This is a genomic window from Streptomyces sp. NPDC023157 (genome assembly GCF_055560575.1).
Genome location: NZ_JBVHIL010000006.1, coordinates 585,714 through 642,403 on the forward strand (window position 1 = coordinate 585,714; position 56,690 = coordinate 642,403).

47 protein-coding genes (2 of these 47 cut by a window edge) are annotated in these 56,690 nt (G+C 71.9%); 11 read left to right on the forward strand and 36 right to left on the reverse strand.

The annotated features are described in order from the left end of the window. Positions 1–329: the 5' end (the start) of an N-acetyl-1-D-myo-inositol-2-amino-2-deoxy-alpha-D-glucopyranoside deacetylase gene (mshB, locus tag ACZ3ZE_RS24415; protein ID WP_361625273.1), read on the reverse strand. Its footprint begins 562 nt before the window's first position; only the first 329 of its 891 coding nucleotides appear in the window; the start codon lies at positions 327–329; its stop codon lies beyond the left edge, outside the window. Between the two features lie 41 nt (positions 330–370). After that, positions 371–565 carry a hypothetical protein gene (locus ACZ3ZE_RS24420; RefSeq protein ID WP_046911704.1) on the reverse strand — a complete coding sequence of 65 codons (195 nt, stop codon included), beginning with the start codon at positions 563–565 and terminating at the stop codon, positions 371–373. Positions 566–721: 156 nt separating this feature from the next. Here ACZ3ZE_RS24420 and ACZ3ZE_RS24425 point away from each other — a divergent pair, with 156 nt between their 5' ends. Beyond that, positions 722–2,896 carry an alpha/beta fold hydrolase gene (locus ACZ3ZE_RS24425; protein WP_361625270.1) on the forward strand — a complete coding sequence of 725 codons (2,175 nt, stop codon included), beginning with the start codon at positions 722–724 and terminating at the stop codon, positions 2,894–2,896. On the opposite strand, the gene ACZ3ZE_RS24430 is transcribed toward ACZ3ZE_RS24425, so the two are convergent. The 13 genes from ACZ3ZE_RS24430 to ACZ3ZE_RS24490 all read right to left on the reverse strand — a co-directional run bounded on the left by ACZ3ZE_RS24430 (position 2,897) and on the right by ACZ3ZE_RS24490 (position 21,030). Continuing rightward, positions 2,897–3,829: a hypothetical protein gene (locus ACZ3ZE_RS24430; protein ID WP_467260662.1), complete on the reverse strand. Its 933-nt coding sequence runs from the start codon at positions 3,827–3,829 to the stop codon at positions 2,897–2,899. It lies immediately after the preceding gene. A 201-nt stretch (positions 3,830–4,030) separates the two neighbouring features. Continuing rightward, positions 4,031–5,194, reverse strand: a complete 1,164-nt coding sequence (locus tag ACZ3ZE_RS24435) for an ABC transporter ATP-binding protein (RefSeq protein ID WP_442305898.1) — start codon at positions 5,192–5,194, stop codon at positions 4,031–4,033. Then, on the reverse strand, positions 5,187–6,170 hold the full coding sequence (locus ACZ3ZE_RS24440) for an ABC transporter ATP-binding protein (RefSeq protein WP_361166567.1): 984 nt from the start codon (positions 6,168–6,170) through the stop codon (positions 5,187–5,189). Before ACZ3ZE_RS24440 ends, ACZ3ZE_RS24435 begins: the two co-directional genes overlap by 8 nt. A 6-nt stretch (positions 6,171–6,176) precedes the next feature. Beyond that, the gene (locus ACZ3ZE_RS24445; protein ID WP_361166564.1) at positions 6,177–7,184 is read right to left on the reverse strand and encodes an ABC transporter permease; all 1,008 of its coding nucleotides are present in this window, start codon (positions 7,182–7,184) and stop codon (positions 6,177–6,179) included. Next, positions 7,177–8,100 carry an ABC transporter permease gene (locus tag ACZ3ZE_RS24450; protein ID WP_361166561.1) on the reverse strand — a complete coding sequence of 308 codons (924 nt, stop codon included), beginning with the start codon at positions 8,098–8,100 and terminating at the stop codon, positions 7,177–7,179. The genes ACZ3ZE_RS24445 and ACZ3ZE_RS24450 overlap by 8 nt, the downstream gene beginning before the upstream one ends. 110 nt (positions 8,101–8,210) lie before the next feature. Then, positions 8,211–9,836: a peptide ABC transporter substrate-binding protein gene (locus ACZ3ZE_RS24455; protein ID WP_363291790.1), complete on the reverse strand. Its 1,626-nt coding sequence runs from the start codon at positions 9,834–9,836 to the stop codon at positions 8,211–8,213. Positions 9,837–10,012: 176 nt separating this feature from the next. Continuing rightward, positions 10,013–11,098 carry an ABC transporter ATP-binding protein gene (locus ACZ3ZE_RS24460; protein WP_361166555.1) on the reverse strand — a complete coding sequence of 362 codons (1,086 nt, stop codon included), beginning with the start codon at positions 11,096–11,098 and terminating at the stop codon, positions 10,013–10,015. Then, on the reverse strand, positions 11,091–12,146 hold the full coding sequence (locus ACZ3ZE_RS24465; RefSeq protein WP_361166552.1) for an ABC transporter ATP-binding protein: 1,056 nt from the start codon (positions 12,144–12,146) through the stop codon (positions 11,091–11,093). The genes ACZ3ZE_RS24460 and ACZ3ZE_RS24465 overlap by 8 nt, the downstream gene beginning before the upstream one ends. Before the next feature lie 11 nt (positions 12,147–12,157). Further along, a complete protein-coding gene (locus ACZ3ZE_RS24470) occupies positions 12,158–13,111 on the reverse strand; it encodes an ABC transporter permease (protein ID WP_361166549.1) in 954 nt (317 codons plus the stop codon). Then, positions 13,104–14,036, reverse strand: a complete 933-nt coding sequence (locus ACZ3ZE_RS24475) for an ABC transporter permease (RefSeq protein ID WP_361167686.1) — start codon at positions 14,034–14,036, stop codon at positions 13,104–13,106. The genes ACZ3ZE_RS24470 and ACZ3ZE_RS24475 overlap by 8 nt, the downstream gene beginning before the upstream one ends. A gap of 172 nt (positions 14,037–14,208) precedes the next feature. Next, positions 14,209–15,846 carry a peptide ABC transporter substrate-binding protein gene (locus tag ACZ3ZE_RS24480; RefSeq protein WP_361166546.1) on the reverse strand — a complete coding sequence of 546 codons (1,638 nt, stop codon included), beginning with the start codon at positions 15,844–15,846 and terminating at the stop codon, positions 14,209–14,211. A 412-nt stretch (positions 15,847–16,258) separates the two neighbouring features. After that, entirely contained in the window at positions 16,259–18,160 is a 1,902-nt protein-coding gene (gene typA / locus ACZ3ZE_RS24485; RefSeq protein ID WP_361166543.1) for a translational GTPase TypA, read from the reverse strand. Positions 18,161–18,513: 353 nt separating this feature from the next. After that, the gene (locus tag ACZ3ZE_RS24490) at positions 18,514–21,030 is read right to left on the reverse strand and encodes an ABC transporter family substrate-binding protein (RefSeq protein ID WP_467260665.1); all 2,517 of its coding nucleotides are present in this window, start codon (positions 21,028–21,030) and stop codon (positions 18,514–18,516) included. 301 nt (positions 21,031–21,331) lie between these two features. Here ACZ3ZE_RS24490 and ACZ3ZE_RS24495 point away from each other — a divergent pair, with 301 nt between their 5' ends. From ACZ3ZE_RS24495 to ACZ3ZE_RS24515, 5 genes are all read left to right on the forward strand, one after another. Further along, a complete protein-coding gene (locus tag ACZ3ZE_RS24495; RefSeq protein ID WP_361166537.1) occupies positions 21,332–21,556 on the forward strand; it encodes a hypothetical protein in 225 nt (74 codons plus the stop codon). A gap of 16 nt (positions 21,557–21,572) precedes the next feature. Next, positions 21,573–22,403, forward strand: a complete 831-nt coding sequence (locus ACZ3ZE_RS24500) for a hypothetical protein (RefSeq protein ID WP_361166534.1) — start codon at positions 21,573–21,575, stop codon at positions 22,401–22,403. A 1-nt stretch (position 22,404) separates the two neighbouring features. Beyond that, positions 22,405–24,309: a fumarate reductase/succinate dehydrogenase flavoprotein subunit gene (locus tag ACZ3ZE_RS24505; protein WP_361166531.1), complete on the forward strand. Its 1,905-nt coding sequence runs from the start codon at positions 22,405–22,407 to the stop codon at positions 24,307–24,309. Then, complete coding sequence (locus tag ACZ3ZE_RS24510; RefSeq protein WP_361166528.1) at positions 24,306–25,076, forward strand: succinate dehydrogenase/fumarate reductase iron-sulfur subunit; 771 nt, start codon at positions 24,306–24,308, stop codon at positions 25,074–25,076. The genes ACZ3ZE_RS24505 and ACZ3ZE_RS24510 overlap by 4 nt, the downstream gene beginning before the upstream one ends. 340 nt (positions 25,077–25,416) lie before the next feature. Next, positions 25,417–26,736, forward strand: coding sequence for a peptidoglycan DD-metalloendopeptidase family protein (locus ACZ3ZE_RS24515; protein WP_361166525.1), 1,320 nt, complete (start codon positions 25,417–25,419; stop codon positions 26,734–26,736). A gap of 84 nt (positions 26,737–26,820) precedes the next feature. Here the strand turns inward: ACZ3ZE_RS24515 and ACZ3ZE_RS24520 are convergent, their stop codons facing one another. Then, positions 26,821–27,840, reverse strand: coding sequence for a glycoside hydrolase family 18 protein (locus tag ACZ3ZE_RS24520; protein ID WP_361166522.1), 1,020 nt, complete (start codon positions 27,838–27,840; stop codon positions 26,821–26,823). A 138-nt stretch (positions 27,841–27,978) separates the two neighbouring features. Between ACZ3ZE_RS24520 and ACZ3ZE_RS24525 the strand changes: the two genes are divergently transcribed. Both ACZ3ZE_RS24525 and ACZ3ZE_RS24530 read left to right on the forward strand, forming a co-directional pair. Continuing rightward, positions 27,979–30,081, forward strand: a complete 2,103-nt coding sequence (locus ACZ3ZE_RS24525; protein WP_361625255.1) for a TPM domain-containing protein — start codon at positions 27,979–27,981, stop codon at positions 30,079–30,081. Positions 30,082–30,121: 40 nt separating this feature from the next. Continuing rightward, entirely contained in the window at positions 30,122–30,829 is a 708-nt protein-coding gene (locus ACZ3ZE_RS24530; RefSeq protein WP_361166516.1) for a PspA/IM30 family protein, read from the forward strand. Positions 30,830–30,947: 118 nt separating this feature from the next. Here the strand turns inward: ACZ3ZE_RS24530 and ACZ3ZE_RS24535 are convergent, their stop codons facing one another. The 6 genes from ACZ3ZE_RS24535 to ACZ3ZE_RS24560 form a co-directional block, all read right to left on the reverse strand. Then, positions 30,948–33,554: a SpoIIE family protein phosphatase gene (locus tag ACZ3ZE_RS24535; protein ID WP_361625252.1), complete on the reverse strand. Its 2,607-nt coding sequence runs from the start codon at positions 33,552–33,554 to the stop codon at positions 30,948–30,950. 144 nt (positions 33,555–33,698) lie between these two features. Then, positions 33,699–34,121 (reverse strand): ATP-binding protein, encoded by a 423-nt coding sequence (locus ACZ3ZE_RS24540; RefSeq protein WP_361166510.1) that lies wholly within the window; start codon positions 34,119–34,121, stop codon positions 33,699–33,701. Between the two features lie 109 nt (positions 34,122–34,230). After that, positions 34,231–34,683 carry a (deoxy)nucleoside triphosphate pyrophosphohydrolase gene (locus tag ACZ3ZE_RS24545; RefSeq protein WP_361166507.1) on the reverse strand — a complete coding sequence of 151 codons (453 nt, stop codon included), beginning with the start codon at positions 34,681–34,683 and terminating at the stop codon, positions 34,231–34,233. Between the two features lie 68 nt (positions 34,684–34,751). Next, entirely contained in the window at positions 34,752–34,931 is a 180-nt protein-coding gene (locus tag ACZ3ZE_RS24550) for an SPOR domain-containing protein (protein WP_361166504.1), read from the reverse strand. Positions 34,932–35,086: 155 nt separating this feature from the next. Continuing rightward, positions 35,087–36,796 carry a purine-cytosine permease family protein gene (locus ACZ3ZE_RS24555; protein ID WP_467260668.1) on the reverse strand — a complete coding sequence of 570 codons (1,710 nt, stop codon included), beginning with the start codon at positions 36,794–36,796 and terminating at the stop codon, positions 35,087–35,089. A 304-nt stretch (positions 36,797–37,100) separates the two neighbouring features. Next, positions 37,101–37,853 carry a GntR family transcriptional regulator gene (locus ACZ3ZE_RS24560; RefSeq protein ID WP_361166498.1) on the reverse strand — a complete coding sequence of 251 codons (753 nt, stop codon included), beginning with the start codon at positions 37,851–37,853 and terminating at the stop codon, positions 37,101–37,103. Positions 37,854–38,039: 186 nt separating this feature from the next. Here ACZ3ZE_RS24560 and ACZ3ZE_RS24565 point away from each other — a divergent pair, with 186 nt between their 5' ends. Continuing rightward, on the forward strand, positions 38,040–39,386 hold the full coding sequence (locus ACZ3ZE_RS24565) for a glycoside hydrolase family 18 protein (protein ID WP_361166495.1): 1,347 nt from the start codon (positions 38,040–38,042) through the stop codon (positions 39,384–39,386). Between the two features lie 106 nt (positions 39,387–39,492). Here ACZ3ZE_RS24565 and ACZ3ZE_RS24570 read toward each other — a convergent pair whose 3' ends face one another. After that, positions 39,493–40,611 (reverse strand): DUF4190 domain-containing protein, encoded by a 1,119-nt coding sequence (locus ACZ3ZE_RS24570; protein WP_467260671.1) that lies wholly within the window; start codon positions 40,609–40,611, stop codon positions 39,493–39,495. Positions 40,612–40,891: 280 nt separating this feature from the next. Between ACZ3ZE_RS24570 and ACZ3ZE_RS24575 the strand changes: the two genes are divergently transcribed. Then, positions 40,892–42,061, forward strand: coding sequence for a serpin family protein (locus ACZ3ZE_RS24575; protein WP_361166489.1), 1,170 nt, complete (start codon positions 40,892–40,894; stop codon positions 42,059–42,061). A gap of 51 nt (positions 42,062–42,112) precedes the next feature. Here the strand turns inward: ACZ3ZE_RS24575 and ACZ3ZE_RS24580 are convergent, their stop codons facing one another. Continuing rightward, entirely contained in the window at positions 42,113–43,690 is a 1,578-nt protein-coding gene (locus ACZ3ZE_RS24580) for a S8 family peptidase (RefSeq protein ID WP_361166486.1), read from the reverse strand. A gap of 192 nt (positions 43,691–43,882) precedes the next feature. Here ACZ3ZE_RS24580 and ACZ3ZE_RS24585 point away from each other — a divergent pair, with 192 nt between their 5' ends. Further along, positions 43,883–45,034, forward strand: coding sequence for a threonine synthase (locus ACZ3ZE_RS24585; RefSeq protein WP_361166483.1), 1,152 nt, complete (start codon positions 43,883–43,885; stop codon positions 45,032–45,034). Between the two features lie 41 nt (positions 45,035–45,075). On the opposite strand, the gene ACZ3ZE_RS24590 is transcribed toward ACZ3ZE_RS24585, so the two are convergent. From ACZ3ZE_RS24590 to ACZ3ZE_RS24645, 12 genes are all read right to left on the reverse strand, one after another. Then, on the reverse strand, positions 45,076–45,843 hold the full coding sequence (locus tag ACZ3ZE_RS24590; protein ID WP_467260674.1) for a DUF4232 domain-containing protein: 768 nt from the start codon (positions 45,841–45,843) through the stop codon (positions 45,076–45,078). Positions 45,844–45,950: 107 nt separating this feature from the next. Further along, entirely contained in the window at positions 45,951–47,465 is a 1,515-nt protein-coding gene (locus ACZ3ZE_RS24595) for a pyridoxal phosphate-dependent decarboxylase family protein (RefSeq protein WP_467260677.1), read from the reverse strand. Next, complete coding sequence (locus ACZ3ZE_RS24600; RefSeq protein WP_361166474.1) at positions 47,462–48,580, reverse strand: EamA family transporter; 1,119 nt, start codon at positions 48,578–48,580, stop codon at positions 47,462–47,464. Before ACZ3ZE_RS24600 ends, ACZ3ZE_RS24595 begins: the two co-directional genes overlap by 4 nt. Continuing rightward, positions 48,577–49,539, reverse strand: coding sequence for a quinone oxidoreductase family protein (locus ACZ3ZE_RS24605; RefSeq protein ID WP_361166471.1), 963 nt, complete (start codon positions 49,537–49,539; stop codon positions 48,577–48,579). The genes ACZ3ZE_RS24600 and ACZ3ZE_RS24605 overlap by 4 nt, the downstream gene beginning before the upstream one ends. A 5-nt stretch (positions 49,540–49,544) precedes the next feature. Beyond that, positions 49,545–51,011 (reverse strand): methylaspartate mutase, encoded by a 1,467-nt coding sequence (locus ACZ3ZE_RS24610; RefSeq protein WP_467260680.1) that lies wholly within the window; start codon positions 51,009–51,011, stop codon positions 49,545–49,547. Further along, complete coding sequence (locus ACZ3ZE_RS24615; protein WP_361166465.1) at positions 51,008–51,472, reverse strand: cobalamin-dependent protein; 465 nt, start codon at positions 51,470–51,472, stop codon at positions 51,008–51,010. Before ACZ3ZE_RS24615 ends, ACZ3ZE_RS24610 begins: the two co-directional genes overlap by 4 nt. A 58-nt stretch (positions 51,473–51,530) precedes the next feature. Next, positions 51,531–52,775, reverse strand: coding sequence for a fatty acid desaturase (locus ACZ3ZE_RS24620; RefSeq protein ID WP_467260683.1), 1,245 nt, complete (start codon positions 52,773–52,775; stop codon positions 51,531–51,533). 8 nt (positions 52,776–52,783) lie between these two features. Next, a complete protein-coding gene (locus ACZ3ZE_RS24625; RefSeq protein ID WP_361166458.1) occupies positions 52,784–53,098 on the reverse strand; it encodes a hypothetical protein in 315 nt (104 codons plus the stop codon). Continuing rightward, positions 53,095–53,631: a flavin reductase family protein gene (locus ACZ3ZE_RS24630; RefSeq protein ID WP_361166455.1), complete on the reverse strand. Its 537-nt coding sequence runs from the start codon at positions 53,629–53,631 to the stop codon at positions 53,095–53,097. The genes ACZ3ZE_RS24625 and ACZ3ZE_RS24630 overlap by 4 nt, the downstream gene beginning before the upstream one ends. Beyond that, the gene (locus tag ACZ3ZE_RS24635) at positions 53,588–54,844 is read right to left on the reverse strand and encodes an MFS transporter (protein ID WP_361166452.1); all 1,257 of its coding nucleotides are present in this window, start codon (positions 54,842–54,844) and stop codon (positions 53,588–53,590) included. The genes ACZ3ZE_RS24630 and ACZ3ZE_RS24635 overlap by 44 nt, the downstream gene beginning before the upstream one ends. Next, positions 54,841–55,920: an LLM class flavin-dependent oxidoreductase gene (locus tag ACZ3ZE_RS24640; protein WP_361166449.1), complete on the reverse strand. Its 1,080-nt coding sequence runs from the start codon at positions 55,918–55,920 to the stop codon at positions 54,841–54,843. Before ACZ3ZE_RS24640 ends, ACZ3ZE_RS24635 begins: the two co-directional genes overlap by 4 nt. A gap of 50 nt (positions 55,921–55,970) precedes the next feature. Further along, positions 55,971–56,690 carry the 3' portion of an ATP-grasp domain-containing protein gene (locus ACZ3ZE_RS24645; protein ID WP_361166447.1) on the reverse strand. It continues 540 nt past the right edge of the window, so 720 of the gene's 1,260 nt are visible here — the last part of the coding sequence; its start codon lies beyond the right edge, outside the window; the stop codon is at positions 55,971–55,973.

Sequence of the window (56,690 nt, forward strand, 5' to 3'; positions counted from 1 at the left end):
TTCGGGCGCCGGTTCTGCTCGGCGCCCATCATTCCGGAGTCGCGGAAGCGCCCCGGGCCGCCGAGGAAGCGGTGGTCGGTGACGCCCAGCTCCTTCATGGCGGCGTCGAGCTCACCGACCCGGCGCTCGCCGAGCCGGTCCTCCCGGTCGGGCGCGAGATGGGCGAGTTCGGGCGGGATGACCTCGCCCTCCTCGCCCAGGGTGCAGGTCACCAGGGTGACCTGGGCGCCCTCGGCCGCGTACCTGGCCATGGTGGCGCCGTTGTTGATCGACTCGTCGTCCGGGTGGGCATGCACCAGGAGCAGACGACGGGCAGGGAGAACCGTCATGGCCCCACCCTACGAGGCGGGACCACCGGCGGAGCGGCAGGTCAGAACTTCAGTCCGCCGATCATGCTCGCCACGTTCGTGGTGAGCGTGCTGATGGACGGGGCGATGGACGAGCTCGCGAGGTAGAAACCGAGGAGCGCGCAGATCGCCGCGTGTCCGGCCTTGAGCCCGGATTTCCGGATGAGCAGGAAGACGACGATCGCCAGCAGCACAACCACCGAAATCGAGAGTGCCACGGCGGTTCACCTCCATACTTCTTCGGGTCGGACCTTCAGTTGGCATGTGCCAGGAGATGCATACCCACCTAGCGCTACGGATCATAACTATCCGTGCCATCGCATCGATCGGTGTACGGGGGCATGAGGGGGCGCACGGACGCTAGTTTCGGTCACATGACTACGTCACGAGACTCCCTGTCCTTCCCCCGCCGGTACGCGCGGACGCAGCGGTTCACGCTCGGCGCCCCGCGCGCGTTCAGCGTGTCCCCGGACGGCGAGCGGGTGGTGTTCGTGCGGTCCGCCTCGGGGACGGACCGCTCCCACGGGCTGTGGGTGCTGGACCTCGGAGGGACCGGGGGGAGCGGGGGGCCCGGCGGCCCCGTCGAGCGCCTGGCGGCCGATCCGGGGGCGCTGCTCGCGGGCGCGGAGGAGGAGTTGTCCGCGGAGGAGCGGGCACGCCGGGAACGCAGCAGGGAGGGCTCGGGCGGCATCGTGGGCTATGCCGTGGACGGGGCCGTGGAGTTGGCGGCGTTCGCGCTGTCCGGGCGCCTGTTCACGGCGGAGCTGCGGGCCGGCACCGCGCGCGAACTGCCGGTGCCGGGGCCGGTGGTCGACCCGCGGCCCTCGCCGGACGGGCGGTACGTCGCGTACGCGGCGGGCGGGGCGCTGCGGGTGACGGGCACCGACCCGGGCTCGGCGGCGGGCGCGGACCGGGCGCTGGCCGAGCCGGAGGCGGAGGGGGTCACGTACGGCCTGGCGGAGTTCGCGGCCTCGGAGGAGATGAGCCGCAGCCGGGGCTTCTGGTGGGCGCCGTCCTCGGACCGGCTGCTGGTGGCGCGGGTGGACGAACGGCCGGTGCGGCGCTGGTGGATCGCCGATCCGGCGCACCCGGAGCGGGCGCCGCACGCGGTGGCCTACCCGGCGGCGGGCACGCCCAACGCGGAGGTCGGCCTGTTCCTGGTGGACCTCGCCGGGGCCCGTACGGAGGTGGCGTGGGACCGGGCGGCGTTCCCGTATCTGGCCCGGGTGCGCTGGTCGGGCGACGGGGCGCCGCTGCTGCTCGTCCAGGCCCGGGACCAGCGGACGCAGGCGTATCTGGAGGTCGACCCGGTGTCGGGGGCGACGCGGGAGGTGCGCCGGGACGAGGATCCGGTCTGGCTGGAGCTGTTCGCGGGGGTGCCGGCCCGGACGGCGGACGGGCGGCTGGTGCGGATCGCCGACGAGGGCGGCGCGCGGGTGCTCGCGGTCGGGGAGCGGGCGCTGACGGACGGGACGCTGCATGTGCGGGCGGTGCTCGACGTGGGCGCCGAAGATGTCTTGATCTCGGCGTCGGCCGGTGAGGCCGCGGAGGCTCCTGAGATCGGTGAGATCCATGTGTACCGGGTGGGGACCGGGGGTACGGGGGGCGTCGAGCGGGTCTCGGAGGGGGCCGGGGTGCACGGAGCGGTGCGTTCCGGTGCGGTGACGGTGCTGTCCTCGGCGCGGCCGGACGTCCCGGGGAGCGTGGTGCGGGTGCTGCGGGACGGGAAGACGGTCGCCGAGGTCGCCTCGTACGCGCAGACGCCGCCGCTCGCCGCCGGGGTGCGGCTCGTCGAAGGGGGCGCACGGCGGATCCCGTGCGCCGTGCTGCTGCCTTCGGGCTGGTCGGAGGGCGACGGGCCGCTGCCGGTCCTCCTGGACCCGTACGGCGGGCCGCACGGGCAGCGGGTGGTCGCCGCGCACAACCCGTATCTGACCTCGCGGTGGTTCGCCGAGCAGGGCTTCGCGGTGATCGTCGCCGACGGGCGCGGCATGCCGGGGCGCTCCCCGGCCTGGGAGAAGTCGGTCAGCCGGGACTTCGCCGGCACCCTCGACGACCAGATCGAGGCGCTCCACGGGCTCGCCGGCCGCTTCCCGCTCGACCTCGGGCGGGTGGCCATCCGCGGCTGGTCGTACGGCGGTTACCTGGCCGCGCTGGCGGCGCTGCGCCGGCCGGACGTCTTCCACGCGGCGGTGGTGGGCGCCCCGGTCACGGACTGGCGCCTCTACGACACCCACTACACCGAGCGCTATCTGGGCCACCCGGACGAGGAGCCGGGCGTCTACGCGGCGAACTCGCTGGTGACGGACGAGGGGCTGAGCGGGGCGGTGGAGCCGGCCCGGCCGATGATGATCGTCCACGGGCTCGCCGACGACAACGTGGTGATGGCGCACACCCTGCGGCTCTCCTCCGCGCTCCTCGCGGCCGGCCGCCCGCACGAGGTGCTGCCGCTGTCGGGCGTCACGCACATGACGCCGCAGGAGCAGGTGGCGGAGAACCTGCTGCTGCTCCAGGTGGACTTCCTCAAGCGGGCGCTGGGCCTGGACTGATCACCAGCCGGGCGGCCGGTGCGCGGGCGGCGCCGGGGGCAGGGCGGCGGCGGGCCGGTACGGGGAGCGGCGCCGCTCCCCCGGCCGCGCGAGCAGCACCATGACGGCGGTCCCGGCGAGCACGGCGAAGACGGAGGTGAGGACGGAGAGCAGGGCGTCGGTCTCCAGGTGCGGGAAGTCGCCGAACCAGCCGGCGCGCAGCGCGGTGGCCACGCCCCCGGTCCCCCAGCCGGTGAGCAGCAGCCCGGCGAGCAGCCCGACCGGGCGGGTGTGCCGGGCCCGGGTGAGGGCGCTGCCCGCGGCGGCGGCGAGCAGCAGGGTGAGCACGACGGCGAGCCAGCCGGGCGGGACGGCGAGCGCGGGCAGCAGCAGGGAGCGCCCGCCGGTGAACCGGTCGACGGTGAACTCGACCGGCAGCGCGCTCGCCCAGTGCACCTCCCAGGCCGCCCAGACCAGCGCGGCGAGCCCGCAGAGCGTCCCGGCGGCGACGGCGGGTCCGGTGCGCGGGCGGTCCGGGCCGCCGGGCTCCCCCTCGTGGACCTCGCGGCGGCCCGCGGCGGCGGTGACGACGAGCCCGGCGGCGAGGGCGAGCGTGAGCAGGCTGGTGACCAGGGCGTCGACGCCGGCGGCCCACAGGCCGGGCAGCCGCAGCGCGAGGGTGGTGAGCCCGGTGGCGGCGAGCGCGGGCCCGGCGAGCGAGGAGCGCAGGGCGGCGAGCGCGGTGGCGACGTAGGCGACGAGCAGCACCGGGTCGACGAGCGAGGTGGCGGCCCTGCGGCGGAGCAGGAAGGCCCGGTCCCCCGCCCAGTACCAGAGGAGTTCGGCGGGCGCCCGGAAGGCCGCCAGGTCGCGCAGCAGCCAGACGGCGATGACGAGGGCGAGCGCGCCGCACAGGGCGGCGCCGGTGAGACGTGCCGTTCGTGTGACAGTCACGGGGCCGATACTCACGGTCGCCATCGGCTGAAACAAGCGGTTCCGCGGATGCGGAGGGATGGTGCGTCAAGTCGGTTCGCGGAGCGACCGGTCGGGACGACATGGCGCGCCCCGACCGGTCTCACGGCACCCGCACGGCCGTACGCTGTCGAGCGTCCCGCGTCCGTATATCGGATCCAATTCCACGAAGTTGCCCGGACGTTAAGCCTCCGGAGGCGTCCCCGGGGCGTCCGGCGTCCCGGGAGCGTGCGGGGCCGGCGGCGTCCCCTGGGCGTCCGGGCCGGGCGGGGTGCCCGGGCCGGGCGGCGTCTGCGGGGCGCCCGGGCCCGCCGTGCCGTTCTCCGGGGGCACGACCTGCTTCTCCTCCGCGAAGTGGCAGGCCGAGTCGTGCTTGGCCGGGCTGTCGGTCAGCCGGAAGACCGCCGGGACGGCGAGCAGCGGGACCTCCAGGGTGCAGCGCTCCTGGGCCTTCCAGCAGCGGGTGCGGAAGCGGCAGCCGGAGGGGATGTTGGCCGGGGAGGGCACGTCGCCGGCGAGGATGATCCGCTCGCGGTGCACGCGCGCCTCGGGGTCGGGCACCGGCACGGCGGAGAGCAGCGCCTGGGTGTACGGGTGGGTGGGGTGGTCGTAGATCTCCGCGTCGGAACCGATCTCCACGATCCGGCCGAGGTACATGACGCCGACCCGGTCGGAGATGTGCCGGACGATCGACAGGTCGTGCGCGATGAAGACGTACGACAGGCTGAACTCGTTCTGGAGCCGCTCCAGGAGGTTGATCACCTGGGCCTGGACGGAGACGTCCAGGGCCGAGACGGGCTCGTCGGCCACGATGACCTCGGGCTGGAGGGCGAGGCCGCGGGCGATGCCGATGCGCTGGCGCTGGCCGCCGGAGAACTGGTGCGGATAGCGGTTGATGTACTCCGGGTTGAGGCCGACGACGTCGAGCAGGTCCTGGACCTTGCGGCGCCGGTCGCCCTTCGGCGCGACCTCGGGATGGATCTCGTACGGCTCCCCGATGATGTCGCCGACCGTCATGCGCGGGTTGAGCGAGGTGTACGGGTCCTGGAACACCATCTGGATGTTGCGGCGCACGGCCTTGAGGGCGCGTGGGGACATCCCGGTGATGTCCTCGCCCTTGTACGAGATGGTGCCTGCGGTCGGCCGCTCCAGGTTGACCAGCATCTTCGCCACGGTCGACTTGCCGCAGCCGGACTCGCCGACGATGCCGAGGGTCTCGCCCGCGGCGAGGTCGAAGTCGACGCCGTCCACCGCCTTGACCGCGCCGACCTGCTTCTTGAAGAGGACGCCCTGGGTCAGCGGATAGTGCTTGACCAGGTCGCGGACCTGGAGAATCGCCTCAGCCATGGAGGCACTCCTTCCAGAAGTGGCAGGCGCTCGACCGCGGTACGGGCGATTCGGTGACGTCGTACAGCGGCGGCACGTCGGTGCGGCACACGTCCTGGGCGAGCGGGCAGCGCGGGTTGAAGGCGCAGCCGGAGGGGATGGCGAGCAGGTTGGGCGGCAGGCCCTTGATCGCGTAGAGCTCCTGGCCCTTCTGGTCGAGCCGCGGGATGGAGTCGAGCAGGCCGCGCGTGTACGGGTGGGCGGGGGCCTTGTAGATCTCGTGGACCGGGGCCTGTTCGACGATCCGGCCCGCGTACATGACGGCGATCTTGTCGGCGACGTCGGCGACCACGCCGAGGTCGTGGGTGATGAGGATGAGCCCCATGTTGAGCTCGCGCTGGAGCTCGGCGAGCAGGTCCATGACCTGGGCCTGGACGGTGACGTCGAGGGCGGTGGTCGGCTCGTCGGCGATGATCAGCTCGGGTTCGAGGGCGAGCGCCATCGCGATCATGATGCGCTGCCGCATGCCGCCGGAGAACTGGTGCGGGTACTGCCCGACGCGTTCCTTGGCGGCGGGGATGCGGACCCGGTCCATCAGCTCGACGGCCTTGGCCCGGGAGTCCTTCTTCGACATCCCGCGGTGCACCTGGAACATCTCGCCGAGCTGTTCGCCCACGCTGACCACCGGGTTGAGGGAGGACAGCGCGTCCTGGAAGACCATCGCCATCTTGGCGCCGCGGATCTTCCTGCGCTCCTCCTCCTTCAGCTTGAGCAGGTCCTTCCCCTGGAAGAGGATCTCGCCGCCGCTGATCTTCCCGGGGGGCATGTCGAGGATGCCCATGACGGCCTGGGCGGTGACGGACTTGCCGGAGCCGGACTCGCCGAGCACGGCGAGGGTCTCCCCCGCGTCGACCGAGTAGTTGACGCCGTTGACCGCCTTGGCCACCCCGTCGCGGGTGTGGAACTCCACGTGCAGGTCACGCACTTCGAGCAGCATGGTCCCCTACCTCAGCTTGGGGTCGAGGGCGTCGCGCACCGCGTCGCCGAGCATGATGAAGGCGAGCACCGTGACGGCGAGCGCGCCGGCCGGCCAGAGCAGCATGTGCGGGGCGTTGCGGATGTACTGCGAGGCCGAGGAGATGTCGATGCCCCAGGACACCGTCGGCGGCTTCAGTCCGACGCCGAGGTACGACAGGGTCGCCTCCAGGGAGATGTACGTGCCGAGCGCGATGGTCGCGACGACGATCACGGGGGCGATGGCGTTGGGCGCGATGTGGCGCAGCAGCATCCGGGAGTTGGAGGCGCCGAGGGCGCGTGCGGCCTGGACGTAGTCGTTCTGTTTGGCGGTGATGACGGAGCCGCGGGCGATGCGGGAGAGCTGGGGCCAGCCCAGCAGCACCATGAAGCCGATGACGGGCCAGACGGTGGCGCTGGTCACCACGGACAGCAGCACCAGGCCGCCGAGGACGACGGGGATGGCGAAGAACACGTCGGTGATGCGGGACAGCACGCCGTCCCAGCCGCCGCCGAAGAAGCCGGCCAGGCCGCCGAGGACGCTGCCGAGGATCGCGACGCCCAGGGTGGCGAGCACGCCGACGGTGACCGAGGTGCGGGCGCCGTAGACGGTCCGGGTGTAGACGTCGCAGCCCTGGCCGTTGAAGCCGAAGGGGTGGCCGGGCTGGGAGCCCTCCTGCGCCTTGGACAGGTCGCAGTCGAGGGGGTCGCCGGAGGCGATCAGCTGGGGCCAGATGGAGATGATCACCAGGAAGAGGATGATCAGCCCGGAGACGATGAAGACGGGGTTGCGACGCAGGTCGTGCCAGGCGTCGGACCACAGGGAGCGCGGCTTGTTGTCGGGGCCGCTGCCTTCGGGGCCTCCGAGCGGCTTCTCCAGGGTCTCGGCCTCGGCGGTGGCGAGGTCGGACGCGCCCCCGGCACCGGTGGAGGCGACGGCCCGCCCCTCGGCGCCGTACGACTCAAGCGGCTCAAACGGTTCAAGCGGCTCAGGCATAGCGAATCCTCGGGTCAAGGACGGCGTACAGGAGGTCGACCAGCAGGTTGGCCAGGAGGAACACCAGGACGAGGACGGTCACGAAGCCGACGACGGTCTGGGTGTTCTGGCGGACGATGCCCTGGTAGAGCTGGTAGCCGACGCCGTGGATGTTGAAGATCCGTTCGGTGACGATGGCGCCGCCCATCAGCGCGCCGATGTCGGCGCCGATGAAGGTCACCACGGGGATCAGGCTGTTGCGCAGCAGGTGGCGGGTGATGACCCGGCGGCGCGGGAGGCCCTTGGCGACGGCGGTGCGGACGTAGTCGGCGCGCTTGTTCTCGGCGATCGAGGTCCGGGTGAGCCGGGTGACGTACGCGAGCGAGACGGAGGCCAGGACAAGGCCGGGGACGATCAGCTCGTTGAAGGGCGCCTCGGGTGACACCGCCGGTTTGATCCAGCCCCATTTCACGCCGAACAGCAGCTGGACCAGCAGACCGGTGACGAAGGTGGGGACGGAGAGCACGACCAGGGTCAGCAGCAGCACGGTGGTGTCGACGGGACGGCCGCGCTTGAGGCCGGTGAGGACGCCCAGGCTGATGCCGATGACGATCTCGAAGAAGATCGCGACGATGGTGAGCCGGATGGTGACCGGGAAGGCGCTGGCCATCAGCTCGGTGACGGGCTGTCCGTTGAAGGCGGTGCCGAAGTCACCGGTGAAGACGTTGCCCATGTAGATCAGGTATTGCTGCCAGACCGGCTTGTCGAGGCCGAACTCCTTCTGCAGCTGGGCGGCGGTCGCCGGGTCGCATGCCCGGTCGCCGCAGAGTCCGGCGATGGGGTCGCCCATCACGTTCACCATCAGGAAGATCAACAGCGTGGCGCCGAAGAAGACCGGGATCATCTGCAGCAGCCGCCGGATCACATATCGACCCATGGAAGCCTCCGGGGAGAGGGGAGGAAGGCGGGAGGGCGGGCGGGAGGAGCACGTACGGCCCGGCGCGGAGTTCCGCGGGCCGGGCCGTACGCCGCCGACCTGCTACGACGTCACTTGACCTTGATCTGGTCGTAGACCGGGACGCTGAACGGGTTGAGCAGCACGTTCTCGACCCGGTCCGAGTAGCCGGCGCTGCCGTTCTGGTACCAGAGCGGGATGGCGCCCATGTCGTTCTTCAGCACGGTCTCGGCCTGCTGGAAGAGCCCGACGGCCTTGGCGGTGTCGGTCTCGGCGTTGGCCTGGTCGACCAGCTTGTCGAACTCGGGGTTGGTGTACTTGCCGTCGTTGGACGAGGCGCCGGTGTAGTACAGCGGCTGGAGGAAGTTCTGGATGAGCGGGTAGTCCATCTGCCAGCCTGCCCGGAAGGGCCCGGTCATCTTCGACTGGGTGACCTGGTTGCGGTAGTCGGCGAAGGTACCGATCGGGTTGCCCACGCAGGCCTTGTTGTTGCCGAGGGCGCGGTTGATGGAGTTGCAGACGGCGTCCACCCACTCCTTGTGGGAGCCGGTGTCGGCGTTGTACGAGATCTTCATCGTGCCGCCGGGGATGCCGCCGCCCTCGGCGACCAGCTTCTTCGCCTCGGTGGGGTTGTACACGCAGGACGCGGCGCAGATGTCCTTGAAGCCGCCCTCGGCGCCGAGCACCGGCGAGGTCCAGTCCTGGGCGGGCGTGCGGGTCTTCTGGAAGATCGTGTCGGTGATCTGCTTGCGGTCGATCGCCATGGACAGGCCGGTGCGCAGCTTCTCCTGGCCGGGCTTGTTCCAGGCCGGGTCGTAGAAGGGGAAGGAGAGCGTCTGGATGATGCCGGCGGGGGTGTTGATGTACCGGCCGCCGAGGTCGGCGGAGACGTTCTTCAGCTGCGAGGCGGGAATGTCGTCGACGAGGTCGAGGTTGCCGGCCGTCAGGTCGGTGTAGGCGGTGTTGTTGTCGGTGTAGACCTTGAGGGTGATGCCGCCGTTCTGGGCCTTGTCCGTGCCGGGGTAGGAGTCCCACTTCTTGAGCACCATCTGGGAGCCCTTGGCGTAGGAGTCCACGGTGTACGGGCCGTTGCCGACCGGCTTGGAGAGCCAGCCGGCGTGGTCGTCGTAGAAGGCCTGCGGCAACGGGGCGAAGGCCGCGTAGCCGAGGGTGTCGGGGAAGGTCGAGAACTTCTGCGACAGCTTCACGGTGAAGGTCGTGTCGTTGACGACCTTCAGGCCGGACATGGTGGCGGCGGTCGGCGCGCCCTTGTCGGGGTGGACCTGGCTGTAGCCCTCGATGTAGCCGAAGAAGTAGGCGTTCTTCTGGTTGTTCTTCAGGTGGGCGCCGTAGTTCCAGGCGTCGACGAAGGACTTGGCGGTGACCTTCTCGCCGTTGGAGAAGGTCCAGCCGTCCTTGAGCGTGATGGTGAAGTTGATCGAGTCGGTGGTGTCGATCTTCTCGGCCAGCATGTTGTTGGCAGCGCCGGTCTTCGGGTCGTACTGCTTCAGCCCCCGGAAGATCATGGAGAGGACCTTGCCGCCCTGCACCTCGTTGGTGTTCGCCGGCTCCAGTGGGTTCTGCGGGTCGCCCCAGGAGGAGCTCACGGTGCCGTCGGCCCCTCCGCCGCCGCTGTCGCCGCCCCCGCCGCAGGCGGTCGCCGCGAGGGCGACGGCGGTGGCCAGAGCGGCCCACTTGGCGTGCGTGGCTCCGCGCATGGAGTGCCTCCCGAATGTCCTCAGTATGACTTAGGCCCCAATATCACCCGATATTGACGGGAGTGCACTTTTACGGCGTCCGGATGAACGGCCCGCCCCGCGGCACGCCGGACGCGGGCAACGCGAAGGCCCCCGACACCCTTGCGGGGTGCCGGGGGCCTCGTACGCCCGGTGGGTCAGACGGGGAGAACCGTCTTCTCCTCGGCGAAGTGGCACGCGGACTCGTGCGCGGCCGGGGTGTCCAGGCCGCGGAAGCGCTCCGGAACGGCGAGCACCGGGACCTCGGTGCTGCACTTCTCCTCGGCCTTCCAGCAACGGGTGCGGAAGCGGCAGCCCGACGGCGGGTTGGCCGGCGAGGGCACGTCACCGGTGAGGATGATCCGCTCGCGGTGCGCGCGGGCCTCCGGGTCCGGAACCGGCACCGCGGAGAGCAGCGCCTGCGTGTACGGGTGGGTCGGGTGCTCGTAGATCTCGGTGTCCGTGCCGATCTCGGCCATCTTGCCGAGGTACATCACGCCGACGCGGTCGGAGATGTGCCGGACGATCGACAGGTCGTGCGCGATGAAGATGTAGGACAGGTTGAACTCGTCCTGGAGCTTCTCCATCAGGTTGATGACCTGCGCCTGGACGGAGACGTCCAGGGCCGAGACCGGCTCGTCGCAGATGATGATCTCCGGGTTGAGCGCGAGGCCTCGGGCGATGCCGATGCGCTGGCGCTGACCGCCCGAGAACTGGTGCGGGTACCGGTTGATGTACTCCGGGTTCAGACCGACGACGTCGAGCAGCTCCTGCACCTTGCGGCGCCGGTCGCCCTTCGGGGCCACCTCGGGGTGGATGTCGAAGGGCTCGCCGATGATGTCGCCGACCGTCATGCGCGGGTTCAGCGAGGTGTACGGGTCCTGGAACACCATCTGGATGTTGCGGCGGACGGCCTTGAGGGCGCGCCCGGACAGCCGGGTGATGTCCTGGCCCTTGTAGAAGACCTCGCCGGCGGTGGCCCGCTCCAGGTTCATCAGCAGCTTGGCGACCGTGGACTTGCCACAGCCGGACTCGCCGACGATGCCCAGCGTCTCGCCCTGGTAGAGGTCGAAGGAGACCCCGTCCACGGCCTTGACCGCACCGACCTGCTTCTTGAAGAGGATGCCCTGCGTCAGCGGGAAGTGCTTCTTCAGGTCGCGCACCTGGAGGATCGGCTCACCGCGCTTGACGGGGACGTCGAGCGCGGCGGCCACGGCCTCCTCGTTCTTGCTGAGTTCAGCCATGGATCGTCTCCTTCCAGAAGTGGCAGGCGCTCTTGCGGCCCGGCAGATCGGCGCCGTCCTGCTCGGTGACCGGCGCCAGGGCCGGGATCTCCGTACGGCAGATGTCCTCGGCCTTCGGGCAGCGCGGGTTGAAGGCGCAGCCGGTGGGCACGTGGAGCAGGTTGGGCGGCAGGCCCTTGATCGCGTAGAGCTCCTGGCCCTTCTGGTCCAGGCGCGGGATCGAGTCCAGCAGACCGCGGGTGTACGGGTGGGCCGGGCGCTTGTACAGCTCGTGCACCGGCGCCTGCTCGACGATCCGGCCGGCGTACATGACCGCGATCTTGTCCGCGACGTCGGCGACCACGCCGAGGTCGTGGGTGATCAGGATCAGACCCATGTTGTACTCGCGCTGGAGCTCCGCGAGGAGGTCCATGACCTGGGCCTGGACGGTCACGTCGAGCGCCGTGGTGGGCTCGTCCGCGATGATCAGGTCCGGCTCCAGGGCGAGCGCCATGGCGATCATGATGCGCTGGCGCATACCGCCGGAGAACTGGTGGGGGTAGTCGGAGACCCGCGCCTTGGCGGCGGGGATCTTGACCTTGTCCATCAGCTCGATGGCCTTGGCCTTGGCGTCCCTCTTGGACAGGCCGTGGTGCACCCGGAACATCTCGCCGAGCTGGTAGCCGACGGAGAGGACCGGGTTGAGGGAGGACAGCGCGTCCTGGAAGATCATCGCGATCTTCCGGCCACGGACCTTGCGGCGCTCCTCGTTGGACATCTTGAGCATGTCCTGGCCGCGGAAGAGGATCTCGCCGCGCGGGATCTTGCCGGGGGGCATGTCGAGGATGCCCATGATGGCCTGGGCGGTGACGGACTTGCCGGAGCCGGACTCGCCGAGCACGGCCAGCGTCTCACCGGCGTCGACCGAGTAGTTGACGCCGTTGACCGCCTTGGCCACACCATCACGGGTGTGGAACTCGACGTGCAGGTCACGGACTTCGAGCAGCGGACCGGTCTGGCCGCTGTCACGCGGCGCGGGGACCGTCGCGGTGTTGTCGATGATGGTCACGTACGCCCTCCTCAGCGCATCTTCGGGTCGAGGGCGTTGCGGACCGCTTCGCCGAGCATGATGAATGCCAGCACGGTGATGCTCAGCATGATCGAGGGCCACAGCAGGATGTGCGGGGACACTCGGATCTGGTCGACGGCGGTGGAGATGTCGACGCCCCAGGAGACGGTCGGGGAGGCGAGACCCAGGCCCAGGTAGGACAGGGTCGCCTCGGCCGAGATGTAGCCGCCGAGCGAGATGGTGGCGACGACGATCAGCGGGGCCATGGCGTTCGGCAGGATGTGCCGGAACAGGATCCGCGTGGTGCCGGCGCCCAGCGCCGTGGCGGCGTGGACGTAGTCGGCCTGCTTGACCGTGATCACGGCGCCGCGCATGACGCGGGCCATCTGGGTCCAGCCGAGGAAGGCCAGCGCTCCGACGACGACCCAGACGGTGCGCTCGGTGAAGGACTGGAGCACGACCATGGCGCCGAGCAGGAACGGGATACCGAAGAAGATGTCGGTGATCCGGGAGAGGAGCGCGTCGATCACGCCGCCGAAGTAGCCGGCGAGCATGCCCACGAGGCCACCGAAGATGGTGACGATCAGGGTGACGCAGACGCCCACGATGATCGAGGCACGGGTGCCGTGGATCAGACGGGCGTACACGGAGCGGCCCTGGCCGTCGTAACCGAGCCACTCGGCCGAACCTATGTGGCTCAGCTCGGGCTTGCCCAGGAAGTGCTTCACCAGGTCACCGTCGGTCGGCGAGGCGCTGGTGAACAGCCCCGGGGCGACGGCGATCAGCAGCAGGAAGACGATCATCACCGCCGAGATGATGAAGTACGGGTTGCGGCGCAGGTCCGACCACGCGTCGCCCCAGAGGCTGCGGGTCTTCTCCGGCTTCGCGGCCGGCACGGGCGCGTCGACCGAGGGGGTGGCGACGGCGTTCTCGACCGCGGCCGCGGTCTTGGTCACGTCAGGCATACCGGATCCTCGGGTCCAGGACCGCGTACAGCAGGTCGATGAGAAGGCTGGTGAGGAGGTAGACGATCACCAGGATCGTGACGAGGCCGACCAGCGTGCCGCCCTCGCGACGGGAGATCGACTCGGCGATCAGACCACCGACGCCCTTGATGTTGAAGATCTTCTCGGTGACGACCGCACCGCCCATGAGGGCGCCGATGTCGGTGCCGAGGAAGGTGATGACCGGGATCATCGAGTTGCGCATCAGGTGGACACCGATGATGCGGCGCTTGGGAAGACCCTTGGCGATGGCCGTGCGCATGTAGTCGGCGCGCAGGTTCTCCGCCATGGTCGTCCGGGTCAGTCGCGCCACATAGGCGAGCGAGAGTCCACCGAGCACGATCGCCGGGGCGATCAGTTCGTCCCAGTTCACCTCGGTCGACACGTTCGGCGCGATCCAGCCCAGGTTGAACGCGAACTGCATCTTGATGAGGAAGCCGAGCACGAAGACCGGGATCGAGATGATCAGCAGCGTGAAGATCAGGATGGCGTTGTCGGCCAGGCGGCCGGCGCGCAGACCGGCGATGATGCCGAGGCCGATGCCGAAGATCAGCTCGAACACGAAGGCCAGGAAGGCCAGCTGGAGCGTGACGGGGAACGCCTCACCCAGCACCTCGGTGACCGGTCGACCGTTGCGGATCTGGGTGCCGAAGTCCAGATGCAGAATCATGTCCCGCATATAGACGAAGTACTGCTCCGGCAGTGACTTGTCGAGACCCAGTTCATGGCGCTTCGCGGCCAGGGTCGCAGGATCTGCCCCCTTGTCACCGAACATCGCCAGCACGGGGTCACCGGGCAGGCTGTGCACCATGAGGAAGATCAGCAGGGTTGTCCCGAGGAAAACCGGGATCATCTGGAGCAGTCGTCGTGCGACATAGCGCCCCATCATGCCTCCGTTGAGATGTGACGGCCGCAGCCGACGGGCCCTCCCCGACAGCCTGCCCCGATTCGGGCACGCTGATGTCGTGGAAGGGCCCCCCAGCCACTGCGTAAGGCACCGAGGCGGGGCTGACGATTCGTCAGCCCCGCGCTGCGGCGAGCGGACTACGCTTGGGTGATTACTTCTTGACCTCGACGCCGGTCAGGATCGGGTCGCCGTCCTGGCCGTACGCCACGCCGGAAACGTTCTCCGAGTAGCCCGCGTTGACCTTGTAGTACCAGAGCGGGATCGACGGCATGTAGTTGACCAGGTCCTTCTCGATGGCCTGGTACGCCTTGACCGACTCGTCGAGCGTCTTGGTCGAGTCGGCGGCCGCGATCTTGGCGTCCAGCTCCTTGTTGGAGAAGTCGCCCTGGTTGCCGCCCGCACCCGTACGGAACAGGTCCGAGATGAAGTTGGCGTTCACCGGGTAGTCGAGCACCCAGCCGGAGCGGTACAGGGACTTGACCTGCTTCGTCTTACGAGCGGTCAGGTCGGACTGGAAGTCCGGCTTGCCGTCGCCGACGCACTGGACGCCGGTGGACTGGGTGATGCTGTTGCAGACAGCCTCCACCCACTCCTTGTGACCACCATCGGCGTTGTACTGGATGGAGATCTTGTTGTTCGGGACGCCGCCGCCGGCCTTGATGAGCTCCTTGGCCTTGGTCGGGTCGAACTTGGTGATCTCGACCGCGTTCGGCTGGTAGCCGAGCACGCCCTTGGCGACCCAGCCGGTCGCGGGCTCACGCGTACCGTTCAGCACCGTCTTGGTGATGGTGGCGCGGTCGATCGCCATCGACAGGCCCTGGATGACCTTCGGGTCGACCTGCTTCGGCTTCTTCCACTGGTCGGCGTAGAAGGCGACGGCGATCGTCTGGATCGCGGAGTACGCCTGGTCGACCGCGCGGTCGCCGAGGTCCTGACGGTAGACCGGCAGGTCCTTCGGGGCGAGCTGACGCAGAACGTCGACGTTGCCCGACTTCAGGTCCTCGTACGCGGCCTCGAGGGTGGTGTAGTTCTTGAAGACCACACCGCCGTTCTTCGCCTTGTTCGGGCCCTTGTAGCCGTCGAAGCGGGTGATCTCGATCTGCTTCTTGTGGTCCCACGACTTGAACTTGTAGGGACCGTTGCCGACCGGCTTCTCGCCGCCGGCCTTGGGGTCCTTGTAGAAGGACTCCGGCAGCGGGGCGAAGACGATGTAGGCCAGCTTGTGCGCGAAGTACGGAACCGACTTCTTGAGCTCGATCGTGAAGCTCGTGTCGTCGACGATCTTCAGGCCGTCCAGCTTGTCGGACGTGGGCTTGGCGCCCTCGCCCTCCGGGTGGACCTTCTCGTAGCCCTTGACGTCCTCGAACCAGGACGAGAGGCCCTGGGCGTTCTTGACGTTGGCGTTCCAGTTCCACGCGTCCACGAAGGACTTCGAGGTCACCGGGGTGCCGTCGTGGAAGGTCCAGCCCGGCTTGAGCTTGACGGTCCAGGTCTTCGAGTCCGTCGTGGTGACCGACTCGGCGTTGATCATCTCCAGCGAGCCGTCGGGCTTGTAGTCGACCAGGGTCGAGAACAGGCCGGCCATGACCGCGGAGCCGTTGGACTCCATCGTGTCACCGGTGAGCAGGGGCTTCTCAGGCTCACCCAGCTCGACGGAGAAGATGCCGTTCGGGTCGACAGCCTTGGCGTCACTGCTGCCGCCATCGCTCTTACCCCCGCCACAGGCGGTCGCTGCCAGGGCGACGACGATCGCGCCCGCTACCCACTTGGCGCTCTTGGCACCGCGCATGGGTTCCTCCTCATGAGTCCACTTGTCACTACAAGAGGGGCACTTCGAGTTCTGCCGACACCCCTGACGGCGTTGGACTCAAGTGCCCCGAGTGTGCTCGTGAGTCGGCACTCCCCACAGTGCGTGACCCATTGACCCGAGCTCAATGGAGCCAACTATTAAGTACGTCCGGGCCGTAAACCACACTTAAGTGGTCTCGTTTTGACAACATCGCCAAGCCACCGAAGACCGAAATCCGGACAAAGCGAGCACAGACAGACACCGACGAAACGGACCGTTAACACACGTTCCGGAGAGCGACGACCGATATCCGGACAGTGGGGTTCCGTAATGAACTTGACTGAACGTTGAAGAAGGGCCCGGCCCCCCGCCTGTTCAGGCGGGGGGCCGGGCCCTTCGTTCAGGAGTCGCGTCAGCCGTTCTTGGCGCGCGAGGAGGCGCGACCGCGGGCGTTCTGGTCCAGGATGACCTTGCGGATGCGCACGGCCTCCGGGGTCACCTCGACGCACTCGTCGTCGCGGCAGAACTCCAGGGACTGCTCCAGGGACAGCTTGCGCGGCGGGACGATCGCCTCGAAGGAGTCGGCGGAGGCGGAGCGCATGTTGGTGAGCTTCTTCTCCTTGGTGATGTTCACGTCCATGTCGTCGGAGCGCGAGTTCTCGCCGACGATCATGCCCTCGTACACCTCGGTGCCGGGGTCGGTGAACAGCACGCCGCGCTCCTGCAGGTTCGTCATCGCGAAGGCGGTGACGGCACCCGCGCGGTCGGCGACCAGCGAGCCGTTGTTACGGGTCGTCAGCGTGCCGAACCACGGCTCGTGGCCCTCGTGGATCGAGTGGGCGATGCCCGTGCCGCGGGTGTTGGTGAGGAACTCCGTACGGAAGCCGATGAGGCCACGGGACGGAACGACGAACTCCATGCGGACCCAGCCGGAGCCGTGGTTCGACATGTTGTCCATGCGGCCCTTGCGGACGCCCATGAGCTGCGTGACGGCGCCCATGTGCTCCTCGGGGACGTCGACCGTGAGGCGCTCGACCGGCTCGTGGACCTTGCCGTCGACCAGCTTGGTGACGACCTGGGGCTTGCCGATGGTCAGCTCGAAGCCCTCGCGGCGCATCTGCTCGACCAGGATGGCGAGCGCGAGCTCACCACGGCCCTGGACCTCCCAGGCGTCGGGACGCTCGGTGTCGAGGACGCGGAGCGAGACGTTACCGATCAGCTCGCGGTCCAGACGGTCCTTGACCTGGCGGGCGGTGACCTTGCGCTGCTTGACCGCGGACTTGGCGTCCGCGCCCTTGCCCGTGCCACCGCGGCCGACGAGCGGCGAGGTGTTGGTGCCGATGGTCATGGAGATGGCCGGCTGGTCGACCGTGATCAGCGGCAGCGCGATCGGGTTCTCCGGGTCGGCCAGGGTCTCGCCGATCATGATGTCCGGGATACCGGCGACGGCGCAGATGTCACCGGGGCCGGCGACCTCGGCCGGCTTGCGGGTGAGCGCCTCGGTCATCATCAGCTCGGTGATGCGGACGTTGGAGATCGTGCCGTCCCGCTTGATCCACGCGACCGTCTGGCCCTTGCGCAGCTCGCCCTGCTCGACGCGGAGCAGCGCGATGCGGCCGAGGAAGTTGTCGGCGTCCAGGTTGGTGACGTGGGCCTGGAGCGGGGCCTCCTCGTCGTACACCGGGGCCGGGACGTGCTCCAGGATGGCGGTGAAGAACGGCTCCAGGCTGTCGCTGTCCGCGGGGACCGTGCCGTTCTCCGGCTTGGTCAGCGAGGCGATGCCGTCACGGCCGCAGGCGTAGACGATCGGGAACTCGATCTGGTCCTCGTCCGCGTCCAGGTCGAGGAAGAGGTCGTAGGTCTCGTTGACGACCTCGTCGATCCGGGAGTCCGGGCGGTCCGTCTTGTTGATGCAGAGGATGACGGGCTTGCGCTGCTGGAGGGCCTTGCGCAGCACGAAGCGGGTCTGCGGGAGCGGACCCTCCGAGGCGTCCACGAGGAGGACGACCGCGTCCACCATCGACAGACCGCGCTCGACCTCGCCACCGAAGTCGGCGTGGCCGGGGGTGTCGATGATGTTGATCGTGATCGGGGCCCCGCCGTCCTTGGGGTGATACTTCACCGCCGTGTTCTTGGCGAGGATCGTGATGCCCTTCTCACGCTCCAGGTCGTTCGAGTCCATCATGCGGTCGTCGAGCTGCTGGTGGGCGGCGAAGGCACCGGCCTGCTTGAGCATGGCGTCGACGATGGTCGTCTTGCCATGGTCGACGTGGGCGACGATGGCGACGTTACGGATGTCGTGGCGCGTGGGCATGGGTGCTTGCGCTTCTCTCGGATCGTGGGATGCGGCGTCAATTCCTCTTACGCCCGCCGGGCGGACGCGCCACGGCTATGTCCTATGGTACGGGGCTGCCGTGCAAGGGGCTTCCCCACCCGGGATCCGAGGGGTTCTACTGGGGGGTTCCGCCGGTACGGGAGTGCCGGCGGTGGTGCGTGGGGGCATGCGCGGGGAGTGCTGTACGGGTGACGTACGGGTGTGGTGAGGAGGTCGTGCGGCCGGGTCAAGGGGCCGACGTGATCCTGCCCGCCGGGATCACCGGCGGGCAAGGAACTTGAGCTGCTTCTGAGCTTGCGACTTGGACTTTCGGCGGCTTTAGGGTATTGCGCTCACTTGCGGGTGTTGCGCTCCGGTCCCTGTGCGGACGCGGGCTTCTTGTAGCCGATGTCCTGGTAGCGCGGGGCGCCCAGACCCCAGGCGCCGGCGTTCACCACGTCGCTCTTGGCGGCGACCAGCTGGGGGCGCTGGTACAGCGGGATGGAGCCGGCCGCGGCCCAGATCCGGGCGTCGGCCTGGCGGACCAGGTCGCGGGCCTCGTCCTCGTCGAGGGTGCCCACCGCCTGGTCGAACAACTGATCGATGCGGTCGGTGCCGACCCGGGCGTAGTTCTGCTCGACGAGCAGCGAGCCGTCGGAGGCGGGCTCCGGCTTGGCGAAGATCGGCCGGGCGTCGGTCGCCGGGAAGGCGGTGGCGGGCCAGGAGTAGAGGGCCAGGTCGTAGTCGCCGGAGGCGATGTGGTCCTTGAAGAAGCTCTCGTCGGACACCTTCGTCACCGCGGTACGGATGCCCACGGCGTCGAGCATCCGGACGATCCGGTCGCCGACCGCCCGCAGCGACTCCGAACCGGGACCCGAGGGCAGGACGAAACGGAGGCTGAGCGGCTTGCCGTCCTTGCCCAGCGCCTGGGCGGCCGCGTCCACGACCGCCGGGGCGGCGGAACCGCGCGGGGCGTAGGCCCCGGCCACGCCCTTGGCCTCGGACCTGGCCTGCGCCTGCGCCTGCGCCTGCGCCTGCGCCTGCGCCTGCGCCTGCGCGGCGGCCGGGGCGCCGGCGCCGGTCCCGGTCCCGGTGGCCGTGCCGGTGCCGGTGTCCAGCGCCTCGGCCTGCCGGAGCAGGGCCGCGCTCTGGAAGGCGGCGACGGGGGCGGGGGCGAGGATGTTGGTGCCGTTCTCGGGACCGCCGGCGCCGATCAGGGGGGCGGCCGGACGGGCGCCGGGCTTGTCGTCGCCGACGATGTAGAGACCGTCGTCGGAGGCGACGTCGCCCTCCTTCTTCTTGGCGGCCTTCTCGCCGGCCTTCTCGCCGGGCCTGCCGGCGGCCTCCCCTTCCCCTTCCTTCCCTTCCTCTCCTGCCTTCGCTCCCTGCTCGGCTTTCGCTCCCTGCTCGGCCTTCTCCTTCTCCGCCTTCGTGGCGGTGCTGCCCGCCTTCGCCCCGGCCGGCTTCTTCAGGGCGCCGCCCGGCACCCAGCCCGCGTCGGCGAGGAGCGCCCGCGCCTCCTTGGTGTCCTGGTCGCCGAGCGCGTCGCTGCTGTCGGCGTAGGCGGCCTGCCCGGCGAGGGCCAGGTGGCTGCCCGGGGGCTTGGCCGGGAGGCCGAGCGGCTTGAGCACGGTCTCGGCCAGCTCCTGGCGGTTGATCGCGCGGGCCACCGCCCGGCGGACCCGCTCGTCGGAGAGCGCGCCGGACTCCCCGTTGAGGGAGAGCTGGGTGTACGCGGGCTCCAGGGACTTCCGTACGACGAACCGGGCCAGGCCGTCCTGCTCGGTCGCGTACCGGGCGATGGCCTGCTGGTTCTTCTCCCGGGCGGCCTGGACCTGGGCGGCCTTCTCCTCGTCGGAGCCGTGTGCGAGGGCCCAGGAGCGCAGGGCCGCGGCGGGGGTGGTCCCGGCGCCGGGCCCGTGGGTGAGGGCCTTCCCGCCGTTGCGGCCGGCCCGGGCGTCCCGTACCGCGAGCGCGATCCGGTCGGCGGCCGAGCGGTCGATCTCGGCCAGGTCCAGCTTGCCCGCGGCGAGCGCGGCGGCCCGGTCGGCGCGGGGGACGGCCTTGAGGACGATGCTGTCCAGCTTGGGGGTCTGGCCCCACCAGCGCGGGTTGCGGGTGAGGGTGACGTCGCCGCTCTTGCGGTCCACCGTCTTCAGCAGGAACGGTCCTGCTGTGGCCTTGAGGGAGGCGCGCGCGCCGTCGTTGAAGGCGTTCGGGGTACCCATCACCTGCTTCGGGTACAGCGGGGTGAAGAGCGACCGCCAGTCGGCGTACGGCTTGCCGAAGGTGACCCGCACCTCCAGGTCGTTCTTGCCGCGCTCGATCTTCTCGATCCGCTCGTAGCCGGCGTTGCGCGCGGTCCAGTACGCGGTGTCCCGGCCGCTCAGCGCCCGCCACTGGGCGACGAAGTCCGGGGCGCCGATCTCGCGCCCGTCGCTCCAGACCGCCTGCTGGTTGAGCTTGTAGAGGACGACCTGCTTGGGCTCGGTCTCGACGACCTGGGCGGACTCCAGGTAGTCCGGGTTGATCTGCGGCCGGCCGCGGCCGTCCAGGGTGTAGAGGGAGGGGAGCACGGCTCCGGCGATGCGGTTGGTGGCGCCGTCGGCGTCGGCCTGGAAGGCGTTCAGGGTGGTGGGCAGCGCGTCGACGGCCCAGCGCAGGGACCCTCCGTCGGCGACCTGGTCGCGCGCGGCCGGCGCGTTGTCCTGGGCGGCGGCGGGGGTCTCGTCGGCGCTGTCGCCGGAGCTGCATCCGGAGAGCACGGCGAGGGCGAGCACGGCACTGCTGAGGGTGGCTACGGAGCGGAGCGTGCGGGAGCGGGGGCTCCTGGAGCATGTCCTCCCGCGAGGGGCGCCGAACTGGGACATGACTTGTACCCCTTCGTCCAGTTTTATGCCATTTGGAGATGATCACACCTATTGCTCATACACTGAAAAGGACGGAGCGGATCCGGCCACGGCGACACGGCGGCACGAACGGCGAACCCCACTCGTGCGGCCCAACCGCCGGGACATGGGGACGCTCCGGACGAGTGGAATCCCGTACGCACTGCTTCACAAGCGGGATGTGACGCGCGACACTCTCCCCCAGGTCTCGGCTTCGCTCGGCCAGAGGGGGACCCCCCCTCGCGTGATCGCAGACCGCGCGTTCGCGGAAGTGAGGGCAACCATGTCCGTTCAGGACGATCTGGCGGCCGTCAAGCGTCGCCTGCAGGACCTGGAGCACACGGTCGAAGAGCTGGAACGCCGCGTCGGGACGGAGCGGGCCGCACCCCAGCCCCCGGAGGGCCGCGCCGAGAGCCTGGTGACCATCCCCGACACCCCGTACGACAGCGGGCTGTGGACGGACACCGACGACGAGGGCCTGGGAGCGCGCGACCGCCACGCGCCGTAGAACCGAGGAGGCCCCGTTGGCCACAGGCACCCAACCCCCGCCGAGGACCGGAGCGGCGACGGGGGTGCGCTCCCCGGGGCGCGCCTCCCTCGCCGCCCGCCATCTGCGCACCGACCGCTGGTGGCTGGCGCCCGCCGTCACCGCCGCGGGACTGCTCGCCTTCGTCGCGTACTCGACCTGGCGGGCCTTCGCGAACGCCGACTACTACGCCGCCCCCTATGTGTCGCCGTTCTACTCGCCGTGCCTCGCGGAGAACTGCGTCCCCATGCGCGGCGGGCCGAACTGGGCGCTCTTCGGCAGCTGGTGGGGCCTGTCCCCCGCGCTGCTGATCCTGGTCTTCCCGCTCGGCTTCCGGCTGACCTGCTACTACTACCGCAAGGCCTACTACCGGGGGTTCTGGGCGTCTCCCCCGGCCTGCGCGGTCGCCGAACCCCACCGCACGTACACCGGCGAGACCCGGCTCCCGCTGATCCTGCAGAACGCGCACCGCTACTTCTTCTACCTGGCCCTGCCGGTCGCCGGGATCCTCACCTACGACACCGTGCTCACCTTCCGGGACTCCTCCTACGCCTGGGGCCACGCGGGGCTCGGGACGGTGCTGTACGTCGTCAACATCGCGCTCATCTGGTCGTACACCCTCTCCTGCCACTCCTGCCGGCACGTCGTGGGCGGGCGGCTGCGGCACTTCTCCCGGCACCCGGTCCGCTACCGGCTGTGGACCTGGGTGGGCCGGCTGAACCGGCGTCACATGCTGCTCGCCTGGTCCTCGCTGATCAGCGTCGCCGTCTGCGACCTGTACGTGTATCTGCTCGCCACCGGTGCCTTCGACGACCCGAGGTTCTTCTGAGATGAGTCCTGTGGAACGACAGCGGTGGGACGTGATCGTGGTCGGCGCCGGCGGTGCCGGGCTGCGCGCGGCGATCGAGGCGCGGCGCCGGGGCGCCCGTACCGCCGTGATCTGCAAGTCCCTCTTCGGCAAGGCCCACACGGTGATGGCCGAGGGCGGCATCGCCGCCTCCATGGCCAACGCCAACCCGCACGACAGCTGGCAGGTCCACTTCCGCGACACCATGCGCGGCGGGAAGTTCCTCAACCAGTGGCGGATGGCCGAGCTCCACGCGCAGGAGGCGCCCGAGCGGGTGTGGGAGCTGGAGACCTGGGGCGCGCTCTTCGACCGCACGCCCGACGGGCGCATCTCCCAGCGCAACTTCGGCGGCCACGAGTACCCCCGCCTCGCGCACGTCGGCGACCGTACGGGGCTCGAACTGATCCGCACCCTCCAGCAGAAGATCGTCTCCCTCCAGCAGGAGGACTTCCGGGAGACCGGGGAGTACGAGTCCCGGCTGAAGGTCTTCCAGGAGTGCACGGTCACCCGCGTCCTGAAGACCGCGTCCGGGGAGCGGGTCGGCGGCGTCTTCTGTTACGAGCGGGAGACCGGCCGCTTCTTCGTCCTGGAGGCGCCGTCGGTGGTCCTCGCGACCGGTGGGATCGGCAAGTCCTTCAAGGTGACGTCCAACTCGTGGGAGTACACGGGCGACGGGCACGCGCTCGCCCTGCTCGCGGGGGCGCCGCTGGTCAACATGGAGTTCGTGCAGTTCCATCCGACCGGGATGGTCTGGCCGCCGTCGGTGAAGGGCATCCTCGTCACCGAGTCGGTGCGCGGCGACGGCGGGGTGCTCAGGAACTCCGAGGGCCGGCGGTTCATGTTCGACTACGTCCCCGAGGTCTTCAAGGAGAAGTACGCGCAGTCGGAGGAGGAGGGCGACCGCTGGTACGAGGACCCCGACCACAACCGGCGCCCGCCCGAGCTGCTGCCGCGCGACGAGGTGGCCCGCGCGATCAACGCCGAGGTCAAGGCGGGGCGCGGCTCCCCGCACGGCGGTGTCTTCCTCGACGTGTCGACCCGGATGCCGGCCGAGGTGATCCGGCGCCGGCTGCCCTCGATGTACCACCAGTTCAAGGAGCTGGCCGACGTCGACATCACGGCCGAGGCGATGGAGGTCGGGCCGACCTGTCACTACGTGATGGGCGGGGTGGCCGTCGAGTCGGAATCGGCGGCGACGGTCGGCGTTCCGGGCCTGTTCGCGGCCGGTGAGGTCGCGGGCGGGATGCATGGATCCAATCGGCTGGGGGGCAACTCGCTGTCGGACCTGCTGGTGTTCGGGCGGCGGGCGGGGATGCATGCGGCGGAGTACGCGTCGGATGGTGGATCCGATATCCACCATCCTGGATCCGATCGCGTGCCCGAGGAAGCCGTGGCCGCGGCGCGGGCGGAGGCCCTGGCGCCCTTCGAGGGCGGCGCGGCGGCCCCGGAGAACCCGTACACCCTCCATCAGGAGCTCCAGCAGACGATGAACGACCTCGTCGGGATCATCCGGCGGGAGGGCGAGATGGCGGAGGCGCTGGAGCGGATCGCGGAACTCCGTGAGCGCGCGGACCGGGTCTCCGTGGAGGGGCACCGGCAGTTCAACCCGGGCTGGCACCTGGCCCTGGACCTGCGGAACATGCTGCTGGTCAGCGAGTGCGTGGCCCGGGCGGCGCTGGAACGCACCGAGAGCAGGGGCGGGCACACCCGCGAGGACCACCCGGCGATGGACCGCGCCTGGCGCCCGGTGAACCTGCTGTGCCGGGCGGCGGGCCCCCGCATCGCGCTGGAACGGGTGGCCACCGAACCGATCAGGGCCGACCTCCTCGCGCTCTTCGAGCGGGAGGAGCTGGCGAAGTACCTGTCAGCGGAGGAGCTGGAGTCATGAGCACGTACCAGGCCCGCTTCCGGATCTGGCGGGGCGACGCCGACGGCGGCGATCTGACCGACTACACGGTGGAGGTGCACGACGGCGAGGTGGTCCTCGACATCGTGCACCGCCTCCAGGCCACCCAGGCCCCGGATCTCGCCGTGCGCTGGAACTGCAAGGCCGGCAAGTGCGGCTCCTGTTCGGCCGAGATCAACGGGCGGCCGCGGCTGATGTGCATGACCCGGATGTCGGTCTTCACGCGCGACGAGACCGTCACCGTGACCCCGATGCGCGCCTTCCCCGTGATCCGCGACCTGGTCACGGACGTCTCCTTCAACTACGCGAAGGCGCGCGAGATCCCGGCCTTCGTCCCGCCGGCCGGGCTCGCCCCGGGCGAGTACCGGATGCGGCAGGAGGACGTCGACCGCTCGCAGGAGTTCCGCAAGTGCATCGAGTGCTTCCTGTGCCAGGACACCTGCCATGTCGTCCGCGACCACGAGGAGAACAAACCCGCCTTCGCCGGCCCCCGCTTCCTCATGCGGATCGCCGAACTCGACATGCACCCGCTCGACGCGGCCGAGGAGACGGGCCTGGACCGCCGCCGCACCGCCCAGGACGAACACGGCCTCGGCTACTGCAACATCACCAAGTGCTGCACGGAGGTGTGCCCGGAGTCCATCCGGATCACGGACAACGCGCTGATCCCGATGAAGGAACGGGTCGTGGACCGGAAGTACGACCCGGTGGTGTGGCTGGGGAACAAGATCCGGCGACGGGGGCAGTGAGCCGGGGGTGATCCGGGGGCGGTTATCCGGGGGACCCTGATCCGGGGGGGGGCCGTAATCCGGGGGGCCGTGATCCGGGGGGCCGTGATCCGGGGGGCCGTGATCCGGGGGCGGTCAAGGGGGCCCAACCCGCCGTGCGACGGACGACCCGTCGGCCAATTTGGCATGCCCACGTAACGAGAGGGTCACAAGGGGGTGCTCCGGCCCGCGCCATGGGGACGCTCGCACGCGTCGGCGGGCCGCACACCCTGTGCCCGCCGTCGCCCCGGCGGAATCCGGCGGCGGTCGCCGGGCACCCCGTGGCGAGCGACGCCGGACCACACACCACGGAGGTCCCACGTTGCAGACCAGCAGGCGCCGCGGCGCCGTCCGCTCCCTCCTCACGACGGCCCTGGCCCTCGGCCTCGCGGCCGTCACCACCGGCACGGCGCAGGCGGGCACCCTTGCCCCCGCCGCCGCGCGCACGGCGAACGTCGTCACACGAGCCGGTGCCACGGCGGACTGCTCGGGCTCGGTGTCGATCTACGGAGCTCTGGCCGACGGCCGTCTGACCTACTCGCAGATCGACCCCTCGAACGGTGACCGGGTCAAGACCCTGGTCGGCCCCGACCTCGGCTTCGTCCCCAAGGCCCTGGCGACGCTCAACTTCAACACCGTCCTCGCCACCGACAGCGCCGGCACGCTCTATCGGATCGACATCAAGACCAACAACCTCTCCCTCGCCCTGCTCAACGCCCCCGTCGCCATCGGCACCGGCTGGACCCACGACAAGCTGACGTACGACGGACACGGGCACCTGTACGGGACCGCCGGGGGCATGCTCCTCCAGTACCTGGTGTCTCAGCCCAAGCCGGCCGGCTCCCAGCACATCGGCCAGCGCGTCGAGATCGGCACCGGTTTCGTCCTGAAGACCCTCACCGCCACCGGCGACGACCGGCTGCTCGCGAACACCTCCGACGGCCGGCTCCTGGAGTACCGGATCGACAGCACGGGCGGCTGGTCGAGCCGGCTGCTCGCCGCGGCCAACTGGTCCGGCTTCGACAAACTGGTCTCCCCCGGCGGGGGCCTCTACTACGGCGTGACCTCGGCCGGCGGCATGTACTGGTACCAGGACGTGAACCCCACCGACGGCTCGGGCGGCGACATCGTCTACCACAACGACGACCCGGTCGACGTCTCCGGCTGGACCCAGACCGTGCTGTCCGCGGAGCCGGAGACCGCCACCTGCGCCGGCCGGGACTTCGCCTACGTCCTGCCCTCGGGCGCCGTCCCCCGCAGCGAGCTGGACGACCCCCACCACGACTACGCGGCCATCGACATCCAGGTCCCGACCGGCACCCCGGTGTACGCGGTCACGCGCGGAACGGTCGGCTACATCGACGGCGGGTTCGGCAACGGCATCACCCTGACCGGCTCCGACGGCACCACGTACATCTACGGGCACCTCGACTCGCGCGGGGTCGCCTCGGGGACCACGGTCAGCCCCGGGCAGTACCTCGGCGAGTCCGGGAACACCGGCCAGTCGACCGGCCCGCACCTCCACTTCGAGATCCGGATCGGCGGCGTGAAGCACTGCCCGCAGCCGCTGCTCCTCGCCCTGTACGACGGCACGACCCCGCCCGCGCCGAACACCCTCCCCACCAGCGGCTGCTCCTACTGAGCCCGCGCCCGGGGCCGCACGGGGCGGCACCCCCGGCCCCGGGCCACCCAGCGGACCCGACCGAGCCCCACCCGGCCCCACCGGTCAGTGCCAGCCCTCCCGGTAGGCCGTCCAGTCCTCGTCCCGGGCCGCGAAGTCGACGTACAGGGCGAGGCCGAAGCGTTCGCGGTCCGGGTCGGTGCGGCCGAGGCCGAGGCGGGCGCCGTGGACGGCGGCCGTCACGGTCTCGGCGGACTCGTGGTGGCCGAGGTCGTCCTCGTGGAAGAACGGCAGGCCCATCAGCAGGTCCGTGCTCTCGGGAGTGACCTCCAGGGCGAGGCTGGTCTGCTGGGCGACGTACCCGCCGTAGAGGCCCTCCAGGGGCATCCAGGTGTCGTACGACATGACGGCTATCTGGTCGACGCGGCGGGCGACCTGGCCGAAGAACGCCTGCGACCACCACTTCTCGCTGCCGCTGAGCCCGCCGAGGACGGTGTGCGCGGCCGGCAGCGGGTCGATCTGGTGCGCGGCGACCGAGAGCTGCGCCTTGCGGGAGCGGGTCAGCGCGCCGAGGTCGTCGAGGAGGGAGAGGTAGTCGGCGTCGTCGGAGTGCAGGGGCTCCAGGTCGAAGTGGACGCCGTCGAAGCCCGCGTCGAGCACCTGCCGGGCGGAGGCCACCACGGCGACACGGGACGCGGGCCGCTCCAGGCGCAGCCCGTCGGGGCCCTCGGTGGCCAGGACGTCGCCCAGCCAGGCGTGCACCCGTATGCCGGGCAGCGTGCGGTGGACGGCGCCGACGAGCCAGGCCGCCCTCGGGTGGCGGGCGGCGGGCAGGGTGCCGTCGTGCTCCAGGGGGCCCGCGTGGACGTACAGGTCGCGGATGCCGGTCCCCTTGATGCGGGTGGCGAACGCGGCCAGGTCGGCGTCCTTCTTCCGGCCGTCGACCCAGGCGTGGCCGAGCCAGATGGCGTCCTTGCCGCGGCTCCGCGTGCCGTCGCGGAGCTCACCCGTGTAGTTCAGGCGCAGCGCGAGGCCGCCGACGAGCGGCGGGACGACCAGCAGCAGGACGAGGGCGAGGGCCCACCGGCGGGCGCGCCGCCACCGTCTGTTCGCTCGTGCGTCCATCTGGGCCCCCCGGGGATCGTCCTGTCACCTCGGCCACCGTAGCGGCGGCTACTGACAGTGACGCCGGACGATCGTGCGCGGTTTCCGCCCCGGGCGGCCCGGTCGCGGAGCTTCCGGGGCGGACATAGCCTCCCTTCTGTGACGCGAACAGCCACCCGAGCCCTGCTCGCGGTGCTGGTGGCGGCGTGGTGGCTGGTCGTGCCCGCCGTCCCCGGTGCCCGCGCCGACGACCCGGTCACGCTGTCCCGGGAGGGGCAGATCACCGACCGGGTGGGAGCGCTGGGCGACCGGCGGCCCGAGGTGGTGCGGGCCCTCGACGCGCTCTTCGACGCCCGCCGGGTGCAGCTCTTCGTCGTCTACGTACGGGACTTCTCCGGCCGCCCGGCCCAGAGCTGGGCCGACACCACCGCCGAGCGCAACGGCCTGGGCCGCGACGACGTCCTGCTCGCCGTCGCCACCCACGACCGGCAGTACGGCTACTCCGCCGACCCCGACTCGCGCTTCACCCAGGCCCAGCTCGACGACGTGGCCCGGACCGCGATCGAGCCCGCCCTGCGGCAGAACGACTGGGCGGGCGCGGCGATCGGCGCCGCGAACGGCTACTCCGCCGTCCTCGCCGGACAGCCCGTCCCCACCCCCGCGATCACACCCGGCCCCGCCGACCCCGGCACCGGGTCCGCCGGATCCGGCTCCCCCTCCGCGAGCGACCTCGTCCTGCCCGTCGTCCTGGTCGGCGGCGCCGGCGCGGTGGCGGCGTACGCGTACACCCGGCGGCGCAGGAAGAGCGGCCCCCGCACCACCCCGCCGCCCGGCGCCGGGCAGGGCCGGGGCACGCCGAAGGCACCCGCGCGGCCGACCCTGGAGGAGCTGGACGGCAGGGCCCGGCAGGCGCTGGTCGCCACCGACGACGCCGTCCGCACCAGCAACGAGGAACTCGGCTTCGCGGCGGCCCAGTTCGGCGACGAGGCGGCCGAGCCGTTCACCGCGGCCGTCCGGTACGCCGAGGGCGAGCTGACGGCCGCGTTCCGGCTGCGCCAGCAGCTCGACGACGCGTTCCCCGAGGACGACGCGACCCGCCGCTCGATGCTGGAGGAGATCCTGCGGCGCTGCGCGGACGTGAACGCCCGCCTCGACGCCGAAGCCGCCGACTTCGACCGGCTGCGCGCCCTGGAGCACAACGCCCCGCAGGCGCTCGCGGCCGTCGAGACGGCCTTCCGCGAGCAGACCGGCCGGATGGGTACGGCAGTGGCGGCGCTCGCGGCGATGCGCGAGCGGTACACCGAGTCCGCGGCGGCCCCGGTCTCCGGCGACGTCGAACAGGCCAAGGACCGGCTCGTGTTCGCGACCTCCACCGTCAACCAGGCCCGGCAGCACCTCGACGCCGGCGACAACGGCGCCGCCGCCGTGCAGATCCGGGCCGCGGAGGGCGCCGTCGACCAGGCGGCCCGGCTGATCGAGGCGGTCGACCGGCGGGCCAAGGAACTGGCGGAGGCCGTCGGCGGGCTGCCGGGCGCGCTCGCCGAGACCGAGGCGGACCTGGCGGACGCCCGCGGGCTGCTCCAGGGCACCGCGGAGGACGTGTCGACGGCGGACCTGCGGGGCCGGATCGGCCGGGCCGAGTCCGTACTCGCCGATGTGCGGGCGGCGGTGGAATCCGGCCGGTACGACCCGATCGAGGTGCTGCGCCGGGTCGAGCAGGCGGACGCCGCCCTCGACGAGGCCCTGGAGGGCGCCCGGGAGCGCGAGTCGGGCACCCGGCGCGCCCGGGCCCTGCTCGACCAGGCCCTGCTGACGGCCCGTTCCGCGATCGGCGCGGCCGGCGACTACGTCACGACGCACCGGGGCGCGGTCGGCGCCGAGGCCCGCACCCGGCTGGCCGAGGCCCGGCGCCGGCTCGACCGGGCGACGGAGCTCGCCGAGAGCGACCCGCAGTCCGCCCTGACGGAGGCGCAGCAGGCGGACGCGCTGGCCCGGCGGGCGCAGGAGCTGGCCGAGCTGGACGTACGGACGTACGGGAACCCCGACGGGTTCGGCGGCGGCACGGGAGCGGGCGGGTCCGGCGGGGGCGGGCTGGGCGGCGCGGTGCTCGGCGGCATCATCCTCGGCGGCCTGTTCGGCGGCGGCCGTGGCGGGGGCGGCGGTCACGGCGGGGGGTTCGGGGGCGGCGGCTTCGGCGGCGGCCCCGGCAGCTTCGGCGGCGGGGGCACGCGCGGCCGGCTGGGCGGCGGTGGCCGATTCTGACCGTGCGCCCTCACAGTTGTCCCACCCAAGGAGACCGACCATGAGCAAGCAGACCATCCTGGGCCGGGTCGCCCAGCTGGCGAAGGCCAACATCAACGCGCTCCTCGACCAGGCCGAGGATCCGCAGAAGATGCTGGACCAGTTGATCCGCGAGTACGCGGGCAACATCGCGGAGGCGGAGGAGGCGGTCGCCGCGACCATCGGCAACCTGCGGCTGATGGAGCAGGACCACCAGGAGGACGTGGACGCGGCGAAGGAGTGGGGCGAGAAGGCCCTGGCCGCGAGCCGAAGGGCGGACGAGCTGCGGGGCGGCGGGCAGACGGCGGAGGCGGACCGTTTCGACAACCTGGCGAAGGTGGCGCTGGGCCGGCAGCTCCAGGCGGAGAAGGAGGCGCGGACGGCGGAGCCGACGATCGCCGCGCAGACCGAGGTCGTACGGAAGCTCCGGAGCGGCCTCGACCAGATGAAGGCCAAGCTGGGCGAGCTCCAGGCCAAGCGGGACGAGCTGGTCGCGCGGGCGAAGTCCGCGCAGGCGCAGAACCGGATGATGGACGCGGTGAAGAGCGTCGACGTCCTCGACCCGACGAGCGAGCTGAGCCGCTTCGAGGACAAGGTGCGCCGGGAGGAGGCGAGGGCCCTGGGCAAGCAGGAGCTCGCGGCCTCCTCCCTGGACGCGCAGTTCGAGCAGCTGGACGCGCTCGGCGACCAGGCCGAGATCGAGGCCCGGCTCGCCGCCCTGAAGGGCTGAGCCGGGCGCGGTGGCCCGCTGCGGGTGGCCGCGGGTGACCCGCAGGTGCCGGCCGCTGGTGGCCCGCCGCTGCCGGCGGCTGGTGGCCCGCAGGTGCCGGCCGCTGGAGGCCCGCTGCTCAGAACATGCTGAGCAGCTGCTCCACCGAGGGCTCGGCGAGGCTGTCGCCGTCGGGCAGCGGCAGGTCGAACCAGACCGTCTTGCCGCGCGGGGTGCGGCGCGAGCCCCAGGCGGCGCTGAGCAGTCCGACCAGTTGCAGCCCGCGGCCGCCCTCGTCGGTGTCCTTGGCGCGGCGGCGGCGCGGCTGGACCAGGCCCGCGTCCCACACCTCGCAGACCAGGGTGCGGTCGCGCAGCAGCCGCAGCCGGATCTCCCCCTCGCCGTAGCGCAGGGCGTTGGTGACGAGTTCGCTGACGAGCAGTTCGACGGTGTCCACCAGGGGCTCCAGCTCCCAGGCGGTGAGCTGGGCGCGGGCCAGCTCGCGGGCCCGGCCGACGGAGCGGGGCTCCCTGGGCAGCCGCCAGTCGCCGACGGCCTCGGCGGGCAGTCCCTGGATACGGGCCATCAGCAGCGCGATGTCGTCCTCGCCGTGCCGGGTCTCCAGGGCGCTGAGGACCTGGTCGCAGACGTCCTCCAGGGGCCGGCCGGGGTTGCTCAGGGCGCTGCGGAAGGCGCTGAGGCCCTCGTCGAGCGGATGGTCGCGGGATTCGACGAGCCCGTCGGTGTAGAGGGCGAGCAGCGCGCCCTCGGGGAGTTCGACCTCGACCTCCTCGAAGGGTTCGCCGCCGACGCCCAGCGGCATCCCGGGCGGTACGTCGAGGAGCAGGGCCTCCTCGCCGGGTTCGACGAGCACGGGCGGCAGGTGGCCCGCGTTGGCGAAGGTGCAGCGCCGGGTGACCGGGTCGTAGACGGCGTACACGCAGGTGGCGAGGTAGACCTCGGAGAGCTCGGGCCCGCGTGCCTTGTGGGCGCGGGCGGACTGCTGGGCGCCGCCGGGGGCGCCGAGGCCGCGTGCGATCTCGTCGAGGTGGGACAGCACCTCGGCCGGTTCGAGATCGAGCTGGGCCAGGGTGCGTACGGCGGTGCGCAGTTCGCCCATGGCGACGGCGGCGCGCAGGCCGCGGCCCATGACGTCGCCGACGACCAGGGCGGTGCGGTGGCCGGGGAGCTGGATCACGTCGAACCAGTCGCCGCCGACCTCGGTGGCGTCGGCGCCGGGGAGGTAGCGGCAGGCGATGTCGAGGCCGGCCGCCTCGGGGTCGCCGGGCGGCAGGAGGCTGCGCTGGAGGATGAGGGCCCGCTCGTGTTCGCGCCGGTAGAGGCGGGCGTTGTCGATGCAGACGGCGGCGCGGGCGGCCAGTTCGACGGCGAGGGCCCGGTCCCGTTCGCCGAAGGGTTCACTGCCCTTGGCGCGGGAGAACTGCACGAGTCCGACGACGGTGTCGTGGGCGACCATCGGGACGACGAGGGTGGACTGGACGAGGCTGCCGTCCGCGCCGGGGACGGTGCTGAGGCGGCCGGTGCGCAGGGCGTCGGCGCACGGCGAGTTGAACGGGTAGCGGTGGACGGAGCCGAGCTCGATGGGGCCGTCGTCGCAACAGACCTCGCGGTCGGCCCCGGTGGCCCGGGCCGCCGCGTCGTCGCCGGCGGCCCGGGGCCTGCCGACCTGGACGCGGCTGTCGGAGACGGCGCTGGCGACGGCGACCCTGCGCAGTTCGGCGCTGCCGGCGCCGTAGCCGACGTCGTGGGAGCCGCCCATGCGTCCGGGCGGGGCCTCTTCGCCGGTGAGCAGGCCCTGGTAGAGGTCGACGGCGGCGAGGTCGCAGAAGCCGGGGACGGCGACGCCGAGGAGCTCGCGGGCGGTGGCCTCCAGGTCGAGGGAGTTGCCGATGCGGGTGCCGGCCTCGTTGAGGAGGGCGAGGTTGCGGCGGGCGCTGGCGGCCTCGCGGGCCGCGTTGTGCCGGCGGGTGACGTCGATGCCGAGGCCGGCGACGCCGACGGGCCGGCCGGTGCCGCCGTGCACGCGGTAGAGGTTGATCGACCACTGGCGGCGGTCGGTGGAGCCGGGGGCGGCGCCGACGATCTGGAGGTCGGCGACGGACTCGCCGGTCTCCAGGACCTTGCGCAGCGCGGCGGTCATCCGGTCGGCCTCGGACCGGGGCAGGTAGTCGTGGACGGTGCGGCCGCGGTGGTCGTCGGCGGAGCCGCCGAAGACGGTGGCGAAGCGCCGGTTGGCCCGCTTGACGGTCAGGTCGGTGCCGAAGAGGAGGAAGCCGAACGGGGATTGGCCGAAAATAGCCTGCGAGGCCGCCAGGTCGGTCTCGATCCGGCGCAGGGCGCGCACGTCCACCACGATGCAGAGGGCGGCCCGTCGCCCCGACGCGGTCTCGCTCGGCATGACGTACATCTCGGCGATGCCGTGCGGGCGGTCCTCCCCCGGCATGCGGAACGGGACCAGGCCCGTCCACTCCTTGCCGTCGAGGATCTCCCTGACCCGGCGATGGCCGCGCTCGCGCAGGTCGGCGGGCATGAAGGCCTCGACCGGGTCCTTGCCCATGGCGTCCTCGGCGGTCACGCCGAACAGCTCGACGGCCCGTCTGCTCCACTGCTCGACGAGCCCGTCGGGGCCTATCGAGAAGGAGGCGACCCGGATGTAGTCATAGATCGACCCGGGCGGGCTGCTCTGCCACACGACCCCGCTCGCCGTCTCAGGTATCTCGCTCACGCGACCGTCCCCTCCAGCTCACCGCACCGGACCGGCCATGAGCGCAGTATTCAGCACCATGGCCCCCGTCGGCACGACGTTCACGATCACAGGGTGGTCTCGTTCGCTTCCGGCCGAGGCCCGCTGATCGTCGTCCCACCCTGTTTACTCACCAGGCAGAGCCAGCTCGAACCACACGGTTTTGCCCGTCCTGCCCGCGCGGGTACCCCAGCGGCGTGCGGAACAGGCCACCAGCTGAAGTCCGCGCCCCCCTTCGTCCTCGGGTCCGGCGGGGCGCTCGGTGGGGCCGTCCGGAAGCGGATCGGAGACCTCCACGAGGAGCGCGGGGCCGTGTCCGGGGCCGCTTCCGTCGGCTCGGAGGCGGACCAGCCGGACTCCGATGGGCCCGGACGCGTAGCGCAGGGAGTTGGTCACCAGCTCGCTGACCAGCAGGATCGTCACATCGCCGATCACCGAGTCGAGCTGCCAGGCCCTCAGGGTGTCCCGCACCGCGTGGCGGGCCGTGCGCACGGCGTTGGCCTCCGCCGGAAAGTGCCACTCGGCACAGTCGCCTTCGGTGTCGATCACGAGGCCCACGTCCTATTTCGGGGGGTTAATCAGCACATACCCGATATTTGGAGTGGGATATCGCGCCGGGCGGCCGCCTGGGCGCACGGTGGCACGAACGGCGTAGGACTCAGTGGCGCGCGCCGTCCGCCGGGTTCGCCGGCAGCAGCCGGGCCGCCTCGGCGACGGCGGGCCGGTCCTGGTCGAGCCAGTCGACGGAGTCCAGCTCGTGACGGGCCAGCCAGCGCAGCTGGTCGTGGTCCTCCAGCGGGCGCGGCTCGCCGGAGAGCAGCCGGGCGGTCCACACCCGCAGCACGTATCCGGGCTTCAGCGGCCATTCGCCGGGGATGCGCTCACCCGGCTCGGTCTCGATGCCCAGCTCCTCGCGGAGCTCCCTGACCAGGGCCTCCTCGGGGCTCTCGCCCGGCTCCAGCTTGCCGCCGGGCAGTTCCCAGCGGCCGGCGAGTTCGGCGGGGGCGCTGCGGCGGGCGGCGAGCAGGCGCCCCTGGTCGTAGAGCGCCCCGGCCACCACGACGACGGGGTCGGGGCCGGGGCCGGCGGGGCGGGCGGGGTGATCGGTCATGGGGCGGAGCGTAACCCGGTCGGCCACGGGGACCGCCCGGACGCGGGGCCGCCGTGGACCCTGCCCGCTCAGAGCGCGGGCGAGCCGATCCGCTCGACCCAGTAGAGCTGCTTGTGGCCGCGGTCGTCGAGGCTGTCAGCGATCTTCTGGGCCTCGCCCTCGGTCGCGTACTGACCGACGCGGTAGCGGTTGCCGTTGTCGTCCTGCCGTATGACCAGCCAGGGAAGGACGGGGCCGCTGTCGCTCATCGGACTTCTCCCTCCGCCGGTCCGGCCATGTCTGACGATCTCCAGGAAATCGCAATCCGCATATGCCGGAGCTTACGCCTGACCTTTACACAGCGGATACGGGTTTTCACGAAGAGATACGTATCTGGCCAGTAACCGGCGGAGGGAGGCCGGGCTCAGGCCACCGGCGGCGCCGTGGGGACGGTCGGCACCGGCATCAGGACGGTTCCGGCGGCCTCCGGGTCCTTGCGGCAGACGTCCCCGCAGGTGGCGTCGAGGGAGCAGCACAGCGAGCAGATCGGACCGGAGTGGGCGGGGCAGTCGGCGATGTCGGGCAGCTCGTACGCGGTGGCGCAGACCGCGCACTCGTGGGTGGCGGTCACGTCGGGGACGGCCACGCCCGCACCGCTCACGGGGTTGGGCCGGGCCAGGTAGTACCTCCCCCGGGTCGCCCAGGCGATGAGCGGGCAGAGCACCACGGCGAGACCGGCGGCGATGAAGGTGGAGAAGGCCTCGGCGTACCGTCCGAAGAGACCGAAGAAAGCGAGGATCGAGACGACGGAGGCGATGCCCATGGCGCCGAAGCCGGCCGGGTTCACGGGGTACAGATAGGCGCGTTTGAACTCGATGTACGGCGGGCTCCAGCCGGCCCGCTTGTTGATGACGAGGTCGGCGGCGACGGCGGCGATCCAGGCGATGCCGACGTTGGAGTAGAAGCCCAGCAGCTTGCCCAGGGCCGCGAACATGTTCATCTCCATCAGCGTCAGCGCGATGACGAGGTTGAGGAAGATGTACCAGACCCGGCCGGGGTGGCGGTGGGTGAGCCGGGAGAAGAAGTTCGACCAGGACAGCGAGCCGCTGTACGCGTTGGTGACGTTGATCTTGATCTGGGAGACGATCACGAAGAGGGCCGCGGCGGGCAGCGCGAAGGATCCGAGCCAGGGCCGGAGCGCCTCGATCTGCGGGGCGATCGGCTCCAGGGCGTGGGTCTTGCCGACCGCCTCCAGGGCGACGAAGGCGAGGAAGGCGCCGCCGAGCTGCTTGGCCGCGCCGATGACCACCCAGCCGGGTCCGGCGGCGAGCACGGCGAGGTTCCAGCGCCGCTTGTTCTGCTCGGTCCTGGCGGGCATGAAGCGCAGGTAGTCGGCCTGTTCGCCGATCTGCGCGATGAGGGAGAGGGCCACACCGGTGCCGAGCCCGAAGCCGATCCAAGAGAAGCCGGAGCCGGCCCCCTCGGTGCCGCCGAAGGAGGCGAAGGCGCCCCAGGCGTCCGGCGCCTCGAAGGCGAGCACCAGGAAGGGCAGCACCAGGCCGACGAGCCACAGGGGTTGGGTCCAGGCCTGCACCTTGGCGAGGGCGCCCATGCCGCGGAAGACGATCGGGATCACGATCAGCGTGGTGACGAGATAGCCGATCTCGACCGGCAGCCCGAAGGCCTGGTGCATGGCCTGGGCCATGATCGAGCCTTCGAGCGCGAAGAAGATGAAGGTGAACGAGGCGTAGATGAGCGAGGTGAGGGTGGAGCCGAAGTAGCCGAAGCCGGCACCCCGGGTGACGAGGTCCATGTCGAGGCCGTACCGGGCGCAGGCGCGGGCGATCGGGATGCCGGTGAGGAAGATGACGACGGCGGCGGTGAGGATCGAGGCGGCTCCGCTGGTGAAGCCGTAGGTGAAGACGATCGAGGCGCCGATGGCGAAGTCGGCGAGGTAGGCGATGCCGCCGAGCGCGGTGCCGGCGACCGTCGCGGGCGACCAGCGCCGGAAGGAGTGCGGCGCGTAGCGCAGCGAGTAGTCCTCGCGGCTCTCGTCGGCGGCCAGTGCGGCATAGCGGCGGCGGGGTGGCGGGGCGGGCGCCGAGGTCCCCGGCGGGGTGACCGTGTCCGTCATGAGGGTTCCTGTTTCCTGTCGTCCGACCGGATTGCGGGTACGGACGAGGAAGGTAGGAGCGGGGCGTGACGATCCGTCGCGAGACGCGGTTGCCCCGGCGTTACGGGTACCGGCGCTCCGTCAACTCGGTGTGAACGGCGCCGGACACCCGGCACCGCACAACGGTCACCGGCCCGGCACGGACACCACCCGCCCCCGTCCCGCCGCCGCCGCCGTCCCGCCGCTCACCGGCCCACCCGCTCACCGGCCCACCCGGTCACCCGCTCACCCGCCCACCCGCTCACCGGCCCACCCGCTCATCCCGTCACCGCACGGGCAGGTGGTAGGCGATCCGGTAGCGGTCGGCGGGCACGACGACGTCCGCGGTCTCGACGGCCCGCCCGGAGGCGTAGTACGTCCGCTCGACCACCATCACCACATGGCCGGGGACGCCGCCGAGGGTCAGCAGCTCCTCCGCGAGGCCGGGCCTGGCGCCGACCTCCTCCACCACGTTGTCCACCACCACGTCGATCGCGGCCATCCGCTCCACCACCCCACAGCCGCCCAGCGGCCCCTCCTCGGGCAGCATGACCGGCGTGCGCCCGGTGACGGCGAGCGGCTCCCAGGAGGTGGAGAGCATCATCGGCTCGCCCGCGTCCCGGTAGACGTACCGCGTGCGCATCACCCGCTCCCCCGGCTCGATGCCGAGCCGGACGGCGATCTCCGCGCTCGCGGGCTCCTGCTCGCTGTTCGACTCCCAGGTGCCGCGCGCCCCTTCGGCGGCCTGCTCCTGCCGGAAGGGGGTGGCGCCCGCGGCGGGGCGGTAGCCGGAGCGGGCGATGGGGCGCGGCACGGGCCGCTCGCGCACATAGGTCCCCGAGCCCGAGCGCCCCTCGACCAGACCCTCGGCCATCAGGACCTTGCGCGCTTCCAGTGCGACGGTGTCCGACACCCCGTACTCCTCGCGGATGCGCGCCTGGGAGGGGAGCCGGGTGTGCGGGGGAAGCGAGCCGTTGGCGATCTTCTCCCGGAGATCGCTCGCCACACGCAGATAGGCCGGCTGCTCACCGAACGTCACTGGACACTCCCCTCAGGTTGACTGACAGCTACAGATTGACAACCGAGGGTGCGCGACCGCAAGCATGGGCCAAAGTTTCACTCGAAGTGATGACTTGCCTTTACGCAGGCGCTTACCGCAGGTATAGCCACCGAACTGCCTTCGGAATCCTTGACGTTGATGGTCCAGACCAATACGTTCCGCCTCATGCGTCGCAGAAGCCTTTCCCGGATGTCCGTCGCCGCCGTCTCCCTCGGCCTGCTCGCCGCCCTCGCCCCCGCCGCGGGCGCGGCCCAGACCTCTCACCAGCACGAGAAGCCCGCCAAGCCCGCGTACAAGCGCGTCGGCTACTTCACCCAATGGGGCGTCTACGGGCGGAACTTCCAGGTCAAGGACCTGGAGACCAGCGGCACCGCCGCCCGGCTCAGCCACATCAACTACGCCTTCGGCAACGTGAGCGCCGAAGGGAAGTGCTTCACCGGGAACGTTCCCGGCGAGGCCGACGCCTGGGCCGACTACGTGCGCCCGCTCGACGCGGCCGGTTCGGTCGACGGGGTCGCCGACACCCCGGACCAGCCGCTGGCCGGCAACTTCAACCAGCTGCGCGAGCTCAAGGCGGCGCACCCCGGCCTCAAGGTCATGATCTCGCTGGGCGGTTGGGGCTGGTCCACCCACTTCTCGGACGCGGCCCGCACCCCCGCCTCCCGCAAGGCCCTCGTCGCCTCCTGCGTCGACCTCTACATCAAGGGCAACCTGCCCGCCGACGGCGCCCGTGGCGGCGCGGGAGCCGCCGCGGGCCTCTTCGACGGCATCGACATCGACTGGGAGTGGCCCGGCTCCGCGGGCGACACCGACACCGTCTTCCGGCCGGAGGACAAGCAGAACTTCACGGCCCTGGTACGCGAGTTCCGCACCCAGCTCGACGCGTACGCGAAGACCGAGCGGAAGCGGAAGCACTACGAGCTGTCGGCGTTCGTGCCGACCGCGCCCGCCAAGATCGACGCGGGCTTCGAGGTCCGGAAGATCATGCGTGACCTCGACTTCGTCAACCTCCAGGGCTACGACTTCCACGGCAGCTGGGAGTCGACCACCGCCCAGCAGTCCGCGCTCTTCGCCCCCCGGGGCGACTTCAGCGTCGACCAGACCGTGAACGACTGGCTGCGGCGCGGCGCGCCCGCCCGCAAGCTGGTGGTCGGCATGCCGTTCTACGGCCAGGGCTGGACCGGCGTCACCGGCGGCGGCACCGGCCTCGGCAAGCCCGCGACCGGCGCGGCGGCCGGCACCTGGGGCGCCGGCTCCGAGGACTACGAGGCGCTGAGGAAGCTGGCCGAGTCGGGCGCGTCCACCGTGTACCGGGACCGCCGCAACGGGCACGCCTGGCTGTTCGACGGCACGACCCTGTGGACGTACGACGACCCGCAGGTCCTGCGTACCAAGTCGGCGTACGTACGGGCCAAGGGGCTCGGCGGCGCGATGTTCTGGTCGCTGGACGGGGACACCCCGGACGGCGAGCTGATCACCGCGGTGAACGGCGTGCTCGGCGGCCGACGCTGACGCCTGACGGAACGACGGCCTGACGGAACCACGGCCTGACGGAACCACGGACGGGGCCCGGTCTCGGCGAGACCGGGCCCCGTTGGGCGTGCGCGGGCGGCGGAGGTCAGACCTTCTCGCTGTCGCGTTTGAGGGTGTCGGCGAGGCCGAGCGCCCGGCGGGCCGCGGACTCCATCTTCGGGTCGAGCGCGTCGTACGCCTCCTCGTACTCCGCCCAGAACGCGTCGTCGTCCCGCGCCGCCGCCAGCTTCCGCCACTTCTTCCCGGCGGCGTCGAGCTTGTCCGACAGCTCGGCCACCGGCCGCCGGACGGCCGTCGGCCAGCCCCGGGTGCGCAGCCCCTGGGCCTCCTCCGTGACCGTCGTGAGGACCTCCCGCGCCCAGGCCTTGTTGGCCGCCAGGTCGGCGTCGGCGTCCTCCTCGGGCTCCTTCATCAGGGCGGTGTCGATCGCGTTGACGGCCAGCAGGAAGGCGTGCTGATCGGCGTTGAGGGTGAAGCCGTCCTTGCGCAGGGAGCCGGAGAAGGGCGCCTTGTCGGTGCCGTAGGTGCAGGTCACCGTGCGGTCGCCGCCCCGCCAGGACATGCTGCTGGGCAGGTAGTAGTAGGTCCAGACGTCGTCCGGGACGGCCCACTTGTCCAGCGTGTACGCGTCGTTGATCTCCTGGCAGCGCGCCTCGGCGAGGCCGTCGAGGGCCTTGTCGCCGGGCCACTTGGCGTAGCCGGTGATCTTGAAGCTGCCGGTGACCTCGCCCTCGTGGGGCTTCGCGCAGTCGACGATGTCGACGTCCTCGGTGTACTCCTCCAGCTTCCCGGGCACGTCGAAGCACTCGCCCTTGCGCAGCGAGAAGGCCGACTTGGAGGAGCCCGCCTTGTCCATGCCCTCCTCGACGCCCTTCCAGAACGAGGCGAAGCCGCCGGTCGCGAAGCCGAGGACGACGAGGAGGCAGCTCACCGTGGACAGGGCGATGCCCGCGATGGCGAGGCCCTTGCCCTTCTGCTGCTTCTTCCGGATCTGCGGCAGGGCGACCAGGCCGAGGATCAGCCCGAGGGGCGGCAGGCAGCAGACGACGCCGGAGACGAGGGAGGCGACGGCCAGTCCGTTGGTGCCGGGCCGGGGCGCCCCGTACGGGCCGGCGCCACCGGGCCCCTGAGGCCCGTAGGGGCCGTACGGCGTGTAGGGCCCGGGCGCGTGGTACGGCCCGGGAGCGCCGTACGGCCCGGGCACGGGCGGACCGCCGGGCACGGCCGGACCACCGGGCCCGACGGGCGGGGCGGGCGGCCCGGCGGGTGGCGCGAACGCCCCGGCCGGAGACTCCGCGGGTCCGGCCGGCGGCGCGGGCGGCCCGGCGGGCGGCTCCGCGGGCGGCGGCGTCGGGGTCCCCGGGGCCGGTGAATCCTGGGGCGGCTGGGACGGGTCCACGAGTACGGTGCTCCTGATCGGGGCGGATGGAACGAACAATCGAACGGGCGCGCGCATCGTACGTGGTCCGGGAGGCGGGGGCGATATGCGGGGCAGAAGGGTGCGGGTGGTCAACCGGATGACGGGGCGCTGGGCCGGGGCGCTTCCGGCGGGCGGCGACACCGTCCTGTCCGCGGCGGGCGTCTGGCCCCTGCTGGCCGCTCTCGCGGACGGCGCCACGGGAGCCGCCCGGAACGAACTGGCGGACGCGCTCGGGCTGCCGGCGGAGGAGGCCGCCGGGGCGGCCCGCGAACTGGCCGCCGGACTCGGCGCGATCCCCGGGGTGGCCTCGGCCGTCGGCCTGTGGGTCCGCGCGGACCTGCGGCTGCGCGACACGTGGGTGGCGGGCCTGCCGGACGCGGTGCTCGGCCGGTTCTCCGGCGACGCCGCGGCCGACCGGAAGGCCCTGGACGCGTGGGCGGCCGAGCGCACCGGCGGGCTGGTCCCGACGCTGCCGCTCGCCCTGGACGAGGAGACGCCGCTCGTCCTCGCCTCCGCCCAGTCGGTGCGGACGACCTGGGTCGCGCCGTTCATGACCCGCAAGGTCCGGTTGACGAGCGGCCATTGGTCCGGCCGGACGGTGACCCTGCTGCACCGCTCCACACCCGCGCTCGACGAGGTCGGCCTGGCCGACACGGAGGCGGGGCCGCTCGCGGTGCTCCGGGTCCTCGGCGACACGGGGGTCGACGTGCACCTCCTGCTGGGCGAGCCGGCGGCGACGGCCGGTGCCGTCCTGAGCGCCGGGCTCGACGTCCTGGAGGGCCGCGCCCACGCCGTCCCCGGCGACCGGCTCCCGACCGGCTCCCCGGGCCCCGGCCTGGAGGTCCGCACCGCGCGCAGCACGACGCCCGGCGCGCGCCTCTCGGTGTCGGTCCCGGCCTTCGCCCTCGCCGCCGGGCACGACCTCCTCGCCCACCACGGGCTGTTCGGCCTGACCACCGCGCGCGACGCCGACCGCGGCCACTTCCCCGGCGTGAGCGACGTCCCGCTGGCGATCGGGCAGGGCCGGCAGGCGGCGACGGCCGAGTTCACGGCGCGGGGCTTCGAGGCGGCGTCGGTGACGGCCTTCCGAGGCTTCGGCGCGGGTGCGCCGCCCTCGCCGTACACGGTCCGGGTCGTCCGCCTCGGCATCGAGCGCCCGTTCGGCTTCCTGGCCGTCCACCGCGCCTCGGGGCTGGTCCTGACGGCGGGCTGGGTGGAGCGGCCCTGGAGCTGAGGGACGGCCGCCGGATTCCGGCGACCGTCCCTCGTCCGTCCGTCGGGCGCGTCAGAACTGCAGCGCCCAGGAGTCGATCTTCCCGGTGTCGTAGGTCGCGTTGTCCGTGACCCGCAGCTTCCACGTGCCGTTCGCGACCTCGGAGGAGGCGTTGACGGTGTACGTGGTGTTGATGTTGTCCGTGCTGCCGCCGGTGCCGAAGGCCTTCAGGGTGTACGCCGAGCCGTCGGGGGCGATCAGCTGGACCTGGAGGTCACCGATGTAGGTGTGCACGATGTTCACCGGCACCTGGAGGGCGGCCGGGGCGTTGCCCGTGACGCCGCTGACGGTCACCGGGGACTCGACGGTCGCGTTGTCGTTGATCGCGTAGTCCGCGGTGTTCTCGAACTTCGGGCCGGTGGGCGGCGGGGTGGTGCCGCCGCCGACGTTCAGCAGCCGGTTCGGCGAGCCGGTGCCGGGGCTGGTGACGACGTTCGGGGTCGCGGCGGCGACCAGCGCCGCGGAGACCTGCGCCGGGGTGGCCGTCGGGTTGGCGGCCAGGTAGAGGGCGGCGGCGCCGACCACGTGCGGGGTCGCCATCGACGTACCGGAGATGGTGTTGGTCGCCGAGTCGCTGGTGTTCCAGGACGAGGTGATGGACGAGCCGGGGGCGAACAGGTCCAGGCCGCTGCCGTAGTTGGAGTAGCTGGCCTTGGCGTCGGTCGAGGTGGTGGCGCCGACCGTGATGGCCTCGGCGACCCGGGCGGGCGAGTGGTTGGCCGCGTTGTCGGTCTCGTTGCCGGCGGCGACCCCGTAGGTGACGCCGGAGGCGATGGACCGGCGCACCGCGTCGTCGAGGACGGTGTCGACCCCGCCGCCGAGGCTCATGTTGGCGACGGCCGGCTTGACGGCGTTCTGCGTCACCCAGTCGATGCCCGCGACGACCTGCTCGGTCGTGCCGGAGCCGGAGTTGTCGAGGACGCGGACGCCGACGATCTTCGCCTTCTTGGCGACGCCGTACGACGAGCCCGCGACGGTGCCGGCGACGTGCGTGCCGTGGCCGTGCCCGTCCTGCGCGGTGTTGTCGTTGTCGATGGCGTCGTAGCCGTAGGAGGCGCGCCCGCCGAAGTCGCTGTGGGTGATGCGTACGCCTGTGTCGATGATGTACGCCGTGACGCCCTGGCCCGCGCTGTCCGGGTACGTGTAGCTCTGGTTGAGCGGGAGGGCCGTCTGGTCGAGCCGGTCGAGGCCCCACGAGGGCGGGGAGGGCTGTGTGCCGTCGACGTGGAAGACGCGGTTCTGGCTGACGGTCTCGACGGCCGGGTCGGCGGCCAGCTTCCTGGCCTGCGCCTCGGAGAGCTCGACGGAGTAGCCGTTGAGGGCCGCGGTGTACGTGCGCCTGATCTTCGCGCCGAACTTCGTCGCGACGGCCCGCCCCTTCGCGGTCTCCGCCTGGGCGGCGGACTCGCGGAGGGTGACGATGTAGCTGTTGGCGACGGTGCCCTCGGCCCCGGCGTTCAGGATGACGCCTTCGGCGGCGGTCCCGGCGGCGGTGGCCGGGACGGCGGAGAGGGAGCCGAGCGCGAGGGCGGCGACGGCGATGGCGCTCGCGGCGGCCAGCCTGCGCCTGGAATCACGCATCACGGACATGTGAGGGGTCCTCCTCATTGGTGGTGCGCTGCTGTGTGGGGGTACGGCAGGTACATGACAAATGGCGGCAAGGAGCCCGGTCCGTTCGTCATGTCGGGGTGCCGAGCGAAAGATTGGCTGATCCATAGGAAACGCACAAGGGCGCCGGACACCCCGTCACACAGGCGCCACACCGCTGACATCCTGACGCTCATGACCGCCTACGTGTGCCCCCGCTGCCAGGTCCACGCCCCCGCGTCCGCCCTCACCTGGTGTTGTCCACGCTGCCGCGGGCCCTGGGATCTGGAGTTCACCGGCGCACCCGTGTCACTTCCGTCCCTCACGTCACGTGTGAATTCATTGTGGCGTTACGAGGAGGCCCTGCCCCTCGCGACCGAACCGCCCCACGCACCCCACGTCACCCTCGGCGAGGGCCGCACCCCGCTGGTCCCGCTGACCGGGGGCGGGGCCGGAGACGACACGGGACGCGATACGGACAGCGGCGCCGTTTCGGCCAAACTCGACTTCCTCATGCCGACCCTGTCCTTCAAGGACCGCGGCGCCGTGATGCTCGCCGAACTCGCCCGCCGCCTGGGCCCGGACACCGTGATCGCCGACAGCAGCGGCAACGCGGGCACGGCGATCGCCGCGTACTGCGCCCGCGCCGGACTCGACTGCTCGGTGTACGTCCCCGAGGGGACCTCCGCCAAGAAACTGGAGCAGATCCGCGCCCACGGCGCCCGTACCGTCGTCGTCCCCGGCGACCGCGAGGCCACCGCCGAGGCCGCCCGCGCCGCCGCCGACGCACCCGGCGTCTTCTACGCCTCGCACGTGTACAACCCGCACTTCCTGCACGGCACGAAGACCTATGTCTACGAACTCTGGGAGGAGCTCGGCGGCCGGCTCCCCGACACCCTCGTCCTGCCTGTCGGCAACGGGACCCTGCTGCTCGGCGCGGCCCTCGCCGTGGAGGAGCTGTACGGCCACGGGCTCGTCGAGCGGCGCCCCGCCCTCGTCGCCGTCCAGGCCGAGGCCGTCTCCCCGCTGGCCGCCGCCTTCCACGCGGGAGCCGCGGAACTCGCCGCTCCGGCCGCCGTCCGCCCCACCCTCGCGGAGGGCATCGCCATCCCCGCGCCGCCGCGGGCCGCGCAGATCCTGCGCGCGGTACGGGCCTCCGGCGGGACCTTCCGCACCGTGACGGAGGAGCAGATCCGGGCCGCGCAGCTCGACCTCGCCCGCCGCGGCCTGTACGTGGAGCCGACCGGCGTCGCCTGCTGGGCGGCCGTCCGCGCAGCCCCCGCGAGCCCCGGCACCACGGTCCTGCCGCTGTGCGGGGCAGGGGCGAAGACGGGACTGGCCGCCTGACGGGGGCAGGCGGCTCAGTCGGTCCGGCGCGCGCTCCCCGATCAGAACTCGTCGGCGCCGTTGCGGAGCTCGTACGTCCAGTAGCCGGTCTTCGCGGCGGCCTCGTCGACGGCCAGGCCGCCCGCCGGGGCCTTGACGACGACGCTGCCCTCGGCGGGGTCGGAGCCCGCGAAGAGGTTCACGTTGAAGCTGGTGACCACCTTGTTGTCCTCGTGGGCGCCACCGAGGGCGATCCGCACGTTGGCGTACGCGGGCGCGCCCGGCTGGAGGACGACCGGGGCGGCCGGCTTGCTCTTGGCGACGGCCGGGATGTCCTTGGCGGTCTGGATCGCGCCGAAGGCGATCAGCGGGTAGCCGTCGAGGCGGCAGGCCTTGCCCGAGGTGTTGGTGGCGGTGAGGGTGATGTGCTCGGTGGGCGTCTCGTCGGCCTTGGCCGCCGTGATCTTCACGTTGTTGTAGGCGCAGGCCGGGGCCTTGGCGTTGGAGGCGTTCTGGGCGGAGCCCTTGCCGGAGCCGCCGCCCGTCGACCCGCCGGCGGTGGAGCCGCCGGTGGAGCCGCCGGTCGAGCCGCCCGCCGTGGAGCCGCCGGAGGTCCCGCCGGTCGTGGAGCCGCCCGTCGAGGACGCGCCCTTCACGGACCCGCCGGTGGCGCTGCCGCCGGTGCTGCCGCCGGCCTGGGTCTGGGACTGGGCGGCGGCGCCCTCGTCGCGGCTCGCGGCGTCGTCGCCGCCACCGCAGGCGGTGAGGCCGAGCGAGAGGACGGCGAGGGCGGTGACGGCGAGGACGGTGTTCTTACGCTGGGTACGCATGGTGGTTCTCCCCCGTGGAACAGAAGGTCGGTCGGTGCGCCGGCACCCCGTTCGGTGCCGACACCACCTACCTTCCCGCCTGGTCCTGCCGTCTCGCTTGTGTACCGCTAACGCCCCGCTACCGCGTCTTCCTGGGCGAGCCCCCGGGCCGCGGCCGTGACCTCCGCGATCAGGGCGTCGATGTCGTCCTCGGTCGTCGTCGGGTTGAGGAAGACCAGCTTCAGGTGCACCCGCGGGGTGCCGTCGGGTCCGGCGATCTTCGTACGGGCGAGCAGGGCGCGGCCGTCCGTCATCAGCCGGCGCCGCACCGCCGCGTTCCAGGCGCTCTCGTCGTCCACCGGGGTCCCGTCGGCGGGCGCGCAGCGGAAGATGACCGTGCTGAGCAGCGGGTCCGCGACGAGCTCCAGGCCCTCGGTGGCGGCGATCCGGCTCGCGGCGTGGCGGGCCTGCGCGTGGCAGGCGTCCACCCAGGCGCCCATGCCCTCGCGGCCGACGGTGAGCAGGGTGGCGGCCATCTTGAGGGCGTCGGAGCGGCGGGTGGTCTGGAGCGAGGTGCCGAGCAGGGCGGTGAAACCGAGGGCCTCGTCGTCGGACGGGTTGAGGTAGACGGCCTGCTCGTCGAGGCACTCCATGTGCCGCCGGTCGCGGACCACGACCACGCTCGAAGAGGCCGGGACCCAGCCGAACTTGTGCAGGTCGAAGGCGACCGAGTCGGCGCGGCCGAGGCCGTCCAGGAGCGGGGCGAGCGTCGGCGAGAACAGCGCGCCGATGCCGTACGCGGCGTCGACGTGCAGCCAGATACCGAACTCGGCGGCGAGGTCGGCCAGTTCGGGCAGCGGGTCGAAGGAGCCGTGGTCGGTGGTGCCGGCCGTGGCGACGATCGCGACGGGGACCTCGTCGGCGTCGAAGCCCTCGACGATCCGGCGGGCCTCGTCGGCGAGCATCCGGCCCCGGTCGTCCACCGGCACCTTCACCACGGACGACCGGCCGAGGCCGAGGAAGCCGGCGGCGCGGGCGACCGAGAAGTGGGCGGCGGCGGAGCACAGGACGCGGGGGCGGACGGCGCGGCCCGCGAGCCCGGTCGCCGACACCTCGCCGGTGTCCTTGAGCGCGCGGTCCCGGCTGAACAGCAGGCCCATCAGGTTGGAGATGGAGCCGCCGGGCGTCAGGGTGCCGCCGGCCTCGGGGCCGAAGCCGACCCAGGAGGCCATCTCCGCGATGAGCCGCCGCTCCAGTTCGAGCGCGAAGGGGCCGCTCTCCCAGGCGTGCAGCGACTGGTTGAGCGAGGCGGCGAGCAGCTCGGCGGCGGCGGACGCAGCCGTCGGGGCGCACTGCATGCGGGCCACGGCCGAGGGGTGCGTGAGGTCGACGGACCAGCGCGCGTACGCCTCGAACAGCTCGGTCACCCGCTCGGCGCTGGGCTCCTCGGCGAGGAACCGCCCGCCGCCCAGCACCTCGCCCACCGCGGCCACCGCCGCCTCGGGGCCGCCGGCCGCGACCGGGCCGCCCCGCTTGAGAGCGGCGTCACCGAGGGCGCCGAGCACCGTGTCCAGGAGGCCCCTGAGCTGCTCCAGCCCCTCGGGACGGCCCGCGAGAGCTGCGTTGCTGCCGGTGGAGATCATGACTTGTCGGTTCCTTCGGTGAGGGTGGGAGGAGCGGGAGGAGCGGGAGAGGCGTGCGGAGGGGTACGCGGAGAGGTGCGCGCGGCGGCCGGCGAGGAGGCCTCCGGCGCGGCCACCGAGGCGGCCTGGAGTGACGCGGACGCCTGGAGGGACGCCTGGACTGACGCCTTACGAAGCTTCCGCTCCGGCGTCGCCGCCTTGCGGGAGCCGCGGATGACGCCGATCGAGGCGACGACGACCGCGACCAGGCCCGCCACCTGGGCCGCGGACAGCGTCTCGCTCAGCACGGCCAGGGCGACCAGGGCGCCGATCGCCGGTTCCAGGCTGAGGAGCACCCCGAAGACCGTGGCGGACACCCGGCGCAGGGTCTCCATCTCGCAGGTGTACGGGACGAGCGAGGACAGCATCGCGACGCCGAAGCCGAACGCCAGCACCTCGGGCCTGGCCAGCGTGGCCGCGCCCTCGGCGAGTCCGGCCGGCAGGGAGCAGAGCGTGCCGAACGCCATGGCCAGCGCGAGCCCGCCGCCGCCCGGCAGCACCGCACCGACCCTGGCCGACAGCGGCACGTACGAGCCCCAGAAGACGGCGCAGGCCAGCGCGATGAGCAGACCGGTGAGGCCGGCGGCGCCGCCCTGCCAGCCGAGCAGCGCGATGCCGAGCGCGGCGAGCACGATCCACAGCCGGTCCGCGGCGCGGCGCGAGGCGAAGCCCGCGACCGCGAGGGGGCCGGCCATGCCGACGGTCAGCGCGACGCCGACCGGCATCCGAGCCATGGCCAGGTAGAAGCAGATGTTCATGCCCGCGATGGCCACGCCCAGCGCCGCGACCGCGCCCGCCGTGCGCCGGTCCAGGCGCACGGAGGGCCGCCACCACAGCAGCAGGACCAGGGCCGAGAAGCCGAGCCGCATCAGGGTGACCGTCGCCGGTCCCACCGTGCCGAACAGCTGCTTGGCGAAGGCCGCGCCCAGCTGGGTGCTGACCATGCCGATGAGCATGAGCACCGGGGCCGGGACCACGCCGAGGCCGAGGCCCCGGCCGCCGGCCGTCTTGCCGGTGCTCTGACCGGTGCTCGTGCTCACGCCCGTCGGCGCGCTCGTTCCGATGTCGACACTCATGGCGTGAGCAGCACCTTGCCGGTGGTGCCGCGGCCTTCGAGCAGCTCGTGCGCCTTCGCCGCGTCGGCCAGCGGCAGCCGCGCCCCCACCTCGGGGCGGACGACGCCCTGGGCGACGTAACGGAAGAGCTCGGCCGCCGCCGCCCGCAGCGAGGCCGCGTCCGGCACGTGGTCGGCGAGGGTCGGGCGGGTGAGGTAGAGCGAGCCGGAGGTGCGCAGCAGCTCCACGTCGAAGGGCGGGACGGGGCCGCTGGAGAGGCCGCAGACGACGAGGGTGCCGCGGCGGCGCAGCGCCTTGACGCTGGTCTCGAAGGTGGCCGCGCCGACCGAGTCGTACACCGCGTGCGCGCCCTCGCCGCCGGTGAGTGCGCGCACGGCGTCCGCGAAGCCCTCGTAGGGGACGGCGTGGTGGGCGCCGGCCGCGAGGGCGGTGGCGCGCTTCTCCTCGGTGGAGGCGACGGCGACGACCGTGGCGCCCCGGTGGGCGGCCAGCTGTACGAGCAGCTGGCCGAGGCCGCCGGCGGCGGCGAGGACGACGACGGTCTCGCCGGGCGCCACCGGGTGGCTGGTGTGGCTGAGGTAGTGCGCGGCCAGGCCCTGGAGGAGTACGGCCGCCGCGTCGTCGAGGGTGACGGTCTCGGGGACGGAGACCAGCTTGGCCGCCGGGACGGCGGTGTACTCGGCGTAGGCGCCGAGCTGGGTCGCGTAGGCGACCCGGTCGCCCGGGGTGACCTCGTCGACGCCCTCGCCGACGGCGGTCACGATGCCGGCGGCCTCCTGGCCGGGGACGAGCGGGTACGGGGCGGGGTAGGTGCCGTTGCGGTAGTAGACGTCGATGAAGTTGAGGCCGATGGCGGCGTTGCGGACGACGACCTGGCCGGGGAGGGCGGCCGGTTCGGGCAGCTCGGCGAGGGTGAGGGCGGAGGGGGCACCGGCCTCGGTGACATGGACGGCTCGCATCGGGATCAGTTCCTCGGTTCGGTGAGCACAGCGGCGGGGTCGGGGGCGGGGACGGGGGCGGTGGGGGCGGCGGCGGGCCGCTCCTCCTCCTGGAACACGTGGCGGAAGTGGTTGATGTCGCCCGTCAGTCCGCGCATCAGCGCGTCCAGGGCGGGGTCCGGGCCGTCCACCGCGTGCAGGAGCTCGGTGTTGCGGGCCACGTGGGCGGCCGAGAACGGCAGGGCGCCGGTGGACAGGTAGCGGATGGCGCCCGAGCGGTCGCGGCGCGGGATGAGGTCGGAGCGGGCGTACCGGCTGGCGCTGAACGGGATGTCGAGCCGGCCCTCCGCGAAGGCCTCGACGATCGCCCCGATCAGGTCGGTCCGGGCGAGGAGCGGCTCGACGAGGTCGGCGACCTCCGCGAGGATCCACTCCAGTTCCCGGGCGACCTGGTCCTCGTCGACCCGGATGAAGTCGAGCAGGGGCGAGTTGGCGCGGTCGGCGAGCCGCAGGCCCTCCACGTTGGCGGCGGTGTCGGGGATCCCGTACGCCTCCTGGTGGGTCTTGGTGATCAGCTTGGAGGCGCCGCCGAGCCGGGCGACGAGGGCGCCGTAGAAGATGAGGTCCTCGGCGTTGCCCCGGTCGCGCGGGAAGACGCCCATGAACTCGTGGAGCACCGCGTGGACCGTGACGTCGGCCGGCAGGTAGCGCTCGGCGAGCACGGCGATGGCGCGCAGGGCCGCGACGTCCTGGGCGAGGTGGCCGCCCTGCGGGTAGGCGACGGAGATGCAGCGCACGCCGGCCCGGGCGGCGAGCACCGCTTCCAGGACGCTGACGGCGAGGCTGATCGACGGCGGCACGAGCACGGCGGTGAGCGTGCCGAACAGCTCGCGGTCGACGACCACGCCGTGTTCGGCGAGTTCGCCGCAGCGCCGGTCGACGTCCTGCCAGGCGCCGAGCGACTCGGCGAGCGGCACGGCCTTCGAGTAGGGCAGGTTGTACGAGATGCCGCCGCCCTCGAAGGAGGTGATGCCGGAGGCCACGGACACGTCGAAGAGGGTGCGGGCGTCCGGCGAGCCGTGCCGGATCTCCAGCGGCGCCGCGACCAGCTCGTTGAGCTCGCGGCCGCGCTGCCAGCCGTGCGCCACCATCGGGTAGCCGTTGAGGTCGGCGGGGCGCAGGTTGAGGGTGCGCAGGGCCTCCTCGAAGCGCAGCAGCCGGGTGTGCGAGTCGATGGTCAGGGTGAGGATGTCGGGCTTGGCCTCGGCCTCCAGGGTCGCCAGGAGGGCCTTCATCTCCTCGTGCCCGCCGACGCCGCAGCGGGGCTGGATGGCCACCCGGCCCTGGGCGCGGCAGCGGTCGAGGACCTCGGCCGCGGTGGGCTTGCCGAGCGAGCGGATGTACGCGGCGGACTCGGCCGGCGTGGGCAGCGGCGCCGCCGCCAGGTCGGGGTGCGGGGCGGGGCCCCGGGCCGGGAGGGAGGTCAGGCTCATGACGCGGCCCGCCCGGAGGTCACGGCGGTGCGCTCGCGGTCGGCGCGCAACGCGTCGAGCAGGCCCGGCAGTTCGGTCGGGTCGGAGAGGATGTGGTCGACCCCGGCCGCGTACAGGCGCTCGTGCGAGGAGCCGTCCTTGTGGCTGCCGACCGACAGGTTGCCGCCGACTATCACCGGGCAGGCGATCCGGCCGGACTGCTTGGCCTTGTCGAGGCCGCGCAGGTCCTCGTGGACGTGCCCGTTCAGGCTGCCGATGACGACGGCCTCGGCCTCGGGGTGCTGGGCGCACGCCTCGGCGAACTCGTCGACCGGGGTGCAGGTGCCGAGGTTGACGACGTCGAAGCCGAGCCCGCGCAGCGAGTAGGCGATGAGGTGGTTGGCCACGGCGTGGCTGTCGCTGGCGGCGACGCCGAGGATGACCGTACGAGCCGCTGGTTCCTGGTGGGAGGTGGTTCGCATCGATGGGTTCCTGAATCCGGAGGGGGAACGGTGGGTGGCGGGCGGTGCGCGGGGCCGGTCAGTCGTCGAAGGCGGCGAACAGCTCGCGCTTGCTGACGGACTTCAGGCGCTTCACGTCGAACTCCTCGGCGTCGGCGACGGCCAGCGAGTCGAAGACGAAGCTGATCGCGGGCACCAGGCCCCACACCTCGTGGTACGGCGGCCGGTTGGGGTCGCCGGCGGCGGCGGCCTCCTCGGCGTCCTGCTGGCGGGCGAAGATGTAGTTGGACCAGTCGTCGCTGCGCGGGTGGCGGTGGTGGTAGTCGTGGACGACGGTGTCACCGGTCAGCACCAGGTAGCGGGACGGGGCGTGCACGAACAGCATCCGCAGAGTCCAGCGGCTCCAGGCGAGGGCGCGCCGGGCGGCCGGCAGTTCGGGCGAGGGGGCGCGGTCGCCGATGAAGATGGCGTTGGTGAGCGAGGTGAAGTAGGCGCGGCTGCGCCGGTCCTCCAGGCCCGCGACCGGGAACGTGTGCTTCACGCACAGGCGCAGGGTGTTGCTGATCTGGAAGAGCGGGACCAGCGGCACGAACCAGACGACGAGCAGGGCCTGCCAGGTGCCGGTCAGGACGGTCGCGGCGACGGCGGTGCCGTACAGCGCGAGGGCGGTGACCTTCTCGGTGCGGGCCGACTCCTTGGAGAAGGACAGCACGCGGGAGACGCCGAACGCGAAGTGGAAGCGCGGCGAGACCAGCTTGAGGAGCAGCCGGCGCCACATCTGGCGGCGGGTCATGCCCGGGTGCATGTTCAGGCTGACCAGGAAGGCCTGGACCGTGGGGTCCTGGAGCGTCATGTGGCCGGTGGCGTGGTGGTCGGCGACGTGCTCACGGCTGTAGCGGGCGAAGTTCTGGATGACGAGCAGGCTCGATATCGCGTGGCCGATGGCCTTGTCCGTCTTTCGGCTCCGGTACATGTTCCGGTGCGAGCACTGGTGGTAGATCATCATCCGGAGGTTGCGCATCCCGTGCAGGGTCATCGCCCAGCCGGGCAGCAGCAACAGCAGGCCGAGGCCGCCGAGCGCGTACGCCACGATGCTGACCGCGAGTCCGGCGAGCAGCGAGGCCGTCGCCGTCACCAGGTGGAAGGTGGGCGTCCAGCCGAGCGAGCGCTGCTGCGGCAGGGCGCGCCCAGTGAAGACCGTGAGCGGGTACTGGAGGAAGCCGGGCAGCACGGCCATGCTCTGCCGGGGCTCCACGGCGGCCGGGGGCCGCGGCTTCGCGGGGGCGCGGCGGGCGGCGGGGGCTTCCGGGTTGATCACGGACATGAGGACTCCTAGAGGGAGGAAGAGAGGGAGGGGCCGGACTGGAGGCGGACGCCCACCGAGCAGGGGAAGGCCCGGGACCGCACGGACGGCGCGGACGGCGCCGCCGCCGCGGAGGCGGCGGCCCCCGAGGCCCCCGAGGAGGCCGCCAGGAGCGCCCGGGCGTCGCCGCCGGTGAGGACGACCTCGATGTAGTCGCCGCCCTCGGAGCGGCCGGGCCCGTTGCGGACCTCGATGTGGAGGGAGATGTTGCCCTCGGCGTCCACGGTGGGTGTGACGGTGCCGTCCACCACCCCGGGGATCGTCATCGCGGTGCTCGTCGTCATCGGGCGGTGCCTCCTCCTGCGGGGGTCGGGCCTGCGGCGCGGAAGCCCCGCCGGTACCACAGGAGCGGCTTGGCCTCCCCGTGGGTGCGCAGACCGGTGAGCTCGCCTATGAGGAGCTGGTGGTCGCCCATCGGTATCCGGTCGACGGCCGTGCAGCGGAACACGGCGGTGGCGTCGGTGAGGTACGGCAGCGCGCTGTCCGGCCAGGTGGTGAAGCCGCCCTCGGCGAAGCGGTCCACGCCGCGGCGGGCGAAGCGGCCGGCGATCTCGGTGTGGTGCTCGCCCAGCACGTTGACGACGAACTCGGGCGAGGAGCTCAGCGCCTCCCGGCAGCTGGAGTCGTTACCAAGGCCGACCAGGACGAGCGGCGGGTCCATCGAGACCGAGGTCACCGCGCTGGCGGTGAAGCCCCACCGGCGGCCGGTGGCGTCGCGGGTGGTGACGACGGTCAGCGGGGCGGCGAGGTGCGCCATCGCCTCGCGGAACGTGTCACTGTCCACCGGACAGGGCGGGCTCAGTTCCAGTGCCGACACGGGACACCTCCTTCGCGCGGAAGCTGCGGATGGTGAGCGGCATGAAGACCGCTCCGTACAGACCGAGCAGGACGGCCAGGCCGGCGACGAGCCGCTGCGGGCCGACGCTCGCGCCGACGGTGCCGATGAGCAGGCCGCCCATCGGGTAGGAGAGCAGGCCGACCAGGAAGAAGGGGCCCATCACCTTGCCGAGGTGCTCGCGGGGGATGGCCTTCACCCGCTGGGTGCGGTTGAAGATGTTGAAGTACGCGACCCCGGACATCGCGACCACGAAGGCCGCCGCGTACAGCCAGAACGACGAGGCCGTGCCGAGCAGCAGCAGGCAGCCGGTCAGGACGGTGTAGCCGAGCGAGCCGAGGAAGTTCACGTCGAACTTCTTGAGCAGCAGCGGGGTCAGCAGCAGGTTGAGCAGGCCGATGATGCCGACGAACATGTTGAGCATCGCGTACTGCGACTCGGGGGCCTTCAGGACGCCGGTGACGACGGCCGCGTTGGCGGCGAGGACGGTCGAGAAGACCAGGTTGATCGCGAAGTTCAGGCCGGCCAGCAGCATGACCGGCCGGTTGCCGGTCAGGAGCCGCCAGCCGAGGCCCAGTTCGGCCACGATCGCCCCGGCGCCACGGGCCTGGGCCGGAGCCGCGGCGGCCGTGCGCGGCAGCACCAGCCAGCAGCTCGCGGCGGTCGCGAACAGCGCGCCCGCCAGGCCGAGCAGCCAGATCTTGCCGAGGAACATCACGGCCACCATCGCGAGGCCGGGCCCGAGGGCCATGGCCAGGAGCTCCATGTTCTGCACCAGGGACTGGGTCCTGGCCAGGTCGGAGCCCTGCGCGAGCTGCGGGACGACCTTCTCGATGGACATGCGGATCGGCGCGACCAGGGTGGAGAGCAGGGCGCCGGTGGCCATCAGGGTCGGCACCGTCCACTCCGGCCGCAGCGCGATCAGCAGCACGGCGCAGGCGACGACCACCGCGCGGGCGGTGTTGGCCCGCGAGAAGAGCCGGGGGCCGCCGTCCCGGTCCGCGACGAGCCCCGCGAAGGGGTACGCGAGGAGGCACGGCAGCCACTCGACGGCGTAGGCGACGCCGAGCGAGGAGACCTGGCGGGTGTGCTGGAAGATGAGCAGCGGGACGCTGAACATCACCACCTGCTCGGCCATGAGGCCGATCAGGACGCCGGAGCCGAACAGGCCCCGGCGCGTCTTTTCGCCGGTCATCGGGCGCCCGCAAGGGAGCCGTCGTGCTCCTTCTCGTAGGCGCGGACGACGGGCAGCACGTTCCGGAAGAAGATGCGCATCTCGTCGCGGGCCGGCCAGCCGGAGAAGATGAACTGGCCGACGCCCGCCGCCTTGTACTCCATCAGGTAGGCGGCGACCTCCTCGTAGCTGCCGACCAGGCACAGCGCCGGGCCGCCCCGGTAGGCGACGGCGCCGGAGTAGAGGACCGGGGACATCCAGCCGTGGCCGGCCTCCTCGGCGAGGCGCATCGAGTTCTTGACCGCCTCGGAGTCGCCGGCCTCGACGAAGGCCTTCACGTACGCGCGGTGGTTCTCGTCGGTCTCGCTCATGATCTCGGCGAGTTCGGTGAGGGCCTCCTCACGGGTCTCGCGGGCGAGCACCTGGAGGCGCAGGCCCACGTCGGTGCCCGCGGCGACCAGCGGGGCGGCCGCCTTGGCGATCTCCTCGGGGGTGTCCCCGTAGCGGAACCAGCAGTCGCCGTAGCGGATCGCGGTCTGCTGGGCGACGGCCGAGTTGCCGCTGATGTAGATCTCGGGGCGGCCGCCGCCCTTGTGGCCGAGGCCGAGCTGGGCGTCGACGACCTGGTAGTGGTCGCCGGTGAAGGTGACCGGCTTCCCGTCGCCCCACAGCCGGTGCAGGATGTCGAGGAACTCGCCCTCCCGGGCGTAGCGCTCGTCGTGGGCGAGGAAGTCGCCGTAGTAGCCCTGCTCGACCGGGGAGGTGCCGGCGACGATGTTGAGCGCGATCCGGCTGTCGGAGATCCACGACACGGTGTTGACGATCTGGGCGAAGAGCGTCGGCGAGAGCAGGCCGGGCCGGTACGCCAGGATGTACTTGACCCGCTCGGTCTCCCGGGCCAGCGCGCCGATGATCGGCAGCGGGTCCGGCAGGGTGTAGCTCTGCGCCATGAGCAGCGACTCGACGCCCAGCGCGTCCGCGTCCTGCGCGAACTCGATCGCGCCGTCCAGGTCGAGCAGGTCGGACCGGTACTTCTGCGTCGACTTCTTCTGGCCACTGTCCAGCGAAGAGCCCCAGTGGAACCTGAGTTCGGCCATTTCCTTCTTCTCTCTCGGTCTCGGGTGTGGTCGCGCGTTCCGGTGGGGCTCTACGCGACCGGGTCGGGCACGCGCGGGGCCGCAGAGCTCCGCAGGGTCAGCGACGCGAACAGGCGCGTCAGCCAACTCCGCGTCTCCTCCGGCGAGTTCGTGCCGACGATCCCGGCGAGCGCGGTCTCGTGCGCGCCGTACGTGATGTGGTCGGGCAGCGCGGCGCCGGCCGGCAGCTCGTGCCAGGTGACGGTCTCCTCGGCGTTCCGGAAGGCCTCGGCCCCGTCGAAGCGCTCGAAGACGCCCGCGCCGAGGTGGTGCCCGGGGTGCACGAACCAGCCGTACCAGGAGCGCTCGGCGGGCGCCTCGGGCAGCGTGCCCGCGACGGACTCGCCGATCAGGACGCGCAGTTCGAAGGAGGGCAGGTGGACGCCGGTCGCCAGCTCGAAGGTGTCGACCACGTCGGCGCCGCCGACCCGGTTGCCGACCTCCAGGAAGACCGGGTCGGTCCCGTCGAGGATGGCCTCCAGGTGGAAGCTGCCGTCCTCGATGCGTACGGCGGCGAGCGCGGCGGAGACCCAGTCGCGCAGCGCGTCCGTGAGCGCGAACTGGAAGGAGCCCATGGGGGTGCCCTGCGCGTACTGGAGGCAGGTGCCCACGTACTCGCTGGCGCCCACCGTCAGCACGGTGCCGCGCTCGACCAGGCCGTCGAAGTGCAGGATCGGGCCCTCGACGAACTCCTCGACCTCGTGCTCCGGCAGGCCGCGGCCGTCCTCGTC

Bases quoted from the DNA above. Each gene is read 5' to 3' on its own strand.
- ACZ3ZE_RS24450 (WP_361166561.1), bottom strand. From the start codon at position 8,100: ATGGGTCGATATGTGATCCGGCGGCTGCTGCAGATGATCCCGGTCTTC.
- ACZ3ZE_RS24605 (WP_361166471.1), bottom strand. From the start codon at position 49,539: ATGCGAGCCGTCCATGTCACCGAGGCCGGTGCCCCCTCCGCCCTCACC.
- ACZ3ZE_RS24470 (WP_361166549.1), bottom strand. From the start codon at position 13,111: ATGCCTGACGTGACCAAGACCGCGGCCGCGGTCGAGAACGCCGTCGCC.
- ACZ3ZE_RS24575 (WP_361166489.1), top strand. From the start codon at position 40,892: ATGCGGGGCAGAAGGGTGCGGGTGGTCAACCGGATGACGGGGCGCTGG.
- ACZ3ZE_RS24445 (WP_361166564.1), bottom strand. From the start codon at position 7,184: ATGCCTGAGCCGCTTGAACCGTTTGAGCCGCTTGAGTCGTACGGCGCC.
- ACZ3ZE_RS24475 (WP_361167686.1), bottom strand. From the start codon at position 14,036: ATGGGGCGCTATGTCGCACGACGACTGCTCCAGATGATCCCGGTTTTC.
- ACZ3ZE_RS24600 (WP_361166474.1), bottom strand. From the start codon at position 48,580: ATGAGTGTCGACATCGGAACGAGCGCGCCGACGGGCGTGAGCACGAGC.
- ACZ3ZE_RS24595 (WP_467260677.1), bottom strand. From the start codon at position 47,465: ATGATCTCCACCGGCAGCAACGCAGCTCTCGCGGGCCGTCCCGAGGGG.
- ACZ3ZE_RS24635 (WP_361166452.1), bottom strand. From the start codon at position 54,844: ATGACCGGCGAAAAGACGCGCCGGGGCCTGTTCGGCTCCGGCGTCCTG.
- ACZ3ZE_RS24620 (WP_467260683.1), bottom strand. From the start codon at position 52,775: ATGTCCGTGATCAACCCGGAAGCCCCCGCCGCCCGCCGCGCCCCCGCG.
- ACZ3ZE_RS24490 (WP_467260665.1), bottom strand. From the start codon at position 21,030: ATGTCCCAGTTCGGCGCCCCTCGCGGGAGGACATGCTCCAGGAGCCCC.
- ACZ3ZE_RS24495 (WP_361166537.1), top strand. From the start codon at position 21,332: ATGTCCGTTCAGGACGATCTGGCGGCCGTCAAGCGTCGCCTGCAGGAC.
- ACZ3ZE_RS24425 (WP_361625270.1), top strand. From the start codon at position 722: ATGACTACGTCACGAGACTCCCTGTCCTTCCCCCGCCGGTACGCGCGG.
- ACZ3ZE_RS24510 (WP_361166528.1), top strand. From the start codon at position 24,306: ATGAGCACGTACCAGGCCCGCTTCCGGATCTGGCGGGGCGACGCCGAC.
- ACZ3ZE_RS24460 (WP_361166555.1), bottom strand. From the start codon at position 11,098: ATGGCTGAACTCAGCAAGAACGAGGAGGCCGTGGCCGCCGCGCTCGAC.
- ACZ3ZE_RS24520 (WP_361166522.1), bottom strand. From the start codon at position 27,840: ATGGACGCACGAGCGAACAGACGGTGGCGGCGCGCCCGCCGGTGGGCC.
- ACZ3ZE_RS24615 (WP_361166465.1), bottom strand. From the start codon at position 51,472: ATGCGAACCACCTCCCACCAGGAACCAGCGGCTCGTACGGTCATCCTC.
- ACZ3ZE_RS24555 (WP_467260668.1), bottom strand. From the start codon at position 36,796: ATGACGGACACGGTCACCCCGCCGGGGACCTCGGCGCCCGCCCCGCCA.
- ACZ3ZE_RS24580 (WP_361166486.1), bottom strand. From the start codon at position 43,690: ATGTCCGTGATGCGTGATTCCAGGCGCAGGCTGGCCGCCGCGAGCGCC.
- ACZ3ZE_RS24585 (WP_361166483.1), top strand. From the start codon at position 43,883: ATGACCGCCTACGTGTGCCCCCGCTGCCAGGTCCACGCCCCCGCGTCC.
- ACZ3ZE_RS24565 (WP_361166495.1), top strand. From the start codon at position 38,040: ATGCGTCGCAGAAGCCTTTCCCGGATGTCCGTCGCCGCCGTCTCCCTC.
- ACZ3ZE_RS24440 (WP_361166567.1), bottom strand. From the start codon at position 6,170: ATGCTGCTCGAAGTGCGTGACCTGCACGTGGAGTTCCACACCCGCGAC.
- ACZ3ZE_RS24550 (WP_361166504.1), bottom strand. From the start codon at position 34,931: ATGAGCGACAGCGGCCCCGTCCTTCCCTGGCTGGTCATACGGCAGGAC.
- typA (WP_361166543.1), bottom strand. From the start codon at position 18,160: ATGCCCACGCGCCACGACATCCGTAACGTCGCCATCGTCGCCCACGTC.
- ACZ3ZE_RS24625 (WP_361166458.1), bottom strand. From the start codon at position 53,098: ATGACGACGAGCACCGCGATGACGATCCCCGGGGTGGTGGACGGCACC.
- ACZ3ZE_RS24545 (WP_361166507.1), bottom strand. From the start codon at position 34,683: ATGACCGATCACCCCGCCCGCCCCGCCGGCCCCGGCCCCGACCCCGTC.
- ACZ3ZE_RS24435 (WP_442305898.1), bottom strand. From the start codon at position 5,194: ATGGCTGAGGCGATTCTCCAGGTCCGCGACCTGGTCAAGCACTATCCG.
- ACZ3ZE_RS24455 (WP_363291790.1), bottom strand. From the start codon at position 9,836: ATGCGCGGAGCCACGCACGCCAAGTGGGCCGCTCTGGCCACCGCCGTC.
- ACZ3ZE_RS24530 (WP_361166516.1), top strand. From the start codon at position 30,122: ATGAGCAAGCAGACCATCCTGGGCCGGGTCGCCCAGCTGGCGAAGGCC.
- ACZ3ZE_RS24610 (WP_467260680.1), bottom strand. From the start codon at position 51,011: ATGAGCCTGACCTCCCTCCCGGCCCGGGGCCCCGCCCCGCACCCCGAC.
- ACZ3ZE_RS24505 (WP_361166531.1), top strand. From the start codon at position 22,405: ATGAGTCCTGTGGAACGACAGCGGTGGGACGTGATCGTGGTCGGCGCC.
- ACZ3ZE_RS24640 (WP_361166449.1), bottom strand. From the start codon at position 55,920: ATGGCCGAACTCAGGTTCCACTGGGGCTCTTCGCTGGACAGTGGCCAG.
- ACZ3ZE_RS24590 (WP_467260674.1), bottom strand. From the start codon at position 45,843: ATGCGTACCCAGCGTAAGAACACCGTCCTCGCCGTCACCGCCCTCGCC.
- ACZ3ZE_RS24480 (WP_361166546.1), bottom strand. From the start codon at position 15,846: ATGCGCGGTGCCAAGAGCGCCAAGTGGGTAGCGGGCGCGATCGTCGTC.